Annotated in this window: 55 protein-coding genes, 1 tRNA gene and 2 pseudogenes (1 of these 58 cut by a window edge); 38 read left to right on the top strand and 20 right to left on the bottom strand. The window is 66.5% G+C overall.

The genetic code is table 11. The features are described 5' to 3' along the window. Together OP498_RS06425 and OP498_RS06420 are read right to left on the bottom strand one after the other, a co-directional pair. Window positions 1–1,025 carry the 5' portion of an EAL domain-containing response regulator gene (locus OP498_RS06425; RefSeq protein ID WP_280549301.1) on the bottom strand. It extends 208 nt beyond the left edge of the window, so only the first 1,025 of its 1,233 coding nucleotides appear in the window; it begins with the start codon at window positions 1,023–1,025; its stop codon lies beyond the left edge, outside the window. A 93-nt stretch (window positions 1,026–1,118) separates the two neighbouring features. After that, entirely contained in the window at window positions 1,119–1,736 is a 618-nt protein-coding gene (locus OP498_RS06420; RefSeq protein ID WP_280549303.1) for a LysE family translocator, read from the bottom strand. A gap of 202 nt (window positions 1,737–1,938) precedes the next feature. On the opposite strand from OP498_RS06420, the gene OP498_RS06415 reads away from it, so the two are divergent. The 6 genes from OP498_RS06415 to OP498_RS06390 all read left to right on the top strand — a co-directional run bounded on the left by OP498_RS06415 (window position 1,939) and on the right by OP498_RS06390 (window position 8,735). Next, window positions 1,939–2,094, top strand: a complete 156-nt coding sequence (locus tag OP498_RS06415) for a hypothetical protein (protein ID WP_280552978.1) — start codon at window positions 1,939–1,941, stop codon at window positions 2,092–2,094. After that, entirely contained in the window at window positions 2,084–2,689 is a 606-nt protein-coding gene (locus OP498_RS06410; RefSeq protein WP_280549307.1) for an exopolysaccharide biosynthesis protein, read from the top strand. Before OP498_RS06415 ends, OP498_RS06410 begins: the two co-directional genes overlap by 11 nt. Window positions 2,690–3,250: 561 nt before the next feature. Next, entirely contained in the window at window positions 3,251–5,686 is a 2,436-nt protein-coding gene (locus tag OP498_RS06405) for a class I SAM-dependent DNA methyltransferase (protein ID WP_280552977.1), read from the top strand. After that, on the top strand, window positions 5,679–6,980 hold the full coding sequence (locus OP498_RS06400; RefSeq protein WP_280549311.1) for a restriction endonuclease subunit S: 1,302 nt from the start codon (window positions 5,679–5,681) through the stop codon (window positions 6,978–6,980). Before OP498_RS06405 ends, OP498_RS06400 begins: the two co-directional genes overlap by 8 nt. Window positions 6,981–7,221: 241 nt before the next feature. Next, on the top strand, window positions 7,222–7,689 hold the full coding sequence (locus tag OP498_RS06395; protein WP_280549313.1) for a hypothetical protein: 468 nt from the start codon (window positions 7,222–7,224) through the stop codon (window positions 7,687–7,689). A 119-nt stretch (window positions 7,690–7,808) separates the two neighbouring features. Then, on the top strand, window positions 7,809–8,735 hold the full coding sequence (locus tag OP498_RS06390) for a hypothetical protein (RefSeq protein ID WP_280549315.1): 927 nt from the start codon (window positions 7,809–7,811) through the stop codon (window positions 8,733–8,735). 59 nt (window positions 8,736–8,794) lie between these two features. Here the strand turns inward: OP498_RS06390 and OP498_RS06385 are convergent, their stop codons facing one another. After that, window positions 8,795–10,111 (bottom strand): ATP-binding protein, encoded by a 1,317-nt coding sequence (locus tag OP498_RS06385; RefSeq protein WP_280549317.1) that lies wholly within the window; start codon window positions 10,109–10,111, stop codon window positions 8,795–8,797. A 219-nt stretch (window positions 10,112–10,330) separates the two neighbouring features. Between OP498_RS06385 and OP498_RS06380 the strand changes: the two genes are divergently transcribed. Both OP498_RS06380 and OP498_RS06375 read left to right on the top strand, forming a co-directional pair. Beyond that, entirely contained in the window at window positions 10,331–13,690 is a 3,360-nt protein-coding gene (locus tag OP498_RS06380) for a type I restriction endonuclease subunit R (protein ID WP_280549321.1), read from the top strand. A 16-nt stretch (window positions 13,691–13,706) separates the two neighbouring features. Further along, the gene (locus OP498_RS06375) at window positions 13,707–14,408 is read left to right on the top strand and encodes a SprT family zinc-dependent metalloprotease (protein ID WP_280552976.1); all 702 of its coding nucleotides are present in this window, start codon (window positions 13,707–13,709) and stop codon (window positions 14,406–14,408) included. 757 nt (window positions 14,409–15,165) lie between these two features. On the opposite strand, the gene OP498_RS06370 is transcribed toward OP498_RS06375, so the two are convergent. The 4 genes from OP498_RS06370 to OP498_RS06355 all read right to left on the bottom strand — a co-directional run bounded on the left by OP498_RS06370 (window position 15,166) and on the right by OP498_RS06355 (window position 16,345). Beyond that, window positions 15,166–15,450: a type II toxin-antitoxin system RelE/ParE family toxin gene (locus tag OP498_RS06370; RefSeq protein WP_280549326.1), complete on the bottom strand. Its 285-nt coding sequence runs from the start codon at window positions 15,448–15,450 to the stop codon at window positions 15,166–15,168. Further along, the gene (locus tag OP498_RS06365; RefSeq protein WP_280549328.1) at window positions 15,450–15,644 is read right to left on the bottom strand and encodes a stability determinant; all 195 of its coding nucleotides are present in this window, start codon (window positions 15,642–15,644) and stop codon (window positions 15,450–15,452) included. Before OP498_RS06365 ends, OP498_RS06370 begins: the two co-directional genes overlap by 1 nt. A gap of 82 nt (window positions 15,645–15,726) precedes the next feature. After that, complete coding sequence (locus OP498_RS06360) at window positions 15,727–16,032, bottom strand: addiction module antidote protein (RefSeq protein WP_280549330.1); 306 nt, start codon at window positions 16,030–16,032, stop codon at window positions 15,727–15,729. A gap of 226 nt (window positions 16,033–16,258) precedes the next feature. Further along, window positions 16,259–16,345, bottom strand: a tRNA-Leu gene (locus tag OP498_RS06355). 144 nt (window positions 16,346–16,489) lie between these two features. Here OP498_RS06355 and queA point away from each other — a divergent pair. The 5 genes from queA (at window position 16,490) to secF (ending at window position 22,089) form a co-directional block, all read left to right on the top strand. Next, the gene (gene queA, locus OP498_RS06350; protein WP_280552975.1) at window positions 16,490–17,557 is read left to right on the top strand and encodes a tRNA preQ1(34) S-adenosylmethionine ribosyltransferase-isomerase QueA; all 1,068 of its coding nucleotides are present in this window, start codon (window positions 16,490–16,492) and stop codon (window positions 17,555–17,557) included. A 76-nt stretch (window positions 17,558–17,633) separates the two neighbouring features. Continuing rightward, complete coding sequence (gene tgt, locus OP498_RS06345) at window positions 17,634–18,752, top strand: tRNA guanosine(34) transglycosylase Tgt (RefSeq protein WP_280553023.1); 1,119 nt, start codon at window positions 17,634–17,636, stop codon at window positions 18,750–18,752. A gap of 66 nt (window positions 18,753–18,818) precedes the next feature. Further along, window positions 18,819–19,154: a preprotein translocase subunit YajC gene (yajC, locus tag OP498_RS06340; RefSeq protein WP_280552974.1), complete on the top strand. Its 336-nt coding sequence runs from the start codon at window positions 18,819–18,821 to the stop codon at window positions 19,152–19,154. A gap of 151 nt (window positions 19,155–19,305) precedes the next feature. Then, complete coding sequence (secD, locus tag OP498_RS06335) at window positions 19,306–21,156, top strand: protein translocase subunit SecD (protein WP_280552973.1); 1,851 nt, start codon at window positions 19,306–19,308, stop codon at window positions 21,154–21,156. 9 nt (window positions 21,157–21,165) lie between these two features. Beyond that, on the top strand, window positions 21,166–22,089 hold the full coding sequence (gene secF, locus OP498_RS06330; protein ID WP_280550721.1) for a protein translocase subunit SecF: 924 nt from the start codon (window positions 21,166–21,168) through the stop codon (window positions 22,087–22,089). A 358-nt stretch (window positions 22,090–22,447) separates the two neighbouring features. Here secF and OP498_RS06325 read toward each other — a convergent pair whose 3' ends face one another. After that, entirely contained in the window at window positions 22,448–23,242 is a 795-nt protein-coding gene (locus tag OP498_RS06325; RefSeq protein ID WP_280552972.1) for an inositol monophosphatase family protein, read from the bottom strand. 145 nt (window positions 23,243–23,387) lie between these two features. On the opposite strand from OP498_RS06325, the gene OP498_RS06320 reads away from it, so the two are divergent. The 14 genes from OP498_RS06320 to der all read left to right on the top strand — a co-directional run bounded on the left by OP498_RS06320 (window position 23,388) and on the right by der (window position 36,792). Next, a complete protein-coding gene (locus OP498_RS06320; RefSeq protein ID WP_280552971.1) occupies window positions 23,388–24,134 on the top strand; it encodes an RNA methyltransferase in 747 nt (248 codons plus the stop codon). 83 nt (window positions 24,135–24,217) lie between these two features. Beyond that, window positions 24,218–25,090, top strand: a complete 873-nt coding sequence (cysE, locus tag OP498_RS06315) for a serine O-acetyltransferase (protein WP_280552970.1) — start codon at window positions 24,218–24,220, stop codon at window positions 25,088–25,090. A gap of 82 nt (window positions 25,091–25,172) precedes the next feature. Further along, window positions 25,173–25,640 carry a Fe-S cluster assembly transcriptional regulator IscR gene (gene iscR, locus OP498_RS06310; RefSeq protein WP_280550244.1) on the top strand — a complete coding sequence of 156 codons (468 nt, stop codon included), beginning with the start codon at window positions 25,173–25,175 and terminating at the stop codon, window positions 25,638–25,640. A gap of 72 nt (window positions 25,641–25,712) precedes the next feature. Next, window positions 25,713–26,870, top strand: coding sequence for an IscS subfamily cysteine desulfurase (locus OP498_RS06305; RefSeq protein ID WP_280550246.1), 1,158 nt, complete (start codon window positions 25,713–25,715; stop codon window positions 26,868–26,870). 25 nt (window positions 26,871–26,895) lie between these two features. After that, window positions 26,896–27,222: an iron-sulfur cluster assembly accessory protein gene (locus OP498_RS06300; protein WP_280550248.1), complete on the top strand. Its 327-nt coding sequence runs from the start codon at window positions 26,896–26,898 to the stop codon at window positions 27,220–27,222. Window positions 27,223–27,410: 188 nt separating this feature from the next. After that, window positions 27,411–27,836, top strand: coding sequence for a nucleoside-diphosphate kinase (gene ndk, locus OP498_RS06295; RefSeq protein ID WP_280552969.1), 426 nt, complete (start codon window positions 27,411–27,413; stop codon window positions 27,834–27,836). A 213-nt stretch (window positions 27,837–28,049) separates the two neighbouring features. Further along, window positions 28,050–29,177 carry a 23S rRNA (adenine(2503)-C(2))-methyltransferase RlmN gene (gene rlmN / locus OP498_RS06290; RefSeq protein ID WP_280550252.1) on the top strand — a complete coding sequence of 376 codons (1,128 nt, stop codon included), beginning with the start codon at window positions 28,050–28,052 and terminating at the stop codon, window positions 29,175–29,177. 123 nt (window positions 29,178–29,300) lie between these two features. Then, window positions 29,301–30,029: a type IV pilus biogenesis/stability protein PilW gene (gene pilW / locus OP498_RS06285; RefSeq protein ID WP_280552968.1), complete on the top strand. Its 729-nt coding sequence runs from the start codon at window positions 29,301–29,303 to the stop codon at window positions 30,027–30,029. 48 nt (window positions 30,030–30,077) lie between these two features. Beyond that, the gene (locus OP498_RS06280; RefSeq protein WP_280552967.1) at window positions 30,078–31,064 is read left to right on the top strand and encodes a RodZ domain-containing protein; all 987 of its coding nucleotides are present in this window, start codon (window positions 30,078–30,080) and stop codon (window positions 31,062–31,064) included. 10 nt (window positions 31,065–31,074) lie between these two features. After that, complete coding sequence (ispG, locus tag OP498_RS06275; protein WP_280550259.1) at window positions 31,075–32,190, top strand: flavodoxin-dependent (E)-4-hydroxy-3-methylbut-2-enyl-diphosphate synthase; 1,116 nt, start codon at window positions 31,075–31,077, stop codon at window positions 32,188–32,190. 40 nt (window positions 32,191–32,230) lie between these two features. Beyond that, window positions 32,231–33,559 carry a histidine--tRNA ligase gene (gene hisS / locus OP498_RS06270; protein ID WP_280550261.1) on the top strand — a complete coding sequence of 443 codons (1,329 nt, stop codon included), beginning with the start codon at window positions 32,231–32,233 and terminating at the stop codon, window positions 33,557–33,559. A 28-nt stretch (window positions 33,560–33,587) separates the two neighbouring features. Then, the gene (locus tag OP498_RS06265) at window positions 33,588–34,244 is read left to right on the top strand and encodes a tetratricopeptide repeat protein (protein WP_280550262.1); all 657 of its coding nucleotides are present in this window, start codon (window positions 33,588–33,590) and stop codon (window positions 34,242–34,244) included. Next, a complete protein-coding gene (gene bamB / locus OP498_RS06260) occupies window positions 34,241–35,389 on the top strand; it encodes an outer membrane protein assembly factor BamB (RefSeq protein ID WP_280550263.1) in 1,149 nt (382 codons plus the stop codon). The genes OP498_RS06265 and bamB overlap by 4 nt, the downstream gene beginning before the upstream one ends. Beyond that, window positions 35,386–36,792, top strand: a complete 1,407-nt coding sequence (gene der / locus OP498_RS06255) for a ribosome biogenesis GTPase Der (protein ID WP_280550265.1) — start codon at window positions 35,386–35,388, stop codon at window positions 36,790–36,792. The genes bamB and der overlap by 4 nt, the downstream gene beginning before the upstream one ends. A gap of 3 nt (window positions 36,793–36,795) precedes the next feature. On the opposite strand, the gene OP498_RS06250 is transcribed toward der, so the two are convergent. After that, window positions 36,796–37,662, bottom strand: a complete 867-nt coding sequence (locus tag OP498_RS06250; RefSeq protein ID WP_280550267.1) for an ATP-binding protein — start codon at window positions 37,660–37,662, stop codon at window positions 36,796–36,798. A 120-nt stretch (window positions 37,663–37,782) separates the two neighbouring features. Here OP498_RS06250 and OP498_RS06245 point away from each other — a divergent pair, with 120 nt between their 5' ends. Then, window positions 37,783–38,586 carry a M48 family metallopeptidase gene (locus OP498_RS06245; RefSeq protein WP_280550269.1) on the top strand — a complete coding sequence of 268 codons (804 nt, stop codon included), beginning with the start codon at window positions 37,783–37,785 and terminating at the stop codon, window positions 38,584–38,586. Window positions 38,587–38,603: 17 nt separating this feature from the next. Beyond that, complete coding sequence (locus OP498_RS06240) at window positions 38,604–38,864, top strand: hypothetical protein (RefSeq protein ID WP_280550271.1); 261 nt, start codon at window positions 38,604–38,606, stop codon at window positions 38,862–38,864. Between the two features lie 218 nt (window positions 38,865–39,082). Here OP498_RS06240 and aroE read toward each other — a convergent pair whose 3' ends face one another. The 5 genes from aroE to OP498_RS06215 form a co-directional block, all read right to left on the bottom strand. Next, the gene (aroE, locus tag OP498_RS06235) at window positions 39,083–39,895 is read right to left on the bottom strand and encodes a shikimate dehydrogenase (protein ID WP_280550277.1); all 813 of its coding nucleotides are present in this window, start codon (window positions 39,893–39,895) and stop codon (window positions 39,083–39,085) included. A 181-nt stretch (window positions 39,896–40,076) separates the two neighbouring features. After that, on the bottom strand, window positions 40,077–41,006 hold the full coding sequence (hemF, locus tag OP498_RS06230; protein ID WP_280550278.1) for an oxygen-dependent coproporphyrinogen oxidase: 930 nt from the start codon (window positions 41,004–41,006) through the stop codon (window positions 40,077–40,079). Window positions 41,007–41,037: 31 nt separating this feature from the next. Beyond that, the gene (locus OP498_RS06225; RefSeq protein WP_280550280.1) at window positions 41,038–41,595 is read right to left on the bottom strand and encodes a Sua5/YciO/YrdC/YwlC family protein; all 558 of its coding nucleotides are present in this window, start codon (window positions 41,593–41,595) and stop codon (window positions 41,038–41,040) included. Between the two features lie 57 nt (window positions 41,596–41,652). Next, window positions 41,653–42,753, bottom strand: coding sequence for a DNA-processing protein DprA (gene dprA / locus OP498_RS06220; RefSeq protein ID WP_280550285.1), 1,101 nt, complete (start codon window positions 42,751–42,753; stop codon window positions 41,653–41,655). A 14-nt stretch (window positions 42,754–42,767) separates the two neighbouring features. Continuing rightward, a complete protein-coding gene (locus OP498_RS06215; protein WP_280550287.1) occupies window positions 42,768–43,877 on the bottom strand; it encodes a LysM domain-containing protein in 1,110 nt (369 codons plus the stop codon). A gap of 170 nt (window positions 43,878–44,047) precedes the next feature. On the opposite strand from OP498_RS06215, the gene def reads away from it, so the two are divergent. The 7 genes from def to OP498_RS06180 all read left to right on the top strand — a co-directional run bounded on the left by def (window position 44,048) and on the right by OP498_RS06180 (window position 51,683). Then, window positions 44,048–44,560 (top strand): peptide deformylase, encoded by a 513-nt coding sequence (gene def, locus OP498_RS06210; protein WP_280550289.1) that lies wholly within the window; start codon window positions 44,048–44,050, stop codon window positions 44,558–44,560. Between the two features lie 108 nt (window positions 44,561–44,668). Further along, window positions 44,669–45,658 (top strand): methionyl-tRNA formyltransferase, encoded by a 990-nt coding sequence (fmt, locus tag OP498_RS06205; RefSeq protein ID WP_280550292.1) that lies wholly within the window; start codon window positions 44,669–44,671, stop codon window positions 45,656–45,658. Continuing rightward, a complete protein-coding gene (gene rsmB, locus OP498_RS06200) occupies window positions 45,655–47,007 on the top strand; it encodes a 16S rRNA (cytosine(967)-C(5))-methyltransferase RsmB (protein ID WP_280550297.1) in 1,353 nt (450 codons plus the stop codon). Before fmt ends, rsmB begins: the two co-directional genes overlap by 4 nt. Window positions 47,008–47,042: 35 nt before the next feature. Then, on the top strand, window positions 47,043–47,249 hold the full coding sequence (locus OP498_RS06195) for a dodecin (protein WP_280550299.1): 207 nt from the start codon (window positions 47,043–47,045) through the stop codon (window positions 47,247–47,249). Window positions 47,250–47,369: 120 nt separating this feature from the next. Next, window positions 47,370–48,743: a Trk system potassium transporter TrkA gene (gene trkA, locus OP498_RS06190; protein WP_280550306.1), complete on the top strand. Its 1,374-nt coding sequence runs from the start codon at window positions 47,370–47,372 to the stop codon at window positions 48,741–48,743. 156 nt (window positions 48,744–48,899) lie between these two features. After that, complete coding sequence (locus OP498_RS06185; RefSeq protein ID WP_280552966.1) at window positions 48,900–50,384, top strand: TrkH family potassium uptake protein; 1,485 nt, start codon at window positions 48,900–48,902, stop codon at window positions 50,382–50,384. Between the two features lie 57 nt (window positions 50,385–50,441). Next, complete coding sequence (locus OP498_RS06180) at window positions 50,442–51,683, top strand: TraB/GumN family protein (RefSeq protein WP_280550313.1); 1,242 nt, start codon at window positions 50,442–50,444, stop codon at window positions 51,681–51,683. A gap of 1 nt (window position 51,684) precedes the next feature. Here the strand turns inward: OP498_RS06180 and OP498_RS06175 are convergent, their stop codons facing one another. The 4 genes from OP498_RS06175 to OP498_RS06160 all read right to left on the bottom strand — a co-directional run bounded on the left by OP498_RS06175 (window position 51,685) and on the right by OP498_RS06160 (window position 54,423). Beyond that, window positions 51,685–52,473 (bottom strand): DTW domain-containing protein, encoded by a 789-nt coding sequence (locus OP498_RS06175; RefSeq protein ID WP_280552965.1) that lies wholly within the window; start codon window positions 52,471–52,473, stop codon window positions 51,685–51,687. A 72-nt stretch (window positions 52,474–52,545) separates the two neighbouring features. Then, window positions 52,546–53,280, bottom strand: coding sequence for an NAD-dependent deacylase (locus OP498_RS06170; RefSeq protein ID WP_280552964.1), 735 nt, complete (start codon window positions 53,278–53,280; stop codon window positions 52,546–52,548). Window positions 53,281–53,831: 551 nt separating this feature from the next. Beyond that, window positions 53,832–54,119: a helix-turn-helix domain-containing protein gene (locus tag OP498_RS06165; RefSeq protein WP_280552963.1), complete on the bottom strand. Its 288-nt coding sequence runs from the start codon at window positions 54,117–54,119 to the stop codon at window positions 53,832–53,834. After that, window positions 54,112–54,423, bottom strand: coding sequence for a type II toxin-antitoxin system RelE/ParE family toxin (locus tag OP498_RS06160; RefSeq protein WP_280550343.1), 312 nt, complete (start codon window positions 54,421–54,423; stop codon window positions 54,112–54,114). The genes OP498_RS06165 and OP498_RS06160 overlap by 8 nt, the downstream gene beginning before the upstream one ends. A gap of 182 nt (window positions 54,424–54,605) precedes the next feature. Here OP498_RS06160 and OP498_RS06155 point away from each other — a divergent pair, with 182 nt between their 5' ends. Both OP498_RS06155 and OP498_RS06150 read left to right on the top strand, forming a co-directional pair. Next, window positions 54,606–54,857 carry a type II toxin-antitoxin system prevent-host-death family antitoxin gene (locus OP498_RS06155; protein ID WP_012137510.1) on the top strand — a complete coding sequence of 84 codons (252 nt, stop codon included), beginning with the start codon at window positions 54,606–54,608 and terminating at the stop codon, window positions 54,855–54,857. Further along, window positions 54,854–55,108: a Txe/YoeB family addiction module toxin gene (locus OP498_RS06150; protein WP_008938367.1), complete on the top strand. Its 255-nt coding sequence runs from the start codon at window positions 54,854–54,856 to the stop codon at window positions 55,106–55,108. The genes OP498_RS06155 and OP498_RS06150 overlap by 4 nt, the downstream gene beginning before the upstream one ends. An 86-nt stretch (window positions 55,109–55,194) precedes the next feature. On the opposite strand, the pseudogene OP498_RS06145 reads toward OP498_RS06150, so the two are convergent. Beyond that, window positions 55,195–55,427 (bottom strand): annotated as a pseudogene (locus OP498_RS06145) (transposase); the annotation flags it as partial. Window positions 55,428–55,557: 130 nt separating this feature from the next. Then, window positions 55,558–55,768 (bottom strand): annotated as a pseudogene (locus OP498_RS06140) (hypothetical protein); the annotation flags it as partial.

Here is a 55,768-nt window from a genome sequence, read left to right as displayed (position 1 = left end):
CCCAACAGGGCCACCGCCTCGACGATGGCGGCATCCTGGGCATCCTCGAGCAGGCGGCTGACGAAGCTGCGATCGACCTTGAGCTCGCTGATCGGCAGCAGCTGCAGCCGGGCCAGCGACGAGAAACCCACCCCGAAGTCATCCACCGAGACCTCCAGGCCACCGAGATGCAGCCGAGCCGCGACCTCGCTGCCGAGGAGCTCGTCCTCCATGGCGGCGGTCTCGGTGATCTCCAGCACCACGGGGGCATCGCCCGCCGAACACCGAGCCTCGTTGGCCAGGGAGAGCAGCTCTGGGCACATCAGGTCATCGGCGGTGACGTTGACCGACAGCGACAGCGAGAGGCCGGCATCGCGCCAGCGGGCAGCATCTCCCAGCGCCAGCTGCAGCACGCGGCGCGTCAGGTGACGATTCTGGTCGGGCGTCAGCAGTGGCAGGAAGCGACCGGGCACCAGCAAGCCCGCTTCGGGGTGGGCCCAGCGGACCAGCGCCTCGACACCGCTGAGGCGGCCGCTGGCGAGCTCGAACTGGGGCTGATAGTGAAGGGTGATCTCCTGACGAGCGAAGGCCCGATCCAGCTCCTCGATGCGACAGGGGGGCGTGACGGGATGCGCGGCATCCGGCGGATGGCCAGTGGCCAGGGCCTCGAGACATTCGCGCAACTCGATGAGCCGCATCGGCTTGTCCAGCGAGGCCAGCATCTGAAGCCCCAGCGCCTGGCCGAGCCGTTCGGCGATGCGCACGATCTTGCGCTCGACCCCGCTGAGCAGCAGCACCCGGCCGCGATAGCCGCACTCGGCGAGCCGGCGCAGCATGGAGATGCCATCCTGCTGGCCGAACTCCAGGGCCATGATCACCAACTGGGGGCGCCGCGCCATGACCTCGCCGATCAGGTGCTGACCGTGCCGGCAGTAGCGGGTCTCCATGCCCAGGGTGCGCAGCTGCAGCGACAGGGTGGCGGCGGCATCGGGATCCTCCTCGAGCACCACCGCCAACCGCTGGGCCTGCATCGTCAGATCATTCATCTAGGGGGTTCCCACCAGGGCACTAAGCTTCAGCGTATCAGCAAAGCGCCTGGGTCACCGGGACAGGAGCATGACGCACATCAACGCTATCGCTCAGGCGATGGGCCCGGCCACCACCCGCAGCGCCAGGGCGAGCAGTAACACGCCGGTGATGCGATTGAGCCAGTGGGCCCGGGCCTGCAACCAGGGCAGCACCCGCGAGTGGGACAGGCCCACTGCCACCAGCACGTACCAGCCACCGTCGATGACCATCGCCGTGAGCACCACCAGCGCCTTGGCCGCGAGGCTCATCTCGGGGGTCACGAATTGGCTGAGCAGGGCGATGAAGAAGAGGATCAGTTTGGGGTTGCCCAGCGCCACCAGCACGCCCTCACGCGCCGCCTGGCGACGGCTGGTGGCCATGGCCGCGGCATCCAGGGCGCCAGCCCGCCCGGCGCGCAGGGCCTTGATCCCCAGCCACGCCAGGTAGGCCGCCCCGCCCCAGGTGATCACCTGGAACAGCAGCGGGAAGCGCACGATCAGCGCCCCCAGGCCCCACACCGTGAGCAGCGCATAGAAGCCCACGCCCAGGGCATGGGCGAGGGCCGCCGCGATGCCCGGCAGGCGGCCGCCGCCCAGGGTATGACGCAGCACCAGGGCCAGGCTGGGACCCGGCGACATGGCCCCCATGGCACAGACCGCGGCCAGTGAGAGCCAGAGCGAGAGGGGCATGCAGGGACCTCCTGGGCACCGTCAACGCTGATTGCACGCTTTCCGGGGTAGCCAACGAAAACAGTCCGCCACCCGAGAACAGGCGAAGGACTGTGTTGCCACTACCTTACGCCATCCCTGGGCAAGGCGACAGTCCCGCGGGGCTGCAGAGCCCTCGGCCGCGACGCTACACTGTCGGCACACCTCGACAGAGACGCTGCCCATGACGGTCCGGACCCTCGCCATCGCCCTGCTGATCCTCGGCGCCCTGCTACCCATCCTCGGCTGGTGGGCCTCGAGCCCGGTAGGCTTCGTGGGGCCGGCATTGCTGCTGCTCGGCACCCTGCTCCTCTGGACCCGGAGGCGACATGGCCGGTGAGGCCAGCGACACCCCGGAGCAGGCGCCCTTGTCCAGCCTGCTGGACAAGATTCAGCAGGCCGGACAACACAGGGAGAGTGTCAGCCTCGGTGCCATTCTCGACAGTCTGGGGCGCCGCTCCTTCGCTCCCTTCCTGCTGATCGCCGGACTGGTCACCCTGGCGCCGCTGATTGGCGACATTCCCGGCGTGCCGACGCTGATGGCCCTCCTGGTGGTGCTCTCCTGCGTCCAACTGCTGGCTGGCCGGAACTACATCTGGCTGCCGGCCTGGCTGCTGGAGCGCCGGGTCTCGCGGGAACGTTTCACAAAAGCCACACGCTGGATGGAGCGTCCTGCCTGCTGGGTCGACCGCCTGCTCAAGAGGCGCCTCGTTCAGCTCACACGGCCACCGGCCCATCTCCCCGTCGCCCTGACCTGCCTGCTGATCGCTCTGGCCATGCCGCCCATGGAGGTGGTGCCCTTCACCGCCAACGGAGCGGGCCTGGCCCTGACGCTCTTCGGCCTGGCGCTGCTGGCCAACGACGGCCTGATGGCCCTGCTGGGCTACGCGCTGACCGGCGGCACCCTGGCGCTGGTAATCGTCGGTCTGGCCTGAACGGCGACAGGTCTCCCTACCCCAGGAACCGCCATGCCAGGCCCTGAGAGATGCCTCAAACACGGCCTCGCCCTGTCGGCGCGCGCCAGCTATGTCGCCAAGGGCATCGCGGAATAAGGAATAAGGTGGCCAGGGGGGACTGCCGATGAGGCATGCTGGAGGGGCAGAAACGCAAACAGCCGCCCGGAGGCAGCTGTTTCAGATCTGGATTCAGCCTAGTACCGGCGGTCGGACTCGAACCGACAAGGGCTTGCACCCGGCGAATTTTGAATCTGCTGCCCTCCTGGATCGCCCAAGAACCGCGCACAAGCGACGCGGATCTTCGCAGGACAGTTCCGAGAGCTCGGGAATGATCGCCTGTCAGGCAGCCACAGCGCCAGTCATTGGGCGTCTCCCGCTCCACTTTGTCCACTCAGCAGTTGCCAGAGCGCTGCCAAGTCCGTCGCCAGCAAAAGGACTGATCTTCTTCATGGCCTTACCGCCCCAAGTTTGGTGAGATAGGCGCCAGTCACCACGGCCGCACGAGGCGGCCGGCTCAGCGAACACAGGGAACCGCGGTACATGATCCTCACCCTCAACCAGCTGGAACGGCACCTCTTCAAGGCCGCCGACATCCTGCGTGGGCGCATGGACGCCTCGGAGTTCAAGGAGTACATCTTCGGCATGCTCTTCCTGAAGCGCTGCTCGGACGTCTTCGAGCAGCGCCAGGAGGAGGTCCGCGAGCAGCTGAGGCAGGCGGGCAAGGGCGAGATCGACATCGCCCAGGTGATCGAGATGCCGAGCTGGTACAAGGCCACCTTCTACGTGCCTGAGCAGGCGCGTTGGCCCTGGCTGCTCAAGGAGGCCCACCAGGGCGTCGGCAACGCCCTGAACAAGGCACTGGCCGGCCTGGAGGAGCACAACCCCAGCCTCGCCGGGGTGCTGGAGCACATCGACTTCACCCGCAAGGTGGGCTCCACCACCCTGCCGGACAAGAAGCTGCGCGACCTGATCATCCACTTCAGCGAGTACCGCCTGCGCAACGAGGACTTCGAGTTCCCCGACCTGCTCGGCGCCGCCTACGAGTACCTGATCCGCGACTTCGCCGACTCCGCCGGCAAGAAGGGCGGCGAGTTCTACACCCCGCGCCCGGTGGTCCGCATGATGGTGCGGCTGATGGACCCCCAGGAGGGCCACAGCGTCTACGATCCCTGCATGGGCTCCGGCGGTATGCTGATCCACGCCAAGGAGTACCTGGAGGAGCAGGGCGGCGACCCGCGCCGGCTCAACCTCTTCGGCCAGGAGGCCTCCGGCTCGGTGTGGGCCATCGCCAAGATGAACATGCTGCTGCACAGCATTGGCTCCGCCGACCTGCGCAACGACGACACCCTCACCGACCCGCAGCACGTCGAGGGCGGCGAGCTTACGCGCTTCGACCGCATCCTCACCAACCCGCCGTTCTCCATCGGCTACACCCCCAGCCAGAACTTCCCCGAGCGCTTCCACTACGGCAGCGTGCCGGAGGGCGCCAAGAAGGCCGACCTGATGTTCCTGCAGCACATGGTCGCCTGTCTCAAGTCCGACGGCCGCCTGGCCACCGTCATGCCCCATGGCGTGCTGTTCCGCGGCGGCGACGAGAAGCGCATCCGCGCCGGCCTGCTCGAGGACGACCTGGTGGAGGCGGTGATCGGCCTGGCCCCCAACCTCTTCTACGGCACCGGCATCCCGGCGAGCATCCTGGTGCTGCGCGCCAAGGGGGCCAAGCCCGAGGAGCGCCAGGGCCGTGTGCTGTTCATCAACGCCGATCGCGAATACTACGAGGGCCGTGCCCAGAACCACCTGCTGCCGGAGCACATCGAGAAGATCGCCAGCACCTATGAGGTCTTCGAGGACGTGCCCGGCTTCGCCCGGGTGGTGCCGCTCGCGGAGCTGCGCGACAACGACTACAACCTCAACATCCGCCGCTACGCCGACAACACCCCGCCGCCGGAGCCCCAGGACGTGCGCGCCCACCTCAAGGGCGGCGTGCCGGTGGCCGAGATCGACGCCAGGCGCCCGCTCTTCGACGCCCAGGGCCTCGACCCCATGGGGCTCTTCACGCCCCGCGGCTCTTCTGAAAAGCCCGACCCCGACTACGTGGCCTTCGCCGAACCCCTGAATGAGAAGCGCGACCTCAAGCCCGCCATCGAGGCCGACGCCGGCCTGCAGCAGAAGGAGGCCAGCGTGATGGCCGCCTTCGAGGCCTGGTGGGCCGAACATGGCGCCAGCATCACCACTCTCTCCGGCAACGGCGGTCGCCTCACCCGGCTGCGCGACGAGCTGCTGGGCAGCTTCACCGCGGCGCTGGAGCCCACCGCCATGCTCGACCGCTTCGCGGTGCGCGGCATCATCGCGGGCTTCTGGTTCGACAACAAAAATGAATTTCGCACCCTGCAGGCCCGCGGCTGCCTGGGCGTGGTGGACGCCTGGCGCACCAGCATCGTGAGCCTCTTGGAAGACGAGCAGAGCAAGGCCAACCCCCTCGACCACCGCCTGGTCCACTTCCTGCTCGAGGAGTACGTCGCCGAGCTGGAGGAACTCGCCGCCCGCAAGGCCGAGCTGGACGCCCGCATCAAGGCCGCCGAGGCCAAGCCCGAGGGCAACGACGGCGACGAAACGGAATCCAGCGACGGCGAGGATGACGACGCCCCGACGCCGGAGCAGATCAAGGCCTGGAAGAGCGAGCGCACGCAGGTGCGAAAAGCCCACAAGGCCAAGGTGGCCAGCTTCGAGACCCACCTCAACGCCGCCGTGGATGCCCTCGACGAACCCGCCGCCGCCGACCTGGTGGGCACCATCCTGCACAACGACCTGAAGGACATCCTCGAGCGCTATATCCGCCAGCAGCGCCAGCAGGTGATCGCCGCCTTCGAGACCTGGTGGGACAAGTACCGGGTAACGCTGGCCGACATCGAGGCCGAGCGCGACGCCGCAGCCAAGGAACTGCAGCAGTATCTGGAGGGGCTGGGGTATGTTTGAACCTATAGCCGAATTGGCTGAAATCAATCCACCTCTCAGAGCGCCAACTCCAGATCGCCCTGAGGCACCCATCTCGTTCATCCCGATGGGGGATGTGAGTGAAAGTGGTCAGTGGTTGGCTCGCCAGACAAGACCATTACGAGAGGTAAAGTCTGGCTTCACCCCTTTCCAGGAAGGTGATGTTCTTTTCGCGAAGATCACCCCCTGCATGGAGAATGGAAAGGGCGCCCATGCCGTTGGTCTTGAAAACGGGGTCGGGTACGGAAGCACGGAGTTTCATGTTCTGCGGGCCAAAGCTGATAACTCCCCTCGCTATATCTTTCATCTTTCCCAAAGCCCGAACCTTAGGCTGAAAGCGGAAGCCTCAATGATCGGGTCAGCCGGTCAGAAGCGAGTGCCCACGGACTTTTTTCGGAAGCATCGAGTCTTTGCTCCCGACAGAGCTGAGCAGCAGCTTGTCGCCCACATCCTCGACACTCTCGACACCCAGATCCAGAAGACCGATGCTCTGATCGCCAAACTGGAGAAGGTCAAGGAGGGCCTGCTCCACGACCTGCTGACCCGCGGCATCGATGAGAGCGGCCGGCTGCGCCCCAGCCCCGAGCAAGCGCCAGAGCTCTATAAGGAGTCGCCGCTGGGGTTGATTCCGAGGGAGTGGAGTGTCGGCTCTCTAGGTAATCTTTCGGAAATTGTTAGCGGGGTTACTCTCGGAGGCAAGTCAGGAAGTAGTGATTGGCCACTGGTGCCTTACCTGCGGGTGGCAAATGTTCAGGATGGCTACCTCGACCTCACAGACATAAAGCGAATTAAAGTGGGCCCTGCCGATATTGACAAGTATCGGCTACTTCCCGGCGATGTGCTCATGAATGAAGGAGGAGACTTCGACAAGTTAGGCCGAGGGGCTTTGTGGCAAGGTCAAATAGAGCTTTGCCTTCACCAGAACCATGTGTTCCGTGTTCGCACAAACCCGGGCATGCTGAGCCCACACTTTCTCACCGCTTTCTCATCATCAGTTGCTGGCAAGCACTACTTCATCCGGTCATCGAAGCAAAGTACCAACTTGGCTTCAATAAACTCAACTCAATTGAAAGCTTTTCAGGTTCCACTCCCCTCAAGTGCCGAGCAAATGCTCATAGTCAAAGAGCTACAAGCAATGGCCTCAAAAATTGAGTCTGAGAAGGACTTCCTGGATAAGATGCTCATCCAAAAATCGGGCCTGATGGACGACCTCCTGACCGGCCGCGTCCGCGTTACGCCGCTTCTCGACCAGGCCCAGGCCACCACCCCGGCATAGACCGGGGCTCTTACAACAACATCACAACAACAGGACCACACATCGCACAGGGAACCGCCATGATCACCTTCGACAGCTCTCTTGCAACGTTCTGGCGCTCGCTGCCCCCTCTTTACGGAAGGTCGGACTCAAGGACATCACCGCCAACAAGATCCCGGTGCTCAGGTGGCGCATGGCGGGCTGTCGACCGGGCAACTAAGCTAAGAGTGATACGTCAAATGAGTGAACGCAGGGAAGCCCCATGATCAACGTGTCGATTCCTGACTGGACAGCAGAAGGTGTATTGCCGCCGGTGGATGCCAACAACCCGACATCGCCGGCTCGCTCTCCCTACGAGGTGTCGCTGGTCGATCTCGTCCAGCGCTTCGGCACTTCACAGGAGCGTATCGGAATACTCGATGGGTTTCTGCGCTACCGCCAGGGCCTGCATGCTGTAGGGTTGACCGAAGGGTTTCAGTGGCTGGATGGAAGCTATATGGAGTACGTTGAAGCGCTTGAAAATCGGGCCCCGAATGACATCGACGTTGTCAGCTTTATTGCTTTTCCTGGCGAAATAGACCAACAGGAAGTACTGGGCAATTTCAATGAGGCTATCGGGATCCTTCCCGATGCACACTTGACGATAAAGAAACACTACCATGTTGATGCTTATTTTGTGGCCATGAACGTCATATCTCCTGAAAGATTGGTCGAGCGCTCATCCTATTAGTACAGCATGTGGTCACATCGCCGAGACGACGCATGGAAAGGTTTTCTTCAGGTTTCATTATTGCCAGATCAAGCCGCCAGAGAGCACCTTGAAAGGCTTAAAGACCAGGAGGGCTCTCAATGAACCAGAAAGAGATGCTGGCCCTCAAGGCTGAGGTCAGCAGCCTCCAAAAAATGTTGGATAAAATTCCACCCGAAGATGTCCTGGATCGGGCCAGCGTAGAAACTCGCTTGAATGTTGTGAAAGAAAAACTTGAAGAGGTAGTTCCTCAACAGCGAGAACTTGCTCGTGCAGTGCTGACTTTCAGCGGGCGTCCGGTAGCAGGATCGGAAGGCGTTATTGCCGATTTTGCTACCAAGGCGCTCTCCGCTTTTTCCGACGCGATCACTGCAGTCGGCGCCTCCCTACATGCCACTTTGGCACCCACAGGACCAGTTCCAAATCGTCAGCAGTACCAGATGATGATCACCGGCACGGCACGAGGCTCCTTTGGTTTCCAGCTTCAGGAATCTTCGTCGCAGCTAGAGATAGATGAGGACAGTACGGTTTCCCGGGCCCTGGAAGCGACCCGAAACCTACTGGACGGCAGTATCGGCATCGACGATGAGCAGCTGGCAGAAGCCGCCGCCGATATGGATCAGCGGGCCTTGAACAAAATCCGTGATTTCGTGGTCGTCCTCAATGAAAATGAAGCGTTCTGCACCTTAAAACATGCCGATAAGTCATTTCATTTTAAGGATGCTGGCCAGGTAAAACGCAGCCTCGAAAGGCTTAGCACGGAGTATCTATCCGAGAGTGAACAGGTGCTCTCGGTGGTATTTGGTGGCGCTCTTCCGCACAGGGGAAGCTGTGAATTTCAGATTGAACAAAGCAAGGAGTGGCTGACGGCCAAGATAGGGCCAGGCGTTGAGGCTCCCGACTCAATCAATGACCATCGTGGACAGGTGGTCCAGGCGAAGATTCTGGTAACCCAGGCTGGTCGTGGCAGGCCCCGCTACAAGCTACTTGCGCTACCTACATGGCCAGCCAGTCAGCCGTCGGAGTGAGCTATGAGCCCCCACTCGGCCATGCTGCCCTCCGTACATATCGCCGAAAGGTAAGCGCATCAGTAACCCATATCCAGGTCCTGGGCCTGGTCGGCCAAGGCTTGCAATGCTTCCTCGCTGGAGATTGCCTTCCCGGGCTCCTCGCCCCACAGCATGCCGATGGGAACGGCGAAGCAGCCCGGCACCTGCAGCTTGAGGCAGTGGCGGCCGGTGTAGAGCAGCATGCCCCCGCGAAACCCCTTGCCGGCCTGGTCGGCAAGCCGGGCCAACCCGGCGGCGTCTTTGGCCTGGACGCTGGCGGCGCGCTTTACCTCAACCCCCCAGAGCTCCCGACCCCGCTCGATGACGAGGTCGACCTCCACCTGGTCCTTGTCCCGGTAGTGGGAAAAGCGTAACTCCGGTTCTATCCAGGAGGCCTGAGCGATCAACTGCTCGACCACATGGCTTTCCAACAGGGAACCGAAGCGTTCTGCCTCGGTGAGCCACTGCTCCGGCCCCAGGCGCCCCAGTGCCGCGGCAAGGCCGGTATCGACAATATGCAGCTTGGGGCTCTTGATCAGCCGTTTGGCGTGATTGCGATGCCAGGCAGGGAGCTGCTGAATCAGGAAGAGGCGCTCCAGGATGCCGAGGTACTTGGCGATGGTGGCGCGCTCCATCCCCAGTTCCTTGCTCAGATTGCTGACGTTGAGCAGGCTGGCCGTGCGGTAGGCCAACAACTCCATCAGCCGCAGCATCCCGTCTTCGTCCTGAATGGCGGCGATATCCCGCACGTCGCGCTGCACGATGGCTTGGAGATACTGGCGATACCACTGGCGTGCCCGATGGGGCGCACGGCGGTTGGGTTCGGGGTAGCCGCCTTGGCAGAGCACTTCTGCCGTGGGGGCGAGGGGCGTGGTGTCCGCCACCATCCTGGGCGTTAGCCGCCCCTCCAGCAGCGTACTGAGCAGGGTCGTAGCACTCACGCGCTTCTCCTGTTCGGTCAGCGGATGCAGGTAGATGACTTCCATGCGGCCAGCCAGAGAATCCTGTGCCTTGGGGAGCAACAGCAGGTTGGCAGAGCCTGTCAGCAGGAATCGGCCTGGCTGGCGATCCCGATCCACCACCGACTTGATCGCCAGCAACAGCGCCGGCGCACGCTGCACCTCGTCCAGAGTGACACGTTCAGGCAATCCCTCGACGAAGCCGAGCGGATCCTGCCGAGCCGCTTCCAGCAGCGTCGCATCATCCAGGTTCAGGTAGGCACGCTCGGGGTCGATGCGTTGGGCGAGAGTCGTCTTGCCCACCTGCCGTGGCCCCAGAAGGCAGACCACCGGCGTATCGGCAAGTGACTCAAGCACTCGATCGCGAATCAGCCGTGGAAGATAGGGGAATGTCATGTCGCGCCTCTGGTAGCGTCCAGTTGTTGGCTAGGTTAGCGTCCAATTGATGGATGATCTATCGTCCAATTGCTGCATTTTCTATCGGCCAGTTGGTGTCAGGCTACTCGTCCAGTTGCGACACCTGTCCGAGAAAGCGCCGGTCAGGCCCGGCAAATTTCCCGCCTGACGCTGGTTTCGCTACCATCGAAGGCACTCAACGCACTTTGGAGCCACGGCATGGCAAGTCCTGAGTACACGGACGTCGAGAAGCCCTTCATCGACCAGCTGGTGGGTCAGGGCTGGGAGTACCTGGCCGGCTCGCTGGACAACCCCGCCGTGACCCACCGCGAGAGCTTCGCCCAGGTGGTGATGGAGCCGTTGTTGCGCGAGCGTCTCCATGCCATCAATCGCCGCGACGACACGCCGTGGCTGGATGACCGCCGCCTCGATCAGGCGGTGTCGGCCATCACTCGACTCCCGGCCAGCAAGGTGCTGGAGGCCAACAAGCTGGCCACGGAGCTGCTGCTGGGTGGCCTGGCCGTGGAGGGCCTGGAGGGCTGGGACGGCGGCCGCGGCCAGATACTGCGCTATATCGATTGGGAAACGCCGGCCAACAACGTCTTCACCGTGGTCAACCAGTTCAAGGTGAAATGCCCGCCCGGCCACGACACCAGCAAGGGCCACGTGATCCCCGACCTGGTGCTCTTCGTCAACGGCATCCCGCTGGTGGTGGTGGAGTGCAAGAGCCGCACCGTGCCGGAGGGCCTCACCCAGGCGGTGGACCAGCTGCGTCGCTACCACGACCAGCGCCATCTGGACTTCGAGGTGGCGGAACACGAAGGGGTGCCGGCACTGTTCGCCACCAGCCAGTTCCTGGTGGCCAGCAACTTCGATGAGGCGCGCGTCGGCACCATCGGTGCCGGCTTCGCCCACTACCTGAGCTGGAAGACGGTGGCGCCGCTGCGCGAGGCGGAGGTGGCCATCGACCTGGACGTGGCGGATCTCTCGGCCCAGCAGCGCCTGGTGGCCGGCATGCTCACCCGGGGCAACCTGCTCGACATCGTGCGCCACTACACCCTGTTCATGAACCTGGGCGGCCAGGAGATCAAGCTGGTGTGCCGCTATCCGCAGTTCCGCGGCGTGACCCGGGCCATCGAACGGCTCAAGAGCGGCAAGACCCGCCGCGAGGATGGCGAGGCCGACCGCCGCGGCGGCATCATCTGGCACACCCAGGGCAGCGGCAAGAGCCTCTCCATGGTGTTCCTGGTCCGCAAGTTGCGCAGCGACCCGAGCCTGCGGCGCTTCAAGGTGGTGGTGATCACCGACCGCAAGGACCTGCAGACCCAGCTCTCCGCCACGGCCGAGCTGACCGGCGAGAGCGTCGAGAAGGCGGCCAACACCGCCGCCCTCAAGAAGCTGCTGGCACGCGACGGCCCCGGGCTGGTATTCGGCACGGTGCAGAAATACCGCGACCCGGATGCAGAGGGTGACCAAGACGAGGGTGACCAAGACGAGGCAGGCGAAGAAACCCCCAGCGGCGGGCTGGACACCGGCCGCCGGGATGCGGCCGAACCGGGCCGCACCGGAACCGCGCCCCGCAAGCCCACCCTGAGCGCGCCTTTCGAGGTGCTCAACACCAGCGAGGACATCCTGATCCTGGTGGACGAGGCCCACCGCACCCAGGCCGGTGACCTGCACGCCAACATGATGCGTGCCCTGCCCAATGCCGCGCGCATCGGCTTCACCGGCACGCCGATCATCATGGGCGACAAGAAGCGCACCCACGACATCTTCGGCGAGTACATCGACCGCTATACCATCAAGGAGGCGGAACAGGACGGCGCCACGGTGCCGATCCTCTACGAGGGCCGCACGGCCAAGGGGGCGATCAAGGAAGGCGCCAGCCTGGACGGCCTGTTCGAAGACCTGTTCCGCGAGCACACCAAGGAGGAGCTGGAGGCGATCAAGAAGAAGTACGCCACCAAGGGGCAGATCTTCGAGGCGCCACGGCTGATCCAGGAGAAGGCCCAGGACATCCTGCGTCACTACGTGACCCACATCCTGCCCAACGGCTATAAGGCCCAGCTGGTGGCCTACAGTCGCCGAGCGGCCATGCGCTACCTCGAGGCCCTGCAGGAGGCCAAGACCGCCTTGCTGGAAGAGGCCATAGGACTCGGCCCCGAGGACAAGGCGCTGGACGATACGCAGCTGTTGACCCGCCCGCCGCGGATCAAGGCCGCGATCCAGGCCTGGCGCTACCGTGAGATCCTGCGCCAGCTGGAATTCGCCGTGGTATTCAGCAGCGGTAACAACGACGACGCGGCCTGGGCCAAGTGGAGCGAGCGCGCCGCGGTGGAAAACCATATCAAGCGCTTCAAGAAGCCGCTGTTGCACGATGACCCCGCAAAGACCGACTCGCTGGCCTTCCTGATCGTCAAGTCGATGCTGCTCACCGGCTTCGATGCGCCCATCGAGGGGGTGATGTATCTGGATCGCTCGATCCGCGAGGCGGAGCTGCTGCAGGCCATCGCCCGGGTGAACCGCACCGGGCACGGCAAGACCCACGGCATCGTGGTGGACTACTTCGGCGTGGCCAACCACCTCAAGGAGGCCCTGGCCGCCTACAGCGAGGAGGACATCGACGGTGCCCTGCAGAGCCTCAAGGATGAGATCCCGCTGTTGCGTGACCGCCACCTGCGGGTGATCGACGTGCTGCGGAGCCAGGGGGTGGACAGCCTGGCCGACACCGAGGAGGCGGTGCAGGCCCTGGGGGACGAACGGGTGCGCGCCGAGTTCGTGGTCAAGCTCAAGGAGTTCAACCGCACCCTGGATGACGTTCTGCCACGACCCGAAGGGCTGGAATTCGTCAACGACGCCAAGCGGCTCGCCTATCTCCACGCCCTGGCCCGCAACCGCTACAAGGACACCCCGGAGCTGGGCAAGGACATCGGCAACAAGGTCCGCAAGCTGATCGATGACTACGTGATCTCGTTAGGGATAGATCCACGCATCCCGCCGGTGCAGCTCACCGACGCCGAGTTCGACGCGCATATCGGCCGCCAGGTCGGTGATCGCGCCAAGGCCTCCGAGATGGAACACGCCATCCGCTCCCACGTGCGCAAGCACCTGGATGAGGACCCGGTGAAGTACGGCCGGCTGAGCGAGCGACTCGCCGACCTGCTGCAGCAGCTGGATGGTCAGTGGGACGAGCAGGTGGAGGCCCTGCGCGGGCTGACCCAGCAGCTGCGTGACGGCGCAACTGGTCCGGGTGAGGGCATTCCCCAGATGCCCGCCCACGCCGAGCCCTTCTGGCGTGAGCTGTCGGCCAGCACCAGCCTGGAGCCAGAAGCCATCGACTCGGCCACCGCCCAGACGTTGCTCGACGCCACCGAGGAGCTGGTGGCCACGATCCAGCAGGAGATCGCCATCCCCGACTTCTGGAAGCCCTCGCATATCCCGGACCAGGAGCGCCTCAAGCAGCACCTGTTCAGCCAGCTGATGATGGGTGGCCTGGTGCCCATGGATCAGGCCGAGGCCACCGCCGAGCGGCTCTTCGACCTGGCCCGCAGTAACCACGCCAAACTGGTAAGCGCATGAATGAGCAGGTGACCACATGACCCAGCTTGTCGTGGACGACCTCAGCTTCGAGGTGCGGGAGAGTCGCCGGCGCAAGACGCTGGAGATCACCGTGGACCGCGAGGGCGAGCTGGTCATCGCCATGCCCGCCGGCACCGAGGAGCAGGTGTTGCGCGACTTCGTGACCGAGAAGCGTTACTGGATCTACCAGAAGCTGACGCAGAAGGCCGAAAGTCGCCGCCGGCTTCCACAGAAGGAGTACGTCAATGGCGAAGGATTCCTCTACCTGGGGCGCAGCTACCGGCTCAAGCGGGTGGCCAACGACGCCCAGGACGCCCCACTCAAGCTCGTCGCCGGGCGCTTCCAGCTGCGCGAGGATGCGCTCCCCGATGCCCGCGAGCACTTCGTCGGCTGGTACAGCGCCCGCGCCAGCGACTGGCTCACCACCAAGGTGGGCGAGCACGCCCGGCGTATGGACGTTGAACCCGCCGGGATGACGGTGCAGGACCTCGGCTACCGCTGGGGCTCCTGCGGCAAGGGCAACCGTGTGTATTTTCACTGGAAAACCATCCTGCTGCCGCGCCATATCGCCGAGTACGTGGTCGTCCACGAGCTGGTGCACCTGCATGAGCCCCACCACACATCGGCGTTCTGGCGCCGCCTGGAGCGTGCCATGCCGGACTACGAGCAGCGCAAGAGCTGGCTCGCCCGGCACGGGATCGAGGTGGAGGGGGTATAGCAGCCAGCCGAAACCACGGTTCTCGCGCACCTCGTGGCGCTCTATGGTTCAGGGATCGATCCGGGCCAGGAAAGGCTTTGTCCTCTCCCACCCCTTGGTAACTTAGTAAGGTGTCCATTATCTGGAGCCGGGAAGCCTCCGAAATCCGCCCGACTGCTCCATTTTCTGGCTCGATGAACTCCAGTTTCTGGACACGGTAAAGATCGAAATCATGACGTCCACCTTCTCGACGCCATGTTCGTGTCGGCCACGTCCAGCTTGCCTTCACAGGGATCTATCGGTTGCCAGGTGATCGCGAACAAGGCGCAGCGCTGACCCTCACGGCCTTAACAACATCCCTGGTCCTCACTGTAGCGCGTCAATCTGTATGAGAAGCCAGCGACAATCTGGATAGCCGCCTAAGCCATGGCCCCGGCGCACCTTATACGGCTTGCCGCTTAGGCTCTGTCTGAAAAATCGGCGAAAAGACGGAGTTTACGGAATGTAAATGAGTACCTTGATCGGACTCGCGCACGAGCCGATTTTTAACGCCGTATGGACGAGCGCAGCCAGTTTTCGGACGAAGCCTAGTTGCGGGCAGATTTTTCGGACAAAACCTAGGAAAGCCCCAATTCCTGTCCCAATACTAGAAATGCGCTTGGGCGATACGGGATGTCACACGCTGCCAGGCTTACCGACCACCTCACGAAGCATGATGCGTCAGATCGTGGAAGTGAATGCCGGTCGCTTTTATCACGACGCCCTGGCGGCAGCGTCTTCAGGGAATCGGCGGGTATTGCTGGCGGGTATGGACTACGGCCACCACTTCAACTCGTACCTCGGTCACACGGTACACGATCAAGTAGTTAGGATGGGCCACCAGATCCCGAGTGCCTGACACGCGGCCAGACGGGTACAGATACGGGTGTTCAGACAGGGGAAGGGGGGCAGACTCAAGGCGTGCTTTCAAACGGCGGGCAGCGGCAGGACTCTCCTCGGCAATGAAGCTCACAATGTCAGCCAGATCGGCGATCGCGTCATCCAACCATACGACAGGCAGCATCAGGCACGCTCGCGGTGTCGGCGCTCGGCGTCCTCAATGATCGCGTCCATCCGGGCCATCACTTCGTCATGCGGCACACCAGGGCCAGGATTGGCCAGGCTGGCAGCGACCTTCTCACGCAGCCACACATCATAGGCGACAGCTTGTTCCTCAGTCTCGAACTCAGAAACAATCGGGGAAAGCGGCTTGGTCATGGTGGCTCTCCTCATGCCAGTGGGTTTATTGCAGTGTAGCGTGGTGCTCCAGGTGAACGCCACGCGGCTGACGTTTTCTGTATCAGGAAGCCTGGTGCGTCAGGTCGTGGAAGTGGATGCCGGTTGCTTTGATCACGAGGGTCATGGTGCGAAGGGTGGGATTGCCCTTGGGTGACAGCGCCCGGTAGAGGCTCTCGCGTGACACCTTGGCACACTCGGCCACAGCCGCCATGCCGCCCTGGGCCTCCACCACATGGCGCAGGGCCATCAGGAATGCGGACTCTCCACCCTCCTCGTCCAACTCATCGAAGGCAGCACGCAGGTAGTCGAGCGCCATGTCGCGGTCATCGCGCAGCATCTCGACCACGGCGGCGTCGTGGCGTTTCATTTCCGTGCCTTCCTTCTGTGGTCAGCCAGAAATGTCTTGGCCTTGATAGTATCAAGCCATGTCTGAAAGGGGTCATGGCCGTCAGCGGTCAGGTAGTGCACAAGCCCATCATGAGCACACTGTAGCCTGCAAGCTACAGGCGTTGGATGAAACGCACCGCACTGGCCAGTGGAGAGGAAACGCGAACAGCCGCCCGAAGGCGGCTGTTTCAGATCTGGCGTCAGGCTGGTACCGGCGGTCGGACTCGAACCGACAAGGGCTTGCACCCGGCGGATTTTGAATCCGCTGCGTCTACCAATTCCGCCACACCGGCAGCGCAAAGCATTATACGTGGCCGGGGCGGCAGGTCAATCGCGCGCCTGACGCGCCGGGCATGATCGGGTATCCTATGCGGCTTGCCGGACGACACCGGCATCATGCCAGACGATCTTCCCCAGCTGTGGATACGCTTCCCTTCATGCAGCGCGCCGACTTCCACTACGAGCTCCCCGAGGAGCTGATTGCCCGCTACCCCTCCGAGCAGCGCAGCGACTGCCGCCTGCTGTGCGTCGATGGCACTACCGGTGCGCTCGCCCACCGCCGCTTCCCCGACCTGGTCGAGCTGCTCGCCCCCGGGGACCTGCTGGTGTTCAACGACACACGGGTGATTCCCGCCCGCCTGCACGGCCACAAGGCCAGTGGCGGCAAGGTGGAGATGCTGCTGGAGCGCCCCCTGGACGCCCATCGCGGCCTCGCCCACCTGCGCTCGAGCAAGTCGCCGAAGCCCGGCACCGAGCTGGTCTTCGAGGGGGGCATCCGCGCCGTGGTGGAGGGGCGCCGCGAGGCGCTGTTCGAGCTGCGCTTCCTGGGTGAGACGCCACTGATCACGCTGCTGGAACAGCACGGGCACATGCCGCTACCGCCTTACATCACCCGCGAGGATGAGCTGGCCGACCGCGAGCGCTACCAGACCGTCTATGCGCGGCGCGACGGGGCCGTGGCCGCCCCCACCGCAGGGCTGCACTTCGACGAGCCGCTGCTGGCGGCCCTGGCCGAGAAGGGCGTGGAGAGCGCCTACGTCACCCTGCACGTGGGCGCCGGCACCTTCCAGCCGGTGCGCGCCGACGACATCCGCGAGCACCACATGCACAGCGAGTGGATCGAGGTGGACGAGACCGCCTGCGAGCAGGTGCGTGCCGCCAAGGCCCGAGGCAACCGCGTCATCGCCGTGGGCACCACCAGCGTGCGCTGCCTGGAAAGTGCGGCCAGAGAGAGCGCCTGCCTGAAGAGTGCCGGTGACCGCAAACAGGGGGACGAGATCGTCCCCTACCGCGGCGAGACCGACATCTTCATCTACCCCGGCTACGAATGGCGGGTGGTCGATGCGCTGGTGACCAACTTCCACCTGCCGGAGTCGACCCTGCTGATGCTGGTGGCCTCCTTCGCCGGCTTTGACATCACCCTGGCGGCCTACCGGGCGGCAGTGGCCGAGCACTACGCCTTCTTCAGCTATGGCGATGCCATGTTCCTGACGCGCAAGCCCTGACACCCGAGTCCTGACACGCCGACGCCCGGCTCAGCCCCGATGCGCCACGAGAGTCCCCATGCGTAAAGACAGCTTCATGACATTCGAGCGCCTGGCCAGCGATGGCCGGGCGCGCCGCGGTCGACTGACCTTTCCCCGCGGCACCGTGGAGACCCCCGCCTTCATGCCGGTGGGCACCTACGGCACCGTCAAGGGCATGACCCCGGTGTCCGTGGAGGAGATCGGCGCCGAGATCATCCTCGGCAACACTTTCCACCTCTGGCTGCGCCCCGGCACCGAGGTCATCAAGGCCCACGGCGACCTGCACGACTTCGCCCAGTGGGACAGGCCGATCCTCACCGACTCCGGCGGCTTCCAGGTCTTCTCGCTGGGCGCCACGCGCAAGATCACCGAGCAGGGCGTGCACTTCCGCTCGCCGGTGGATGGCGCCAAGGTGTTCATGGGCCCCGAGGAGTCCATGGCGGTACAGCGCGCGCTGGGCTCCGACGTGGTGATGATCTTCGACGAGTGCACCCCCTACCCGGCCACCGAGGCGGAGGCCGAGCTCTCCATGCAGCGCTCGCTGCGCTGGGCGCAGCGCTCCCGGGAGGCCCACGGCGACTCCCCCTCGGCGCTGTTCGGCATCATCCAGGGCGGCATGTATCCCGAGCTGCGCGAGCGCTCGCTCGAGGGCCTGCTCGAGATCGGCTTCGACGGCCTGGCCATCGGCGGCCTCTCGGTGGGCGAGCCCAAGGAGGAGATGATCCGGGTGCTCGACACCCTGCCGGCCTGGATGCCCGACGACACCCCGCGCTACCTGATGGGCGTGGGCAAGCCCGAGGACCTGGTGGAGGGGGTGCGCCGCGGGGTCGACATGTTCGACTGCGTGATGCCCACCCGCAACGGCCGCAACGGCCACCTCTTCACCGCCGAGGGTACGGTCAAGATCCGCAATGCCAAGCACCGCTTCGACACCCGGCCGCTCGAGGCGGGCTGCGACTGCTACACCTGCCGGCACTTCTCCCGCGCCTACCTGCACCACCTCGATCGCTGCGGAGAGATGCTCGGCTCGATGCTCAATACCATCCATAACTTGCGCCACTACCAACGTCTGATGGCCGGTTTGCGCGGTGCCATCGAAGCGGGTACATTGGCGAACTTCGTGGAAGGCTTCTATGCGCAGCGCGGCCTGCCGGTTCCTCCCGCACCGAATTGACCCACGGCCGGCCCACAAGGCCGGCCGTAGAACATCCCGCTTTCATTACTCAGGAGATCGTCATACATGCTGGACTTCTTCATTTCCCCGGCCATGGCCCAGGATGCCGGTGTCGCCGGTGGCGGCATCGCCCAGATCGTCATGCTGGTCGGCTTCGTGGCCATCTTTTACTTCCTGCTGTGGCGCCCCCAGGCCAAGCGCGCCAAGCAGCACAAGCAGCTGATCGGCAACCTCTCCAAGGGTGACGAGATCGTCATCGGCGGCGGCATGCTGGGCCGCATCACCAAGGTGAGCGACGACAGCGAGTTCCTGAGCATGGAGATCACCGAAGGCACCGAGGTCAACGTGCAGAAGAGCGCCGTGGCCGCCGTACTGCCCAAGGGCACGCTCAAGTCCATCTGACTCGGGCGTAATAACGCCTCCGCCGTGGCGCCTTCCGGGCCGGGGCGGAGGCCGCCCTGCGGCCGGTGCGGCAGGAGCCGCGCGACCGGCTCCCGCTCGCACCGGTCGCTTCGTCAGCCTCCAACGTCCGCAACCTGAGGGCAGGGCCCCCATGCTCAACCGTTACCCCCTGTGGAAGTATCTGCTGATACTCGTCGTTCTCCTCGCCGGCCTGGTCTACTCCCTCCCCAACCTCTTCCCCGAGGACCCGGCGATCCAGATCAGCAGCGAGCGGGGCGACAGCACCATCGACGCGCGCCAGCTGGAGCGCCTCCGCGCCTCCCTCAGCGAGGCCAGCATCGACATCCAGGCCGTGGAGGCGGAGACCAGCAGCGTGCTGATCCGCCTTGCCGATGCCGACGACCAGATGAAGGCCCGCGATCGCATCAGCGACATGCTGGGTGATGAGTACGTGGTGGCGCTGAACCTGGCCGAATCCACGCCGGCCTGGCTGCAGTCGCTCTCCGCCTCGCCCATGACCCTGGGCCTCGACCTGCGCGGCGGCGTGCACTTCCTGCTGGAAGTCGATATGGACGCCGCCCTGCAGCAGCGCCTCGAGGTCAACGCCAGCGCCATGCGCGAACTGCTGCGCGGCGAACGGATCCGCTACCGCGATACCCAGATCGAGGAACGCACCATCTCCATGGCCTTCGCCAACGCCGAGGACCGCGACGAGGCGCGGGGCCTGATCGCCCGCGAGTTCCCCGACTTCGACTACCGCAGCGAAGGCGATGACCGTGGTGCCCGCCTGGCCATGACCATGACCGACCAGGCGGTCAACGAGCTCCAGGACTACGCCATCAACCAGAACCTCACGACCCTGCGCAACCGGGTCAACGAGCTGGGCGTGGCCGAGCCGCTGGTGCAGCGCCAGGGGCCGGATCGCATCGTGGTCGAGCTACCCGGCGTCCAGGATACGGCCGAAGCCAAGCGCATCGTGGGCGCCACCGCTAACCTCGAGTTCCGCCTCGAGGCGCGCCCCGACACGCCGGACAACGAGACCGAGTCCTTCCCGTTCCGCAACAATCAGTCGCGCCGCGCCGACCTGATGCGCGACGTGATCATCACCGGTGACAGCGTCTCGAATGCCAACCACAGCTTCGATGAGAACGGCCGCCCCCAGGTCAACATCGACCTGGACGGCACCGGCGGCACCCTGATGAACCGGGCCACCCGCACCAACATCGGCCGCAACATGGCGGTGCTGTTCATCGAGCACAAGACTCGCGAGACCACCGTCACGGTGGACGGCGAGAAGGTCGTGGAACGCGAGCCCTATACCGAGCGCGGCATCATCAGCCTGGCCACCATCCAGAGCGCCTTGGGCAACAGCTTCCGCATCACCGGGCTCGACTCGCCCACCGAGGCGGCGGAGCTCGCCCTGCTGCTGCGCTCCGGCTCGCTGGCCGCGCCCATCTACTTCGTGCAGGAGCGCACCATCGGGCCGAGCCTGGGCGCCGAGAACATCGAGCGCGGCATCATGTCGGTGCAGGTCGGCCTACTGCTGGTGGTGCTGTTCATGCTGGTGCGCTACAAGATATTCGGCGTCTTCGCCAACATCGCCCTGGCCCTCAACCTGACCCTGCTGGTGGCGGCCATGTCGCTGCTCGGCGCCACCCTGACCCTGCCCGGCATCGCCGGCATCGTGCTGACGCTGGGCATGGCGGTGGACGCCAACGTGCTGATCTTCGAGCGCATACGCGAGGAGCTGCGCACGGGGCTGTCGGTGCAGCAGGCCATCACGGCCGGCTACGAGCGTGCCTTCACCTCGATCATCGATGCCAACATCACCACCCTGCTGGTGGCGGTGATCCTGTTCTCCATCGGCACCGGGCCGGTCAAGGGCTTCGCCGTGACCCTCTCGCTGGGGATCATCACCTCGCTGTTCACCGCCCTGATGGTGACGCGGGCGATGGTCAACCTGACCTACGGCGGCAAGCCGGTCAAGAAGCTCTGGATATAAGAGGTGGCAATGAAATCCCTGGTCAATCGACAACTCGACTTCATGGGCAGGCGCCGGATCGCCTTCGCGATCTCGGGCCTGATGCTGCTGGTGTCGCTCGCCTCGCTGCTGTTCCAGCAGCTCAGCCTGGGGCTGGACTTCACCGGCGGCACCCTGGTCGAGGTCCGCTACGCGGTGGCGCCCTCCCTGGACGTCGTTCGCCAGATCCTGGAGGACACCGGGTTCCGTGACGTCTCAGTGCAGACCTTCGGCGCCTCCACCGAGGTGCTGATCCGCCTGCAGCAGGCCTTCGATCCCGATGTCGGCGAGCAGGTGGTCAACCTGCTGCGCGACGCCGGCGGTCAGGTGGAGCTGGTGCGTGCCGAATTCGTCGGCGCCCAGGTAGGCGACCAGCTGCGCGACCAGAGCGGCATGGGCCTGCTGGTGGCGCTGGGCATCGTGATGCTCTACGTGGCGGCCCGCTTCCAGTACAAGTTCGCCATCGGCGCCCTGCTGGCGCTGCTGCACGACGTGATCATCGTCGTCGGCATCTTTTCGCTGTTCCAGTTCGAGTTCGACCTCACCGTGCTTGCCGCCCTGCTGGCGGTGATCGGCTACTCGCTCAACGACACCATCGTGGTCTACGACCGCATCCGCGAGAACATCCGCAAGTCACGCATCGATGACATGCCGACGATCTTCAACGAGGCGATCAACATGACCCTGTCGCGCACCCTGGCGACCTCCGGCACCACTCTGCTGGTGCTGTTGGCGCTGCTGTTGCTGGGCGGCGACATGATCCACTACTTCGCCATCGCCCTGATCGCCGGCGTGGTGGTCGGCACCTTCTCCTCCATCTACGTGGCGGCGGCCCTGCTGCTGGCGGTGAAGCTGGATCGCGAGGACCTCATCCCGGCGAAGAAGGAAGACCCCGAGGCCGAGGAACTGCCCTGACAGCTGGAAGCTGGAAGCTGGAAGCTGAAAGCTGAAAGCTGAAAGCTGAAAGCTGAAAGCTGAAAGCTGAAAGCTGGGAGGCAGCCTGATGCTTCTCCCCGCTCCAGAAACAAAAGGTTCGTCGCAGACTGGCGTGATCGTTGACCGCACGATACCGGCTGGCCATCAGACCCCGTAGGCTCGGTAAGCGCCAGCGCACCGGGCATGGCGAGGGCACCATCGTCACGCCGGATGCGCCTCCGGCTTATCTGGCCTACGCGACTGGAAGTACAGAGCCTGAACCGAATCCGCCCCCACAGTCAGACTGCGGGGGCGGATTGGTTTCTTCCAGCTTCCAGCTCAAAGCTTCTGGCTTGAGTTAGAAGTGTGGCTTGAGCTGCTGCACCAGGGCCTTGTAGAGGCGCGGTCCGGCGGCCATCAGGCGCCCCTCGATCTCGACACTGGGCTGGCCGTCGGGCGTGCCCATCAGGGCGCCGCTCTCCTTGAGCAGCAGCGAGCCGACGTGCAGGTCCTGCTCCTCGAGGCCCAGCACGAAGGCGGCGTCAGCGCGCCCCGCCGCCAGCTCGGCGATGTCGAGCAGGCCGCTGCCCGAGGCACGCTGCAGCTCGATCTGCGGGCCGAGTTGCTGCACCAGGGTCAGGTAGGCGGGCAGGAAGCGCGAGCGCAGCCAGGTCTCGGGCAGGCTCATGGCAATGCGGGTGCCGGCCACGGCGGTGTTCTTCGACACACGCAAGCGCTTGCCGTTGAGCTGGGCACCGCGCCCGCGACTGACCAGGTATTCGTCATCGCTGAAGGGACAGATCACCACCGCATGCTCCGGGCGGCCCTTGACGAGACACACCACCGACAGCGCGAAGCCGGGGGAGGCGACGCTGAGGTTGGAGTAGCCGTGAAAGGGTTCGATCTTCCACAGGGTGTCAGCACCCTCGCCCTCACCGGCGCGATGAGGCGTGAAGCGCCCTTCGACGCCGTGCTGGGGGTAGCCGCGGGAGAGCTGACGGACGATCAGCGTCTCGGCGTTGCGGGCGGCATCCTCGAGCAGGCGGTCGAGATTGTGCTCCTGGTGGGAGTTCTCGATTCGCTCGCGGATGCGCAGGAACTGTTCGCCGGCGCTGCGTACCGCACGCAGCGCGAATTGGACCATTGGATGCATGATCGGGCCTTGGGGAGTCGGTGGTGTTAAAGAACGGGTCGGCGCGCATCCTAGCAGAAGCGCGCGGGGCGCGCCATTCGACGCACCGGGCCGGCGTGATAGAATCGCTCGCCTCCGCCTCCACCCAGGATCTACAGGCCCCAACATGCTCGAGCGCATCCGCATCGTCCTGATCGGCACCAGCCACCCCGGCAACATCGGCGGCACCGCCCGCGCCATGCACAACATGGGGCTGTCCGACCTGGCCCTGGTGGCGCCGCGCTGCGAACCGCTCACCGCCGACACCGTCTCGCGCGCCTCGGGGGCCGACCATATCGTCCATGGCGCTCACACGGTGGAGTCCCTGGAACAGGCGGTGGGCGACGCCACCCTGGTCGTCGGGGCCAGCGCCCGCTCGCGCACCCTGCCCTGGCCGATGATCACCCCCCGCGCACTGAGCGACCGGCTCCCGGCGGAGCTGGCCAGCCGCGAGGCGCGCGTCGCGCTGGTCTTCGGCCGCGAGGACAGTGGCCTTTCCAACGCGGAGCTGCAGCGCTGCCATGCCCATGTGCATATCCCCACCAACCCCGACTTCAGCTCCCTGAACCTGGCCGCCGCGGTGCAGGTGCTGGCCTACGAGTGCCGACAGGCCTGGCTGGGACAGCAGGCAACGAGTGGCCCGGCCGAGGCGCCGCCGTCCCAGCCGCTGGCCAGCCACCAGGAGCTCGAGCGCTACTTTGCGCATCTGGAGCGCACCCTGGTCGCCATCGGCTTCCACGACCCGGCCACCCCACGGCAGTTGATGGCCCGGCTGCGCCGCTTCACCCTGCGGGCCCGCCCCGAGCGCCTGGAGCTCAACATCCTGCGCGGCATCCTCACCGCCACCGAGCAGCAGGCCGAGCACCGCGAGTAGATGGCGGACGCGGCTTGAAGCCGGCTCGCCGCGCCCCCAATATGAAGGCTATTCCCATCGCCCTGCCACCCAAGGACCGCTGCATGCTTGAACGTCTGCGCGAGGACATCAACAGCGTATTCGCCCGCGACCCGGCGGCACGCAACTTCCTGGAAGTGCTGACCAACTACCCGGGCCTGCATGCCCTGCTCGTCCACCGCTGCAGCCACTGGCTGTGGCGCAAGAACCTCAAGTGGCTGGCGCGCAGCCTCTCCACCTTCTCGCGCTGGCTCACCGGCATCGAGATCCATCCGGGGGCGACTGTCGGCCGGCGCTTCTTCATCGACCACGGCATGGGCGTGGTGATCGGCGAGACCGCCGAGGTGGGCGACGACGTCACCCTCTATCAGGGCGTGACCCTGGGCGGGACCAGCTGGAACAAGGGCAAGCGCCATCCGACCCTGGAGGACGGCGTGATCGTCGGCGCCGGCGCCAAGATCCTGGGGCCCTTCACGGTGGGCACCGGGGCCAAGATCGGCTCCAACGCGGTGGTCACCAAGGAAGTGCCCGCCGGCGCCACCGTGGTCGGCATCCCCGGCAAGGTCGTGCAGCGCGTCGACCCGGACCAGGCCGAGGAACTGGACGTGGATCCCGCGCGTCGCGAGGCGATGCGCCGCAAGTTCGGCTTCGACGCCTACGGCGTCAGCCAGGACATGCCCGATCCGGTGGCCCGCTCCATCCAGGCGATGCTCGACCACATGCACGCCGTGGACGAGCGCATCGAGCGCATGTGCACGACCCTGCGCAAGGTCGACGCCAGCTACCGCGACGGCCGCCTGCCGGCGCTGCGCGACGAGGACTTCGCCGACATCCTCGCCGACGTCGACAGCTGCTGCCCGCCTCGGGAAACGCCGGACGAGGAGGAACCGCCACAGGGCGAGCGGGAGGCCGCCGCCCCGCGACGGTACAATGGTTGACCGCGATACTCGGTCTTTACCATAATGGCGGATCACGTTCATTGACTGCCGACCCGCGTGTCGGTGCCGAGGTGAGTTCCTCATGCGCCTGACCACCAAGGGACGCTACGCCGTCACCGCCATGCTCGACCTGGCCATGAATGCCGACACCGGCCCCATCTGCCTCGCCGACATCTCGAAGCGCCAGGAGATCTCGCTCTCCTACCTGGAGCAGCTGTTCGCGCGGCTGCGGCGCGCCCGGCTGGTGGACAGCGTGCGTGGCCCGGGCGGCGGCTACCTGCTGGCCCAGCCAGCGGAGGGCATCACCGTGGCCCAGGTCATCGAGGCGGTGAACGAGTCCATGGACACCACCCGCTGCGGCGGCCTCTCGGATTGCCAGCAGGGCGACACCTGCCTGACCCACCACCTGTGGTGCGAGCTCTCCGAGCACATCCACAACTTCCTCCAGGGGATCAGCCTGGCCCAGCTGGCCGGGCGCGGGGAGATCCAGGCCATCGCCAGCCGCCAGCGCGGCCGCTGGGACGACGGCATCCTAGCCTCCACCACCTGAGTTGCCGTCCCTGACCACCACTCCCTCGGCCCGAATCCCTCAGCCCCGATTCCATAGCAGAACAGCGAGCCCATGAGCGCACCCGTCTACCTCGATTATGCCGCCACCACCCCGGTCGACCCGCGGGTCGCGGAGGTCATGAGCCAGTACCTGACGATGGACGGCATCTTCGCCAATCCCGCCTCGCGCAGCCACATGCTCGGCTGGCAGGCGGAACAGGCGGTGGAGAGTGCCCGTCGCCAGGTCGCCGACCTGATCGCCGCCGACCCCCGCGAGATCGTCTGGACCAGCGGCGCCACCGAGGCCGACAACCTGGCGCTGACCGGCTTCATGCGCGCCAACCGCGCCCGTGGACGCCATCTGGTGACCTCGACCATCGAGCACAAGGCAGTGGTCGACACCGCCGCGGCGCTGGAGGACGAGGGCTTCGAGGTGACCTGGCTGACGCCGGCGTGCGACGGGCGGATCAGCCCGGCGCAGCTGCGCGAGGCCATGCGGGACGACACCGTGCTGGTCTCGCTGATGGCGGTGAACAACGAGCTGGGCGTCATCCACGACCTGGCGGCGCTGGCCGAGGTGGCCCATGCCGGCGGCGCGACGTTCCATGTGGATGCCGCCCAGGCGGTGGGCCGCCTCCCGCTGGACGTCGGCCGGCTCGGCATCGACCTGATGTCACTCTCCAGCCACAAGGCCTACGGCCCCAAGGGCATCGGCGCCCTCTACGTGCGCCGCGACCCGGACCTGCGCATCGAGGCGCTGATCCACGGCGGCGGCCACGAGCGCGGCATGCGCTCGGGCACCCTGGCCACCCACCAGATCGCCGGCATGGGCCAGGCCTTCGCCATCGCCGCCGCCGAGGGCGAGGCCGACCAGGCGCGGATCACGGCGCTGCGCGACCGCCTGCTCGAGGGCCTCGGCGATCTCACCGGTATCCACCACAACACCGCGGTCGAGGTGGCGGTCCCCAACATCCTCAACCTGGCCTTCGCGGGGGTGGAGGGCGAGTCGCTGCTGATGGCCCTGCGCGACATCGCGCTGTCCACCGGCTCGGCCTGCAACTCGGCGAGCGTCGAGCCCTCCTATGTCCTGAAGGGCATCGGCGTGCCGCGCCCTCTGGCGCTGGCTTCGCTGCGCTTCAGCTTCGGCCGCTTCACCACCGAGGCCGACATCGATCGCACACTGGATGCCCTGCGACACGCCCTGCACGGGCTGCGTCGCCGGGCGGTCTGACCCTACCACGTTCAGGAGAGAGACCATGGCGCACCTTTCGATCACCACTGCCGCCGCCGAGCAGATCCACCGGGTGCTCGAGGAACGAGGCCACGGCCTTGGCCTGCGGGTCTCGGTCAAGCCCAGCGGCTGCTCCGGCTACAGCTACGTGCTCAACTTCGCCGACGAGGCGGCCAACGACGACGTGACCTTCGAGGAGCACGGCGTGACGGTCTTCGTCGCCCCCGAGGCCCTGGAGATGCTCGATGGCAGCGAGGTCGACTATGTCTCGGAGGGGCTCAACCGCTTCTTCCGTTTCAACAACCCCAACGTCAAGGATGAGTGCGGCTGCGGCGAGAGCTTCAGCGTCTGAACGATTGTTCAACGCCGTCACGGAGCGTTATACTCCGCGCCCAGTCGGCGCACGCCGCCGGACCGATTCATCCGATTCATCCGATTCACCGCGCCGCCCTCTCCCTCGCGGAGCCAGGGGCGGCGCGGCGCTATCCCTCTCAACTTCATCCATCGCCACATCATCCAGCCAACCGGAGACCTGCCCCCATGGCCAACCAGCGCACCCTGTCCATCATCAAGCCCGATGCCGTCGCCCAGAACGTGATCGGCGAGATCGAGAGCCGCTTCGAGAAGGCCGGCTTGAAGATCGTGGCCGCCAAGATGCTCCAGCTCTCCGAGGAGAAGGCCGGTGGCTTCTATGCCGAACACAAGGAGCGCCCCTTCTTCAAGGACCTGGTCGGCTTCATGACCTCCGGGCCGGTGGTCGTGCAGGTCCTCGAAGGCGAGGATGCCGTCGCCACGAACCGTGACCTGATGGGCGCCACCAACCCCAAGGAAGCCGCGCCGGGCACCATCCGTGCCGACTTCGCCGAGACCATCGACGCCAACGCCGTGCATGGCTCTGATTCCCCGGAATCCGCCGAGCGCGAGATTGCGTATTTCTTCGAAGCGAACGAGATCTTCCCGCGCTGAGGAAACACTGATTTATTGCTGCGCTCGATATCTTGGTCGCCGGCGGTGCTCGAAATCCTCACCTAGTACCGCATAGGCTGCGGTTTCTGCGCTCCGGCGGCGACCAACCTCTCTTCGCTCGCGACATAAATCAGAAGTTTCCTTCGGCAGCTCGATCTGCCGAGTGGGGCCCAGCCCCAACATCTCCACTGCCCCACCGACTCGCTGACCGCCATGACCGCTACCACTGCTCCCCGTCTCACCAACCTGCTCGGCATGACCCGCGAGGAGCTGGAAGCCTTCTTCCTCTCCATCGGCGAGAAGAAGTTCCGTGCCGCCCAGGTGTTGAAGTGGATCCACATCGAGGGCTGCGATGACTTCGCGGCCATGACCAACCTCTCCAAGGCGCTTCGCTCACGCCTGGCCGAAGTCGCCGAGATTCGCGGCCCGGGCGTGGTCTACGAGGGCAGCTCCAGCGACGGCACTCGCAAGTGGGTGCTCGAGGTGGAGGACGGCAGCTATGTGGAAACGGTGCTGATTCCCGCCGACAACGGCAAGCGCCGCACCCTGTGCGTCTCCTCCCAGGTCGGCTGCTCGCTGGACTGCAGCTTCTGCTCCACCGGCAAGCAGGGCTTCCAGCGCAACCTCACCGCCGCCGAGATCATCGGCCAGGTGTGGGTGGCGCAGCGCAGCGTGGGCCCGCGCCACGACACCGCCAACCGTCCCGTCACCAACGTGGTGATGATGGGCATGGGCGAGCCGCTGATGAACTATGACAACGTCGTGCCGGCGATGAAGCTGATGCTCGACGACGACGGCTACGGCCTCTCCAAGCGCCGCGTCACGCTCTCCACCTCCGGCGTGGTGCCGATGATCGACAAGCTCGGTGACGAGCTCGACGTGAGCCTGGCCATCTCGTTGCATGCCGCCAACGACGAGCTGCGCAACGAGCTGGTACCGCTCAACCGCAAGTACAACATCCGTACCCTGCTCGACGCCTGCCACCGCTACCTGGCCAAGTGCCACGACACGCGGATGGTGACCATCGAGTACACGGTGATCAAGGACGTCAACGACCAGCAGGAGCACGCCGAGCAGCTCGCCGCCCTGCTCGAGGAGCTGCCGTGCAAGATCAACCTGATCCCGTTCAACCCCTTCCCGCACTCGGGCTACGAGAAGCCGTCGCGCAACCAGGTGGTGCGCTTCCAGCAGTGGCTCTATGAACTGGGCTACACGGCACTGATCCGCACCACCCGCGGCGACGATATCGATGCCGCCTGCGGCCAGCTGGTGGGCCGCGTCAAGGATCGCACCAAGCGCCACGAACGCTATATCCAGTCTATCCAGATCGACGCCGACTGACCGGGGGGCGCCTTGACTTCAACCGGGCTCGGCGCTTTGATGGACGGGCTTTTTTTCACCACCGACCCGCGTGTCGCCAGCCACCCGTGGCCATCGGTTCCGTGCCCACCTGGAGAGGATGCCATGACTCGTCGCCCGCGCATGACCGGGCTGAGGCAGATACCCGCCGCCACCATGCTGCTGGGGTCGCTGTGGCTGGCCGGTTGCGCCACCCAAACCAATCTGCCCGGGGGCGACGGCGACGGGGCCGCCGAGGCCTATACCCGCCTGGGCGTCGCCTACCTCGAGCGCGACAACTTGCCGCGCGCCATGAATGCCCTGGACCGGGCCCTGGAGATCGACCCCGGTGATGCCGAGGCCCTGCAGGCCATGGCCATGGTCCACCAGCGCCAGGGTGAGGCCGAGCTCGCCGACGAGACCTTCCGGCGCGCCGTCGAGGCCGACCCCGCGTTCACCCGGGCACGCAACAACTACGCTGCGTTCCTGTATGATCGTGGCCGCCTCGGTGAGGCCTGCGCGCAGCTCGAGCAGGCCTCCCGCGATACCCAGTACGACAACCGGGCGCAGCTTTTTGCCAACCTGGGGCAGTGCCGGCTCGAGATGGGCGACGTCACCGCCGCCCGCGAAAGCCTGACCCGCGCCCAGGCCATCGCCCCGCGCCGCTCGCGCAGCTACCTGCTGCTGGCCGAACTCGAGTACGCCCAGGGCAACCTCGAGCGCGCCGAACAACAGCTCGAGACCTACATGCGCCTGGCAGGCCCGCGAGCCGAGGCCCTGCGCCTGGCCCGCGACATCGCCCGAGATCGCGGCGACCCGGCCACCGCCAGCTTCTATGCCGACCAGCTGGAGTGACCCCGTGTCGGGCCCTGACCACCGTTTACTGACGAAGGATGCTCAGCCATGAGCGACATTCACACCGATGATGCCGCCGAGACCGTGCCACGCCAGGCCTCTCCGGGGGAGATGCTGCGTCGCGAGCGCGAGGCCCAGGGCCTCGATCGCGAGGAGGTCGCCGCCGCCCTGAACCTGCGCCCGGCGGTGATCCAGGGACTGGAGGGCGACAGCTACGAGGAAGTGCCGGTGGCCGCCTATCGCCGCGGCTACCTGCGCAGCTATGCCCACCTGCTCGGCATCGACGACCGCCCCGTGCTCGAGGCCTACAAGGCACGCTTCGCCAGCCAGGAGACCGAACACCGCATCACCCCGGTCCAGGTCACCCGGCCGCCCTCGCGCCTCGCCGCCTGGCTATTCCGCCTGGTCACCCTGCTGGTCATCGCCGGCCTGATCGGCCTGACGCTGATGTGGTGGCAGAGCCGCGGCGGCAGCCAGCCGCCCGCCCCCGGCGACAGCGGGCCGGTGTCGGTGGACAGCCTGGATGGCAGTACCACCATCACCGAGGACGGCGGCAGCGGCGACGCCTCCCTGCCGCCGCTGCCTGAGGAGGAGAGCGACCTTGGCCTGGTCGAGGACGCGCCGGACGCGGCCGAGCCACAGGCGCCGGCCGAGCCGGCGCCTGTCACGGACGAGACCACAACCGACGGCACGTCCGCCAGCGACGGTGAGACGGCCGCGGTGGCCGAGCCCGACGCGGTGGCCGAGGCCGCTCCCGAGGCCGAGAGCCCCGCCGAGGCCGCGGCCGGCGATACGCGGGTGCTAGAGCTGACCTTCAACGAGCAGTCCTGGACCGAGATCTTCGACGCCAGCAACCAGCGGGTCTTCGTCGGCCTCCAGGAACCCGGCACCACGGCACGCGTCGAAGGCGAACCGCCGTTCCGCCTGACCGTGGGCAACGCCACCGGCGTCGAGCTGGTGTGGGGCGGCAAGCCGGTGGACCTGCGAGCCCGCGCCGGGGCCAACAACGTCGCCCGCTTCACCCTGGGAGAATGAGTCCGTCGCCATGCACGCACAATCCCCCATCATTCGTCGCACGTCACGCCAGATCCATGTCGGCAAGGTACCGGTCGGGGGCGATGCCCCCATCTCCGTGCAGAGCATGACCAACACCGACACCCTGGACGTGGCCGCCACCGTGGCGCAGATCCGTCAGCTCGAGGCCGCCGGCGCCGACATCGTGCGCGTCTCTGTGCCCGACATGGACGCCGCCGAGGCGTTCGGGCGCATCAAGCGCGAGGTCGAGGTGCCGCTGGTCGCCGATATCCACTTCGACTACAAGATCGCCCTGCGCGTCGCCGAGCTCGGCGTCGACTGCCTGCGTATCAACCCCGGCAATATCGGCAAGGAGGAGCGCGTGCGCGCCGTGGTCAGCGCCGCGCGTGACAATGGCATCCCGATCCGCATCGGCGTCAACGCCGGCTCGCTGGAGAAGGACCTGCAGAAGAAGTACGGCGAGCCCACCCCCGCCGCCCTGGTCGAGTCGGCGATGCGCCATATCGACCACCTGGATCGCCTCGACTTCCCCGACTTCAAGGTCAGCGTCAAGGCCTCCGACGTCTTCATGGCCGTGGCCGCCTACCGCGACCTGGCCACGCGCATCGAGCAGCCGCTGCATCTGGGCATCACCGAGGCCGGCGGGTTGCGCTCGGGGACCGTCAAGTCCTCCATTGGCCTGGGCATGCTGCTGATGGACGGCATCGGCGACACCATCCGCGTGTCGCTGGCCGCCGACCCGGTCGAGGAGATCAAGGTCGGGTTCGACATGCTCAAGAGCCTGCGCCTGCGCAGCAAGGGCATCAACTTCATCGCCTGCCCCAGCTGCTCGCGCCAGAACTTCGACGTCATCGGCACCATGAACGCCCTGGAAGAGCGCCTCGAGGACGTCATGACCCCGCTGGACGTCTCGGTCATCGGCTGCGTGGTCAACGGCCCCGGCGAGGCCAAGGAAGTCGATATCGGCCTGACTGGCGGCAGCCCCGCCAACCTCGTCTACCTCGACGGCAAGCCGGCCAGCAAGCTGCGCAACGACCACCTGGTGGATGACCTGGAGCGGCTGATCCGCGACAAGGTGCGTGAGAAGCAGCAGGCCGAACAGGATGTCATCGCCCGGGACGCCTGACCCCCTGGGTGGCGTCCGGCGAGCAGACAAGGAGCAAGCATTGAGCACGTCCCAAGCGAGTCACAAAGAGCCAAGCAAGAAGAAGATCCAGGCCATCCGTGGCATGAACGACCTGCTGCCGGAACAGTCGGCGCTGTGGCAGTACGTCGAGGGCCAGGTCCAGGCGCTGATGCGGCGCTATGGCTACGCCGAGATCCGCACGCCCATCGTCGAGCAGACTGCGCTCTTCAAGCGCTCCATCGGCGAGGTCACCGACATCGTCGAGAAGGAGATGTACACCTTCGACGACCGCAACGGCGACAGCCTGACCCTGCGCCCCGAAGGCACGGCGAGCTGCGTGCGCGCCGCCATGGAGCACGGCCTGCTGCACAATCAGACCCAGCGCCTCTGGTACCAGGGCCCCATGTTCCGCCATGAGCGTCCCCAGAAGGGCCGCTACCGCCAGTTCCACCAGGTCGGCGTGGAGGCCTTCGGCCTGGAGGGGCCGGACATCGATGCCGAGACGATCTTGCTCTCGGCCCGCCTGTGGAAGGCGCTGGGGCTGTACCAGCACGTCACCCTGGAGCTCAACTCGCTGGGCTCCGCCGAGGCCCGTGCCGCCTACCGCGACACCCTGGTGGCCTACTTCGAGCAGCATCACGCCCTGCTCGACGAGGACTCCCGCCGGCGCCTGACCAGCAACCCGATGCGCATCCTCGACTCCAAGAATCCGGCGATGGCCGAGATGCTCGAGGGCGCGCCCAAGCTGATGGACCACCTGGACGACGCCTCCCGCGCGCACTTCGAGCGGCTCTGCGCGCTGCTCGACGCCGCCGGCATCGGCTACGTGATCAACCCGCGGCTGGTGCGCGGCCTGGACTACTACGGCCGCACCGTCTTCGAGTGGACCACCACGGCGCTGGGCAGCCAAGGCACGGTGTGCGCCGGCGGCCGCTACGACGGCCTGGTCGAGCAGCTCGGCGGCAAGCCGACCCCGGCGGTGGGCTTCGCCATGGGCATCGAGCGGCTGGTGCTGCTGCTCGACACCCTGGCGCTGGTGCCCGACACCGCCCGCGACGAGCTGGACGTCTACCTGCTGCCCATGGACGAGGCGGCCACCGCCGCCACCCTGCTGCTCGGCGAGCGCCTGCGCGAGGCGCTGCCCGAGCTGCGCCTGCAGCTGCACTGCGGCGGTGGCAGCTTCAAGAGTCGCATCAAGAAGGCCGACCGCAGCGGCGCCCGCCTGGCCCTGCTGCTCGGCGAGGACGAGCTGGCCGAGGGCAGCGTGACCCTGAAGTTCCTGCGCGAGGCGCGCGAGCAGCAGCGCCTCCCCCAGGCAGCGCTCGCCGAGACCCTGACATCCCTGCTGGAAGGCGAATCCTTCGCCTGACGGACACCTGCATCAGAGGAGACCGCCCGTGGCGGAGCTGAGAACCGAGGAAGAACAGCTTGAGGCCATCAAGCGCTGGTGGAAGGAGAACGGCACCTCGCTGATCGCCGGCGTGGTCATCGCCGCGGCCGGCGTGTTCGGCTGGAACGCCTGGCAGGACTATCAGGCGGGCAAGGCCGAGGCCGCCTCCCTGCGCTACCAGCAGCTGCTTGACCTCAGCGGCCAGGACGACCTGGACGACGATGCACGACAGCGTGCCGCCGAGCTGGTCGGCGAGATCACCGACGAGCACGGCAAGACCCTCTACGCCGATCTGGCGCGGCTGCTCGACGCCCGCCTGGCCATCGATGCGGGTGACCGGGAACGGGCCCGGGCCGCCCTCGAGACGGTGGTCGAGGGCAGCGAACGCGACTACCTCGAAGGGTTGGCGCGCCTGCGCCTGGCCCGCCTGCAACTCGCCGAGGGCAGTGCCGAGACGGCCTTGACCACCCTGGAGGGCGTGCCCGAGACCCTAGCGGCCCAGCGCGCCGAGATACGCGGCGATGCCCAGCATGCCCTGGGGCGCGCCGACCGGGCCCGTGAGGCCTGGCGCGAGGCCCTGACGCTCGCCGAGCAACGTGACCAGCCGCTGTACGGCGTCCAGCTCAAGCTGGACGATCTCGGCGCCGAGGAGGCCACCCTATGAGACCGACCCTGCTGATTGCCGCCACCGCGGCCCTGGCCCTGCTGGCCGGCTGTGCCGGCAAGACCGAGCCCGAGTACGCCCCGCGGGAGCTCACCTCTCTGAATGCCACCACCGAGCTGGAGACCCTGTGGCGCGAGCGCGTCGGCAAGGGGCTGGGCGACGCCGGCTACCCGGTGGCGCCGGCCCAGGACGGTGACACCCTGTTCGCCGCCGACGGCCGTGGCCTGGTGGCGGCCCTGGATGCCGACACCGGCAAGACCCGCTGGGAGGTCGAGCTCGACACACCGGTCTCCAGCGGCCTGACCGCGATGACCGGCAGTCTCTTCCTGGCCACCCGCAACGGCGAGGTGCTGTCCCTGGACCAGGCCGACGGCGAGATCCAGTGGCGCGCGCGGGTCACCAGCGAAGTGCTGGCCGCGCCCCAGGCCAACCAGCAGCTGCTGGTGGTCCAGGCCGTCGATGGCCGCGTCACTGCCCTGGACCGCCAGAGCGGCGACGAACGCTGGGTCTACAGCGGCCCGCGCCCCTCGCTGACCCTGCGCGGCACCGGCACCCCCACGGTGATCGACCCGGTCACCTTTGCCGGCTTCGCCAATGGCCGCCTGGTGACGCTGGACAATCGCAGCGGCCTGCCGCTCTGGGAGCGTCGCATCGCCATTCCCCAGGGGCGCAGCGAGATCGACCGCCTGGTCGACCTGGCCGGCCAGCCGGTCCTCACCCAGGACGGCCGGCTGTTCGTGACCAGCTACAACGGCCGCCTGGCCGCCCTCGACGCCCCCTCCGGCGAGGTGCAGTGGTCACGGGAGCTCTCCAGCTACCACACCCCGATCCTGGTGGGGGACTTCCTGTTCGTGGTCGACGAGGCCAGCCACGTGATCGCCGTGGATGCCGGGTCCGGCAACGAGATCTGGCGCAACGAGGCGCTCGAGGGACGCTCGCTCACCGCGCCGGCCTACGCCACTGACCACCTGGTGGTGGGCGACGCCGAGGGCTATCTGCACCTGATCGATGCTCGCGAGGGCAAGATCGTCGGCCGCGCCCACGTCGACGGCTCCGGTATCAGCGTGCGCCCGCTCACCGACCGCCGGCGCATCTATGCGCTGGCCAACGACGGCACCCTGGACGCCATGGAGCTTCGTCCATGACGCCGGTGATCGCCCTGGTCGGCCGCCCCAACGTCGGCAAGTCGACGCTGTTCAACCGCCTGACTCGCTCGCGGGACGCCCTGGTGGCGGATTTCCCGGGGCTGACCCGCGACCGCAAGTACGGCAACGGCATGCTCGGCGACAAGGCCTACACCGTGATCGATACCGGCGGCATCAGCGGTGACGAGGAGGGCATCAATGCGGCCATGGCCGAACAGTCGCTGGTGGCCATCGACGAGGCCGACATCGTGCTGTTCCTGGTCGACGCCCGCGCCGGCCTCAACGTCGCCGACGAGGCCATCGCCAACCACCTGCGGGTCAACCAGAAGAAGACCTGGTTGGTGGTCAACAAGGTCGACGGCCTGGAAGAGCACAGCGCCATGGCCGACTTCTGGCAACTGGGGCTAGGCGACCCGCACCCCATCGCCGCGGCCCACGGCCGCAACGTCACCAGCCTCATCGAGGTGGTGCTCGAACCCTTCCCCGCGCGCGACGAGAGCATCCCCGCCGACACCGGCACCAAGGGTATCCGGATCGGCGTCATCGGGCGCCCCAATGTCGGCAAGTCGACCCTGGTCAACCGCCTGCTCGGCGAGGAGCGGGTGGTGGTCTTCGATGAGGCCGGCACGACCCGCGACGCCATCGAGATCCCCTTCGAGCGCCGCGGCAAGCCCTATGTCCTGGTGGATACCGCGGGAGTGCGCCGCCGCAAGAACGTCAGCGAGATCGCCGAGAAGTTCTCGATCATCAAGACCCTCGAGGCCATCAAGGAGTGCCACGTCGCCGTGGTGGTGCTCGATGCCCGCACCGGACTGGTGGAACAGGACCTGCACCTGCTCGACTATGTGCTGACCAGCGGGCGCGCCCTGGTGCTGGCGGTGAACAAGTGGGATGGCCTGGAGCACGAGGCCAAGGAGACGATGCGCAGCGAGATCAAGCGCCGCCTGGGCTTTGCCGACTACGCCGAGATGCACTTCATCTCGGCACTGCACGGCACCGGCGTCGGTGACCTCTACCCATCCATCGAACGAGCCTTCGCCTCGGCCAACAGCCACTGGTCGACCAACCGCCTGACCTCCATCCTCCAGGACGCCGTTACCCAGCACCAGCCGCCCCTGGTCCAGGGGCGGCGCATCAAGCTGCGCATGGCCCACCAGGGCGGCAGCAATCCGCCGATCATCGTGGTCCACGGCAACCAGACCGGCTCGCTGCCAGAGGCCTACAAGCGCTACCTGACCAACACCTTCCGCAAGGTGCTCAAGGTGCGCGGCACCCCCATGCGCTTCGAGTTCCGCTCGGGCAAGAACCCCTTCGACAACATGGCCGATGCCAGCGACCGGGAAAAGGCCAAGAAGCGTGAACTGGGACGCACCAAGGAGGCACGCAACAGCCGCCGCCGCTGACAGCTACTTCCCGTGCAGGCGCCGGCGGCCCACCCACTGGGTGGCAAACTGCCAGGCACCTCGACCGCTTCGCCCGCCGCGCAGGGTGGCGAAGCGGATCGCCTCGGCCCGCGCGTCGGCGTTCCAGTCCTCGCGACGGCCCAGCTGAGTGACCCAGTGACAGCAGGCCTCCAGGTAGACATCCTGGCTGAAGGGGTGGAAGCCCAGCCACAGGCCGAAGCGGTCGGAAAGCGAGATCTTCTCCTCCACGGCATCGCCATGGTGGAGCTCGTCGCCCACCAGCCGCGAGCCCTCGTTGTCGCTCATCGACTCGGGCAGCAGGTGGCGGCGGTTGGAGGTGGCGTAGAGCAGCACATTGGGCGGCGGTCCGGTCAGGGCCCCGTCCAGCACGCTCTTCAGCGCCTTGTAGGCATCGTCGTGCCCCTCGAAGGAGAGATCATCGCAGTAGACGACGAAGCGCTGGCGCTGGTGGCGCAGCTGCTCCACCAGCATCGGCAGCGCCGAGAGGTCATGGCGGTCCACCTGCACCAGACGCAACCCCTCGCCGGACAGGCTATTGAGCAGGGCGCGGATCAGCGACGACTTGCCGCTGCCGCGCGAGCCCCACAGCAGGGCGTGGTTGGCCGGATGGCCCTGCAGGAAGGCGCGGGTGTTGTCGACCAGCGCCAGCTTCTGGCGTTCGATGCCCAGCAGGTCGTCGAGCGCCAGGGCGTCCCGGGGCGGGACCGGCAGCAACCGGCCTCCCAGGGCATGGCGCTGCCAGAGGGCGGCGACGTCCCGCGCCCAGTCCACCTCCACCGGGGGTGGCGGCAGCCAGTGTTCGACGTGATCCAGCAGCTTGAGCAAACGACGCGATAACTCGGCGTCCATGGCGGCTTCCTCCCGGTGTGCATATTTCGCGGTTGACCTGACCGGCGTTCGGGGTATCTTGTGGCGAACCTCGACGCCCCGTCCAGAGTCTCACTGATCTGGCATCGACAGGAGCTCTCCATGCGTTGGACCCATTTGCTTGCCGTTGGCGCCCTGAGCGTCAGCCTCGCCGCCTGCACCACCTCGCCCACCGGGCGCTCGCAGCTCACCCTGATGTCCGACGAGCAGCTCGACCAGATGGGGGCCCAGGCCTTCGCCCAGTACCAGCAGGAGCTGCCGACGGTCGGCGGCGCGCCGCTGCGCTACGTGCAGTGCGTGACCGAGGCCGTGGTCCGCGCCCTGCCCCAGCAGGAACGCAACCAGAGCTGGCAGGTCAAGGTCTTCGAGTCCGAGCAGGCCAACGCCTTCGCCCTCCCCGGCGGCTACGTGGGCATCAACACCGGCCTGCTCCAGGTCGCCCGCAACCAGGACCAGCTCGCCGCGGTGATCGGCCACGAGATCGCCCACGTGCTGGCCCGCCATGCCAACGAGCGCGCCTCTACCCAGACAGCCACCCAGCTCGGCCTGTCGGTGATCTCCTCCGCTTCCGGCATGCAGGGCGCCGGCGGCGAGACCATGATGGCGGCGCTGGGCATGGGCGCCCAGTACGGCATCCTGCTGCCCTTCTCGCGGCGCCACGAGAGCGAGGCCGACACCCTGGGCCTGACCCTGATGGCCGACGCCGGCTTCGACCCGCGGGAAAGCGTTTCCCTGTGGGACAACATGGGGGCCGCCGGAGGCGGCGCCCGGCCACCGGCCTGGATGTCCACCCACCCCAGCCACGGCCAGCGCATCGGCGGCCTGGAAGCGGCCATGGGCGACGCCATGGCCCGCTACCAACAAGCCCGCAACGCCGGCCGCACGCCCCACTGCCCGCGCCCCTGAAGAAAGGTTTGTCGTGCATGCTGAAGATCGGATTGCTGCTGCTGGTACTACCCATCCTGATGCTGATGGGCGCCTACTTCATCGAACTGAGTGAGGTGCGCGACTGCCTGCTCGTTCAGGAGGGGCACTGGGATTATCGCGCGGGCGTCTGCCGCGACACCGCCCAGCCCTTCGTGCCCTGGATCGACCGCCACCCCTGGCTGGTCAACGGCGGCATGCTGACCTCGGTGGCCGGTGTGGCGCTGTGCATGGTGGGGCTTTACGTCAAGAGACGCTGACGGCGCCCTGGCAGTCGATCGCTCTTTATTAAGGTTCCTCGCAGATTAGCGTGACGATGCTTACGGCAAGATATCGGCTTGCCGCCCCAACCCCGTAGGGCCGGTAAGCGCCAGCGCACCGGGCGGATCCACGAGGCGGTGCTAGCCTCTTCGCCCGATGCGCCTCCGGCTTATCGGGCCTACATGAGAACCGAGTGTTTTCATGCGATGAACCTTTATTAAAGCGCCCGCCTGAGCCTCTCCAGCACCGGGCCGGTATCGGGGCGACTGCCACGCCACTGGAAGAAGGACTCCGCCGCTTGTTCCAGCAGCATGCCCAGGCCATCCACGGTCTTGGCGCCGCGCTCGGCGGCCCAGCGCAGGAAGACCGTGGGCGCGGCGCCGTACATCATGTCGTGGGCGGTGGCGCCCGGCGCGAAGAGCGCGTCGGGCAGCGGCGGCAGGTCACCGGCGAGGCTCGCGCTGGTGCCGTTGATCACCAGGTCGAAGGGGCCCGCCACGGCGTCGAAGCCGCCGCCGGCGATCTCGCCCAGGTCGCGGAAGTCGGCGGCCAGCGCCTCGGCCTTGGCCGCCGTGCGGTTGGCCACCAGCAGGCTCGCCGGCCCCTCCGCCAGCAGCGGCTCCAGCACACCGCGCACCGCGCCCCCGGCACCCAGCACCAGGATCCGTGCCCCAGCCAGTTCCACGCCATGGCGCTTGAGATCGCGCACCAGGCCGACCCCGTCAGTGGTATCGCCGTATGTCAGACCGTTGCCCCCCAGGATCAGGGTGTTGACCGCCCCGGCCCGACGGGCGCGCTCGCTGAGCGTGTCGCAGAGGCGGAAGGCCGCCTCCTTGAAGGGCACGGTGACGTTGGCCCCACGGCCGCCCTCGGCCACGAAGCGCCGCCAGGCGCCGGCGAAGTCGTCCAGCGGCGCCTCGATGGCGGTGTACTCGATATCGTCCCCGGTCTGCGCGGCGAAGGCGGCGTGGATGACCGGCGACTTCGAATGGCCGACCGGGTGGCCGAAGACGCAGTAGCGATCGGTCATGGTATTTTTTCTCCTTCAGAGCCATCGCGGATAGCTGTATTTTGCGGGGCTGATCCGGTGACAGGTCGTAGAGGAGGTCCTACGCCAGGGATGGCGTCGGTAGCGTACAAGGATGTATTCACAGCGCCCCCTCGGTGGTCCGACACTTCGGGACCTGTCACCGGCGCCCCTTTTCTGTCCCTCAACGATGGCCCCCATCGGTTTCTCCCAGCCAGTCGCGGGGACGCAGATAGTCGTGGTAGAGGGCCTCCTCGGGGCTGCCCGGCTCGGGGTGCCAGTCGTATTCCCAGCGCGCCAGGGGCGGCATCGACATCAGGATCGATTCGCTGCGCCCGCCGCTCTGCAGCCCGAACAGGGTGCCGCGGTCCCACACCAGATTGAACTCCACGTAGCGCCCGCGACGATAGAGTTGGAAGTCGCGCTCGCGCTCTCCGTAGGGCGTGTCGCGACGGCGCCGCACGATGGGCAGGTAGGCATCGAGGAAGGCGTCGCCCACGGCGCGCTGGAAGGCAAAGCACTGTGCGAAACCGCCTTCGTTGAGGTCGTCGAAGAAGAGTCCGCCGACGCCGCGGGTCTCGTCGCGATGCTTCAGATAGAAGTAGTCGTCGCACCACGCCTTGTAGCGCGGATAGACCTCGTCGCCGAAGGGGGCGCAGGCGTCGCGCGCCACCCGGTGCCAGTGCACCACGTCCTCATGCACCGGGTAATAGGGCGTCAGGTCGAAGCCGCCGCCAAACCACCAGACGGGGGCTTCGCCCGCCTTCTCGGCGATGAGGAAGCGCACGTTGCCGTGGCTGGTGGGCACATGGGGGTTCGCCGGGTGCAGCACCCAGGAGACCCCCAGCGCATGGAAGCTGCGCCCGACGAGCTCCGGGCGCGCCGCGGTGGCCGAGGGCGGCAGGCGTTCGCCGAACACATGGGAGAAGTTCACGCCGCCCTTCTCGAAGAGCTGGCCCCGCTCGATTACACGGGAGCGGCCGCCGCCGCCCTCATCACGCTGCCAGCTATCCTCGCGGAAGCTACCGCCATCCTCGGCGGCCAGGGCCGTGCAGAGGCGCTCCTGGAGGTCGAGCAGGTAGGTCTTGACGTCATCGAGATGGGCGTGGGCCAACGGTGCCTCCAGGGGCAAAATCGGGGAGGGTTCAGGAACGCAGTAACCGGCCGGTGACCAGGTCGCGGATGGTACTGGGACGTTCGAGGCCGCCCAACGGGGCGTCCAGGACGGCATCGAGCTCAGCGCCGAAGGCCGCCCGGACCTGCTCGGCACGCATCGCCGGCGGTTCGCCGGCCCGGTTGGCCGAGGTCGAGACCAGCGGGCCGCCGAAGGCCTCGCACAGCGCCACGACCAGCGGATGGGCGCTGACGCGCAGTGCCACCCGGTCATGGTCGCCGCGCACCAGGGCGCGGGAGCGGCCGTTGTCGGGCACCAGCCAGGTCATAGGTCCCGGCCAGCTCGCCACCAGCGGCGCATGCAGCTCGATGGGCAGCCCCTCGAGCCAGGGCGCGAACTGGCCGATGCTCGCCGCCACCAGGATCACGCCCTTGGCCGGGTCGCGCGCCTTGAGGCGCAGCAGGCGGGCCAGGGCCTGCTCGTCGTCGGGGTCGCACCCCAGCCCCCAGACGGCCTCGGTGGGGTAGGCGATCACGCCTCCCGCACGCAGGGCCACGACAGCCTCCTCAAGAGCGCTGGCCTCGATCATGGGTCTCCTCGCCTTGCCTCGACATGCCGGATGACCGGCGTCAGGGGGCATATCCTATCACGCTCCCGGCCGGGTCGGCAGGCGCACCCAGCCACCGGCGGCCTGGGTCGCGGCACCCTCCAGCTCTAGTTCGAACAGGCCGCGCTGGCAGTCGGCGACGCCGCGGCCGGTCAGGGCCACCAGGGCGTCCACCGGCGTGGGCGTGTCGCTCAGCCAGCGCAGCAGCGAATTCTCCGGCGCCTCGGCCGGCTCGGGCGCTGAAGAAACCGGAGCGGGGGCGCTAGCCACCGCCCACTGGCTGAGCTCGGCGAGGATGTCGTCCAGGTCGCGGACCAGCACGGCACCATCGCGGATGAGCTGCAGGCAGCCGCGCGCTGTCGGGTTATGGATCGAGCCGGGCAGGGCGAAGACCTCGCGGTTCTGCTCGAGGGCCAGCCGGGCACTGACCAGCGAGCCGCTGCGCTCGGCGGCCTCCACCACCAGCACGCCCAGCGAGAGGCCGGTGACGATGCGGTTGCGGCGCGGGAAGAAGCTGGCCCGTGCCCGGGTGCCCGGGGGATGCTCGGAGAGCAGCAGTCCGCCCGTCTCTTGCAGGCGCCGGTAGAGGCGATGGTGGCGCGGCGGATAGATGACGTCCACCCCGCAGCCGAGTACCGCCACGCTCGCCCCGCCGGCGTCGAGTGCCGCCTGCTGGGCGGCGGCATCGATACCCAGTGCCATGCCGCTGACCACGCACCAGCCCCGCCCGGCCAGCTCCCGGGCGAAGCCTGCGGCATTGGTGAGCCCCTCGCGGGTCGGCCGCCGCGAGCCGACCATGGCCAGCCGCGGCGGGCCAAGGGCCCCGAGGTCGCCCAGCGCCCAGAGCACCGGCGGGGGATCGGCGATCTGCACGAGTAGCCTCGGCCAGGACGGATGATCGGGGTGGAGGAGGTGCCGGCCGGGCTCGGCCGCGAGCCAGGCCTCGTCGGCCGCCAGGTCGGCGGAGAGGGGGCTGCGGGCGGGATGATCGAGCCATAGCCGCAGGGCCATGCCCGCCTCGCGCGGCAGCACGGCCAGCCAGCCGTCCGGCCAGTCAGGACGTGCCGCCACCCGTTCGGCCAGGCGCGCGGCGCCCATGCCGGGCAACCGGGCGAGAACCAGCCATTCCCGCGCCTGCACCGTCGGGCCTCGCCCTAGCGCAGCGCCGTATCCAGCAGGCGCTGCGGGCTGTGGATGCGGTCGCCCACGGAGAGGGTGCGGTTGGCCTGCATCACCAAGCCGTAGCTCATCTTCTCGTAGGGACGGAAGACCATCACCAGGCCGGCATCCTCGCCGGGCAGGCGCAGCGCCTCGCCGGTGCGCGGGTCGCTGACCAGCTCGCCGCGCTGCTCTACCCTCAGCACGTGGCCCGCCTCCAGGCCGTCGCGCCGGCCGCGGTCGAGCGCCACCACCTGCAGGCGGCCGATGAAGCGCACGCCGCCGGGCACCGCCAGGATGCGCCCCTCGATCTCCTGGTCGGGGGCCCGGGGCAGGAACTCGGTGACCAGCCGGCGATCCTCGAGCGGCAGCACGATGTCGTCGTTGCGCACCTCCTGACTGGAGGAGGTCACCTCCAGCACCGCGATATCGTCCTCCTGACGCAGGCGGCGCGCCTGGCCGACGCTCTCCAACTCGAGGCCGAGCGGCTCGCCGCTGGCGCTGTCGACATAGCGCTCGCCCACCCGGTAGAGGCCAAAGCGGCCGTCGCCCTCGACCCGGCCGCGGGCATAGAGGCGGTCACCGCCGCCGCTGACCAGGCGACCATCATCCCCGGCGACCACATAGGCCAGCTCGTCCAGCGCCTCGGGGTCGTCGATGACACGGTGCTCGCGCAGGAAGTGGCGCACGGCATCCAGGGGTATCGGCTCGATGGCCTCGCGGTGCGGGGTGGTACGGACCTCCGGCGACAGTCGGACCATGCCCTGGCCCCGCTCGAGGCCGAGACAGGGGCGCCCGTTGCAGTCATAGAGGTAGACGACGTCGCCGGGATAGATCAGGTGCGGGTTCTTGATCTGCGGGTTGACCTGCCACACCTCGGGCCACTGCCAGGGATGCCGCAGGAAACGACCGGAGATGTCCCAGAGGGTGTCACCCCTGACCACCGTATAGCGATCCGGGGCATCGCCTTTCAGGCCCTCCTCCCAGGAGAGCCCCTGGGCCTGGGCAAGCGTGGTGGCAAGGCTCAGGGCCCCACCCACCAGCAGGGTACCGAGCCCCCCCTTCAGCCGCTGGCGCCACCCCACTGCGCATCCTGTCTGTCTCATCCCTGCTCTCCCCCGCGTTGCTGGCCTCACGCCTGACGCCATGGAACGACGGCGACGTGGTATAGTCAGATGCTATTGATATGATGCACGTTCGACGCTATCGCCACCGAGCGCGTACTCCTAGAATAGTGTCATCTTGTAAATGACAGCATAACGGTGATTCCAACGCCATGGCCAAATTACCCATCCTCGAATTTCCCGACGAGCGGCTGCGCACCATCGCCACGCCGGTCGAGACGGTAGACGACGAGGTACGCCGCCTGGTCGACGACATGCTCGAGACCATGTACGACGCAAGCGGCATCGGACTGGCCGCTACCCAGGTAGACGTGCACCGCCGGGTCATCGTCATTGACGTCAGCGACGGCCAGTCGCGCCCGCTGGTGCTGATCAACCCGCAGTTCACGCCCCTCGGCGAGGAGCGTGAGCCGATGCAGGAGGGCTGCCTGTCGATCCCGGAGTACTACGCCGAGGTTCCCCGCGCCCTGAGGGTTCACCTCGAGGCCCTGGATCGTGACGGCCAGCCCTACGAGATGGAGGCCGAGGGCCTGCTCGCCCACTGCATACAGCACGAATACGATCACCTGGAAGGGGTGCTGTTCGTCGACTACCTCTCCGCGCTCAAGCGTGACCGGGTGATGAAGAAGATGCACAAGCGTCACCGGCAGATGCAACCCGCCTGACGCCTTGCCGAACCTCCCGGAGAAGGCCGACGCCGATGCGTCGGCCTTCGTCGTTTCCGGCCACCTCCGTTATCATGGAGGGCATCGCCCACTGGCAAGGTCCTGAACATGTCCCGACCCCTGCGCGTCATCTTCGCCGGCACTCCCGACTTTGCCGCCGAGAGCCTGGCGGCGCTGCTGGCGAGCCGCCACGACGTCGTCGCCGTCTATACCCAGCCCGACCGCCCGGCCGGCCGCGGCCGCAAGCTGACCCCGAGCCCCGTGAAGGCCCTCGCGCTGGAGCACGACCTGCCGGTCCATCAGCCGGCGACCCTGAAGGCGCCCGAGGGTCGGGCCGAGCTGGCGGGGCTTGAGGCCGACATCATGGTGGTGGTGGCCTACGGGCTGATCCTGCCCGGTGCCGTGCTCGAGATCCCTCCGCTGGGCTGTCTCAACGTGCATGCCTCGCTGCTGCCGCGCTGGCGCGGGGCGGCCCCCATCCAGCGGGCCATCGAGGCCGGCGACGCGGAGAGCGGCGTGACCATCATGCAGATGGACGCGGGCCTCGACACCGGCGACATGCTGCTGGTCAGGCGCACCCCGATCGCCGCCAACACCACCGGCGGCGAGCTCCACGACCGCCTGGCGCGCCTCGGCGGCCAGGCGATCGTCGAGGCCCTGGATGCGCTGGCCGGCGATGGCCTGCCCACCACGCCCCAGCCCGAGGCGGGGATCAACTATGCCGCCAAGCTCTCCAAGGCCGAGGCGGAACTCGACTTCCGCCGCCCGGCCGCCGAGCTCGCGGCGCGGATCCGCGCCTTCAACCCCTGGCCGGTGGCCTGGTGTGCCCTGGGGGACGACCGCCTGCGCCTGCTGATGGCGCGGGCCGCCTCCCCCGCCCCGGGCGAGGCCCCGATGCCGCCCGGCACCCTGCTGGCCCACGGCCCCGATGCCCTGCGCATCGCCTGCGGCGCGGCCGGCGACCAAGTGCTCGAGGTGACCCGCGCCCAGCTGCCCGGCGGCAAGCCCCTGGCGGTGAGCGAACTGCTCAAGGCCCGCGCCGAGCGCCTCGCGCCCGGCACCCGACTGGGACACACCGATGAGGAGGCCACCGCATGAGCCAGGCAACCCCCGCGCCCCGCTCCCGGGAAGGCAGTCGCGACAACGGCCTGGCGGTGCGTGCCGCCGCCGCCCGTGCCCTGGCCCCGGTGATCACCGGCAAGGGCTCGCTCACCGGCCTCGACGACCATCAGGTGGTGGCCCGTGACCGGGCCCTGTTCAAGGCGCTCTGCTACGGCACCTGCCGGACCCTGCCCCGCCTCGAGGCGCTGGCCGGCACGCTGCTGGCCAAGCCGTTCAAGGCCCGCGACGCCGACGTCCAGGCGCTGCTGCTGCTCGGTATCCACCAGCTGCTCTACCTACGCATTCCGGCCCACGCCGCGGTGGGTGAGACCGCCGGCGCCGCTCGCCTACTGGGCAAGGAGTGGGCCACCCGGGTGCTCAACGGCTGCCTGCGGCGCCTGCAGCGCGAGAGCGCCGAGCTCCAGGCCGAGGTCGACCACGACCCGGCCGTGGCGCTGCTGCATCCCCGCTGGTGGCTCAAGGCCCTGCGCCAGGCCTGGCCCGACGACTGGCGAGCCATCTGCGAAGCCAATAATATACCGGGGCCCATGACCCTGCGCATCAACCGCCGCCATGGCGACCGCGAAATGTACCTGGAACGCCTCGCCGCGGCGGGCATCGAGGCGCGTCTCTGCGCGCATGCGCCGGATGGCCTGACCCTCGAGGCGCCACGTGATGTCGAGGTGCTTCCCGGCTTCGCCGAGGGCCATGTCAGCGTCCAGGATGAGTCGGCCCAGCTTACCGCCGTGCTGCTCGGCCCGTCGCTTGCGCCGCGGCCGGGCGCTCGGGTGCTGGATGCCTGTTGCGCCCCGGGCGGAAAGACCGCACACCTGCTGGAACTGTTCGATATCGACCTGCAGGCCGTCGACAGCGATGCCGCACGCCTGGCCCGTGTCGAGGACACCCTGACACGGCTGGGGCTCGCCGCGACCCTGGCCGAGGGCGACGCCACCACCCGCGATTGGTGGGACGGCACGTTCTTCGACGCCATCCTGCTCGATGCCCCCTGCTCCGGCAGCGGCGTGATCCGCCGCCACCCCGACATCAAGCGGTTACGCCGCCCCTCGGACATCCCCAGGCTGGCCGAGCTCCAGGCCCGGCTGCTCGACAACCTGTGGCCGCTGCTGCGCCCCGGCGGCACCCTGCTCTACGCCACCTGCTCGGTGCTGCCCGAGGAGAACGCCGAGCAGATCGAGCGCTTCCTCGCCCGCACCCCGGAAGCAGTGGTGACCACCCCGGCCGACATGGCCTGGGGCCGCGCCGCGGGCACCGGGCGGCAATTGCTGCCGCAGCCCGACAGCCACGATGGCTTCTTCTATGCCAGACTGGAGAAGCATCCCGCCTGAGGGCGGGCTGTCCGTTCCACGACACTGGAGGTCCCATGAGCCACCACACCTACAAGCACATCGAGCTGACGGGCTCCTCGGAGAAAAACATCGAGGACGCCATCCAGAGCGCCCTGACCAAGGCCGCCGAGAGCCTGCATGGCATGCGCTGGTTCGAGGTCATGGACACCCGCGGCCATATCGAGGACGGGCGGGTCGCCCACTGGCAGGTCACCATCAGGGTCGGGTTCACCCTGGACTGAACCACGCCGCGACCTGTTCTTCTCACGGCAGCTGGTTTAGGCTTGCCTCGCCATGTTGCGGCGCACCAGGTGCGCCGCCCTCGATCCCCCGCGGTCTGACCGGAGCGGACAACAACGACCATGAAGATCATCATCCTTGGCGCCGGCCAGGTCGGCGGCACCCTTGCCGAGCACTTGGCCCGGGAGGAGAACGACATCACGGTGGTGGACACCGACAACGAGCGCCTGCGCGAGCTGCATACCCGCCTGGACATCCGCACGGTGTCGGGGGCCGGCTCCTACCCCATGGTGCTGCGCCAGGCCGGCTGCGAGGACGCCGACATGCTGATCGCGGTGACCAACTCCGACGAAGTCAACATGATCGCCTGCCAGGTGGCGCACACCCTGTTCCGCACGCCGACCAAGATCGCCCGGGTGCGAGCCACCGCCTACCTGACCCGCAAGGGGCTGTTCGCCCACGAGGCGGTGCCCATTGACGTGCTGATCAGCCCCGAGCAGGTGGTCACCGACCATATCCGCCGGCTGATCGAACACCCCGGCGCCCTGCAGGTGCTGGAGTTCGCCGGTGGCCTGGTGCAACTGGTGGCGGTGAGGGCCTTCTACGGTGGCCCGCTGGTCGGCCAGGAGCTGGGCTTCCTGCGCCGCCACATGCCCAGCGTGGACACCCGGGTGGCGGCCATCTATCGGAAGGACCGGCCGATCATCCCGCGCGGCGACACCGTGATCGAGGCCGACGACGAGGTGTTCTTCATCGCCGCCCGCCGCGATATCCGCGCGGTAATGAGCGAGCTGCGCCGCCTCGACCGCGACTTCCGCCGGGTGATGATCGCCGGCGGCGGCAACATCGGCGAGCGCCTGGCCGAGCACCTGGAGCACAGCCACCAGGTCAAGATCATCGAGCACAACCTCGAGCGCTGCACCCAGCTCTCCGAACGCCTCGACCGCACCGTGGTGCTGCACGGCAGCGCCACCGCCAAGCGGCTGCTGGAAGAGGAGAACATCGAGGATTGCGACATCTTCTGCGCGCTGACCAACGACGACGAGGTCAACATCATGTCGTCGATGCTGGCCAAGCGCATGGGGGCCAAGAAGGTGCTGACGCTGATCAACAACGCCGCCTACGTCGACCTGGTGCAGGGGGGCGAGATCGATATCGCCATCTCACCGCAGCAGGCGACCATCGGCAGCCTGCTGACCCACGTGCGACGCGGCGACATCGTCAATGTCCACTCGCTGCGCCGCGGCGCGGCCGAGGCCATCGAGGCCATCGCCCACGGCGACACCCAGTCGTCAAAGGTGGTGGGACGCGCCATCGGCGAAATCGATCTGCCCCAGGGCACCACCATCGGCGCCGTGGTGCGCGGCAAGGAGGTGCTGATCGCCCATGACAACGTGGTAGTAAGGTCGGGCGACCATGTCATCCTGTTCGTGATCGACAAGCGCCGCCTCCGTGATGTGGAGCGGCTGTTCCAGGTGGGTTTGACCTTTTTCTAACCGTCGCAGCCCCAGCGTCTCCGTCAGGAAGGCGGCCATCGCCGCGCCACCCGCGAGACGCTGCTGGGGCAAGGGACTCACAGTGAACCTAGCAGGGACCGTCATGCGCTTATCGATGACACGACGTCTAGCCAATGGTCAGCAAGGGCGGCAACCATGACCGGCGTGGTCAACAGGGCAATCCGTGCGCGCTTGCGACATTGGGCGCCTATCTTCAAGGTATTGTCGCTACTCTGGCTGGTGCTGGCCGTTTTCATGGCCGTTCCCTGGCTCATCCTGCTCATCGAGCAAGACCCCGATGCCAAGGCCTTTGGCCTCTCGATCCTCATCGTACTGGGCGCGGTAGCCTTCACCTGGCTGACCACCCAGCAGGTGGAGATCGCCCTGAAACCCTGGCAGATGTTCGTCATCACCACCCTGAGCTGGGTCACCATCTGTGGCTTCGCCAGCCTTCCCCTGGCCCTGGGCGCGCCTCAACTGTCGGTGACCAATGCCGTCTTCGAGTCGGTCTCCGCCATCACCACCACCGGCTCGACCATCCTCAGCGGCATCGAGAACCTCTCCGATGGCTTGAAGCTATGGCGGGGGATCATGCAGTGGCTGGGCGGCATCGGCATCATCGTCATGGGTATCGCCATCCTGCCGTTTCTCAAGGTGGGGGGGATGCGTCTGTTCCATACCGAGTCGTCGGACTGGTCCGACAAGGTGATGCCACGCACCGGGGGCATCGCCAAGGCGACCCTGACCATCTACTGCAGCTTCACCCTGATCGCCATGGTCAGCTACTGGCTGGGCGGCATGGCGCCCCTGGATGCCGTCGTGCATGCCATGACCTCGCTTGCCACTGGCGGGTTCGCCAACACCGATGCGTCCTTCGGCGCCTATGCCGACACGCTCCATCTGCTGTGGTTCGCCTCCCTGTTCATGCTCATGGGCGCCCTGCCGTTCGTGCTCTATATCCGTGTCTTGCGGGGCGTTCACGGGGCCCTCTGGCGTGACCAGCAAGTCCAGGGGTTGCTGCTGATGTTGCTGATCGTGATTCTCGGGCTCACTTTATGGCGGATCTGGCAGGGCACGGCAGCCCTCGAGGCCCTGACCCACGTGACCTTCAACGTCATTTCCGTGGTCACCACCACCGGCTACGCCTCGGACGACTACACCACCTGGGGCAACATGGCGATCGTGGCGTTTTTCTACTTGACCTTCGTCGGGGGTTGCTCGGGCTCGACCAGCGGAGGCATGAAGATCTTCCGCTTCCAGGTCGCGGCCATCATGCTGCGCAACCAGTTGCGCTTCCTGGTGCATGCCAATGGGGTCTTTGCCTCCCGCTACAACGGTCAACCGCTGACCGATGACGTCACGCGCGGTGTGGTGGCCTTTTCCTTCTTCTTCTTCCTGACCATCGCGGGTGTCGCGCTGGGCCTCTCGCTGATGGGCCTGGACATTGTCACGGCGCTCTCCGGTGCCGCCACCTCGGTCGCCAATGTCGGCCCCGGACTGGGTGACACCATCGGCCCCGCCGGCAATTTCTCCAGCCTGCCGGACGCTGCCAAGTGGCTGTTGAGCCTTGCCATGCTGATGGGGCGCCTGGAAATCCTCACGGTGCTGGTGCTATTCACGCCGATGTTCTGGCGCAAATGACGGCGGTGGCACACCGCACCGATGAATGACACTCCTTTTCCTTCGATCCGAGCCGACATGACCGATACCCAGGCCCCCGAAACCTCATCCCCCCCGAACAGCGACATGCCTAGCGGCCCGCGACGGGTGCTGCAGGTGGGTGAGACCCGCTATACGCTGCTGGGCACGGCCCATGTCTCCGCCGAGAGCGCCGCGGACGTGCGCGCGCTGATCCGTTCCGGCGAGTTCGATGCCGTGGCGATCGAGCTATGCGATTCGCGCCACCACAGCCTCACCAATCCCGATGCCCTGGGTGAACAGGACCTGTTCCAGATCTTCCGTCAGGGCAAGGCCGGCATGGTGGCCGCCAGCCTGGCGCTGGGGGCCTTCCAGCAGCGCGTCGCCGAGCAGTCGGGCATCGAGCCCGGTGCCGAGATGCGCGCCGCCCTGGAGGAGAGCCGTGACGCCAGCCTGCCGCTGCTGTTGATCGACCGCGACGTGGGCATCACCCTCAAGCGCATCTATCACAACGTGCCCTGGTGGCAACGCTTCTCGCTGTTCTCGGGGCTGCTCGGCAGCGTGCTGTCGCGCCAGCAGGTCTCCGCCGAGGAGATCGAGCGGCTCAAGGAGGGTGACGTCCTGGAGTCCACCTTCAGCGAGTTCGCCGCCGAGTCGGCATCTCTCTACACGCCGCTGATCAGCGAACGGGACCGCTACATGGTGCTGCGCCTGGCCCAGGACGCCGCCCCCGGACGCTATCGCCACGTGCTGGTGGTGATCGGCGCCGGCCACATGAAGGGCATGGCCGAACAGCTGGAGCAGCCGCTGCCTGACGACCCCGCCCCGGAGCGCGAGCGTCTCGAGGTCACTCCGCCGCCGTCGCGGCTGTGGCGGGCACTGCCCTGGCTGGTCACGCTGCTGGTGCTGACCGGCTTCGCCATCGGCTTCTCGCGCAATACCGAGCTGGGCTGGCAGCTGGTGGGGGAGTGGTTCCTGATCAACGGCGTGCTCTCCGGGGCGGCCACCCTGGCGGCCCTCGCCCACCCGGTCACGGTGGCGGCCACCTTCGTCGCCGCCCCGCTCACCTCGCTCAACCCCACCATCGGTGCCGGCTTCGTTGCCGCCGGGGTGGAACTGTGGATGCGCAAGCCCAAGGTGCGGGACTTCTCGACCCTGCGCCACGACGTCACCGAGCTCAAGGGCTGGTGGCGCAACCGGGTCTCGCGCACCCTGCTGGTCTTCCTGACCGCCACCCTCGGCTCCGCCGCCGGGACCTGGATCGCCGGCTTCCGCATCGCCGGGGCGCTGTTCGGCGGCTGATTCAGACTTCTCTGCCAGGCTCACGTCGCATCAGCAATCGCCACATCGCCGCCGTCGGTGCCTCGAGCTTCTCGTGGCCCCGGCTGGCGGCGTAGCTGTCGTTGAAGGCATCGAAATAGTCGTCGAGCACCTCGGCCGCCGACGTGTCTCCGGCCTGGCGCAGGAGTTCGATGGCCACCTCGGCGGTACAGAGGTGGGTGGCCGACGCCGGCTTGCGCAGCCGATAGCGGGTCAGCCGCTCGGTGGCCAGGGGCAGCACCGGCAGCCGGTCGAGGTAGGGGCTCTTGCGGAAGATCCGCCGGGCCTGGCGCCAAGTGCCGTCGAGGATGATGAAGACCGGTATCCGCCCCCCTTGCTGACGCTCGGTCACGCTCTCCATGCCCACCACCCGATCGGCATAGTCCGGCTGGTCGTCGGGAAAGATCACGAAGGGCGCATAGCGACTGTCGGCGAGCAGGGCCAGCAGCCGCTCGTCCGGTACCGTGCGATACCAGGTGAAGACCTCGGTGTCGGGCAAGACGTCACCGATCAGCCGTCCGGTATTGGTAGGCTTAAAGTGTTCCAGGGGGTGGGTGAGCAGCCACACCCTGGCCTCGCTCGTGGCGGTGACCCGGTAGGGGCAGAGGCAGTTGAGCTGCGGCAGGTGGCAGCCCCCGCAGCGGGTGACGAAACTGCCCCGCGCCTTGAACTCGCGGCGCGGCGGCCGCGGATGACCGGTGGCGGGGTCACTGGAGAGACCTGTGGCGGGGTCGCGCTCGATGAGGGCGTCGTGGAAGGTGTCGTCCTGCATGGTGGCGTGGTCCCGGAGCCGGAAGGGGCGGCATTCTAGCATGGGCCTCGCGCGCCTTGCTGCCGACCCCCTCTACTCGAGTACCGTCTCCGGCAGCCAGAGCCGGCCCTCGCGCAGCCAGTGCCGAGTCAGCGCCGGCACGCCCTTGCCGGCCGGCTGGCCGAGGCGGGTGACGCCCGGCGGGGCCAGGGCATCGGCCTCGGGGTCGACCAGCACGCAGGGCGCGTCCAGCGGGGTATGGTCGAGCAAGGAGGCGGCCGGCATCACGGCAAGCGACGTACCGACCACCAGCAGCAGGTCCGCCTCGGCGGCGATCTCGCAGGCATCCGCAAAATGTGGCACGGCCTCGCCGAACCACACCACGTCGGGGCGCAGCTGACTGCCCTTGTCGCAGAGGTCCCCCAGGCGGATGCCCCCGCGGGGCAGCGGGTAGTGCATGCGCGGGTCGACCGAGGAGCGCGCCTTGAGGATCTCGCCATGCAGGTGCAACACCTGGCGTGACCCGGCGCGCTCGTGCAGGTCATCGATGTTCTGGGTGATGATGCTGACCCGAAAGCCCTGCTTCTCCAGCGCCGCCAGGGCCTTGTGGGCGGCGTTGGGGCGGGCCCGGCGCACCTGGTCGCGGCGCTGGTCGTAGAAGCGCAGCACCCGCGCAGGGTCCTGCCGCCAGGCGCCGGGCGTGGCGACATCCTCGATGGCATGATCGGCCCACAGACCATCGCTGGCGCGGAAGGTCTGGATGCCGCTCTCGGCACTGATCCCCGCCCCGGTGAATACCACCAGATGCGGCGCGCGCTGCTTCACCATTCATCACCTCTCGCCAGCCGGGCGCCAGCGACTCACTTTTCAGAACTTGCCACTGCCTGAAATTACCACTCCGGGCCCCGGGGCGACCAGGAAGAGCACCGCCCTGCCGTTTTGCCATTCGAGCGACCTGCGCCTGAAATCCCGCCTTCACCCTTCGCCGTTACCGATCCTATCGTCAGCGAGTTTGACACTCAGGAACAGGCGGATAGCTACGATCGCTGGTTCCGCGAGCAGATCCGTGAACCCCCCGAGGCCCTCGATCCCTCACGACGACGTGATGGCCGAGATGCGTGAGCTGATCGCTGCCAAGCGCCGGCATGTTGCCGGTTGAGTGGCGCCCCAAGGCTCGCCAGTCACTGTGGGCCATCCTCGATTACCTCGGCGAACGCAACCCCTACGCTGCTGAGACTCTTATAAGTGCCTATGCACTTATCGGCCAGAAGCGGACGATCAGGCGAGCCTGACGCCGCAAATCACCGGGGGCAAAAAGCAAAGCGACGATGGAGCGGCGCTTTTTGACGTCCGAGTGCATGCGATTGTTACACACGTGGCTAATGAAGTTCACTGAAAATATCAGGATGCTGCTCAGCTATTCTCAGCAACGCTAGAGCGGGGCCTTGAGGGTCCCGCCGTCCTTGCTCCCAGTCTTGCAGTGTACGGACACTCACGCCCATCAGCCCCGCAAACGCAGACTGAGACAGCTTCAATTTCAGCCGAATTTCCTGGGGAGGTGAAGGCGGCGTCAGCTCAGTAGAGCGTAGCTTCAATTTGCCTTTGTTGTGTTGCTGGATGTCCCGGATACCTTCCAGGATTTCACTACCAATATTTCGCTTACTCATTTTTCAATGCCTCTGCTATCTGTTTGAGCATGTGGCCTGGTATAGAGTCCTGTTCAGACTTTTGATAGAGCGTAAGAAACCATATTTGGTGGTGAGATTTCTTCCAGAAGTAAATGATTCGTACGCCACCACTCTTCCCAGAGCCGGATATTGCCCATCGAACCTTTCTCACGCCACCGGAGTCACGAATCAGGTCTCCAGCGTCAGGGGATTTGAGCAAATACGCCTGCAACCCCCGGTATTCCTCGTCCGTGAGGTATTTTGGCAACAGCTTCGCGAAAAGGCTCGCTTCTATAAAGACCATTGATGAATTATACGGCAATGCCGTACCCCTGTCAAGGAGCGTACAATAGGGTGTAACGCCCGGCTCACGCGCCGGTTTGGAGCCGCAGAGCGGCGAAAAATCGGTCGCTTTGCAGCCGATTGTTAAATCCTTTCGCGTACGGTATCCTGAGCATGGTCAACATCCTGTACAGGAGCAACCTCGTGGATGCCATTAGCTACACAGCCGCTAGAACCAATCTAGCAAAAACCATGGAGCAGGTCTGTGAAGACCATTCTCCCGTGATCATCACCCGGAGCAAATCACAGTCCGTGGTCATGATTTCTCTTGAGGACTACGAGGCGTTGCAAGAGACCGCCTACCTCCTGCGCGCACCAAAGAACGCCCGTCGTTTGCTGGAATCCGTTGCCGAGCTAGAGCAAGGCGGCGGTCAAGAAAAGGAACTTCTTGAATGAAACTCATCTTTTCCGAGAACGCCTGGGAAGACTATCTGTACTGGCAGAAAACTGACAAAAAGATTCTTAACCGAATCAACAAGCTGATAAAAGAGACCAAGCGAGAACCGTTCGAAGGTGTTGGCAAACCAGAGCCCCTCAAACATAGTCTCGCCGGGTACTGGTCTCGCCGGATCAATGAAGAACACCGAATAGTTTACAAGGTCACGGATGACGCTTTGCTTATCGCCCAGCTTCGGTATCACTACTGAGTAAGTATCCCCCGGCAAAGCCGGGGGCTTTATATTGTTAGCCCCTCAAAGGGGCAAGAACCTGAGCCGCCTGAAGGCGGCTATCTTTACATGCCGAACTTGAGCTGATCATAATGCTCATCAGACTTTTCTTGGTTACGGATGTAGGCACGGACCATGTCTTCATCAAGCCCGACTGTCGAAACAAAATACCCTCTTGCCCAGAAGCTCTCGCCTGTGAAATTTTTCGCTCTACCCATAAAGTTCCTGGCTATCGAAATTGCACTTTTCCCCTTGATGTAACCGAGTGTGACACAGAATGCATTGGTGGGATGCTGATACGCTCTCTCATTGGTAAATTCCTATCACTTGGCCGAGATTGGAGGTTCCCAGTGACTGTAGCGCGTCAATCTGTATGAGAAGCCAGCGACAATCTGGATGAGAAATCGGTGTCGCGGCCCTGCTCCTTTTTATGCTCCCTCCCCTGGTAGGCAAGCGGTGTCATCCGTGTCCGTGTCGCTGGGCGACACGGAGTGACTCGTCTTGAATGTCGCGCGCGTTGCCGGCCGCCCTTGCGAGCGCTTGTTCTCCATCGCGGTGCGGCGACGGTAGCTGTCGACGTTGAGCTCGAAGAGGGTGGCGTGGTGGACCAGGCGATCGACGGCGGCCAACGTCATGGCG

This window comes from Halomonas sp. 25-S5 (assembly GCF_029889845.1).
Lineage (GTDB): Bacteria > Pseudomonadota > Gammaproteobacteria > Pseudomonadales > Halomonadaceae > Halomonas.
Note: the sequence above shows the minus strand (reverse complement) of the source record. Positions and strands in the feature narration are given on the sequence as shown.

Bases quoted from the DNA above. Each gene is read 5' to 3' on its own strand.
- OP498_RS06420 (WP_280549303.1), bottom strand. From the start codon at position 1,736: ATGCCCCTCTCGCTCTGGCTCTCACTGGCCGCGGTCTGTGCCATGGGG.
- OP498_RS06415 (WP_280552978.1), top strand. From the start codon at position 1,939: ATGACGGTCCGGACCCTCGCCATCGCCCTGCTGATCCTCGGCGCCCTG.
- OP498_RS06410 (WP_280549307.1), top strand. From the start codon at position 2,084: ATGGCCGGTGAGGCCAGCGACACCCCGGAGCAGGCGCCCTTGTCCAGC.
- OP498_RS06405 (WP_280552977.1), top strand. From the start codon at position 3,251: ATGATCCTCACCCTCAACCAGCTGGAACGGCACCTCTTCAAGGCCGCC.
- OP498_RS06400 (WP_280549311.1), top strand. From the start codon at position 5,679: ATGTTTGAACCTATAGCCGAATTGGCTGAAATCAATCCACCTCTCAGA.
- OP498_RS06395 (WP_280549313.1), top strand. From the start codon at position 7,222: ATGATCAACGTGTCGATTCCTGACTGGACAGCAGAAGGTGTATTGCCG.
- OP498_RS06390 (WP_280549315.1), top strand. From the start codon at position 7,809: ATGAACCAGAAAGAGATGCTGGCCCTCAAGGCTGAGGTCAGCAGCCTC.
- OP498_RS06385 (WP_280549317.1), bottom strand. From the start codon at position 10,111: ATGACATTCCCCTATCTTCCACGGCTGATTCGCGATCGAGTGCTTGAG.
- OP498_RS06380 (WP_280549321.1), top strand. From the start codon at position 10,331: ATGGCAAGTCCTGAGTACACGGACGTCGAGAAGCCCTTCATCGACCAG.
- OP498_RS06375 (WP_280552976.1), top strand. From the start codon at position 13,707: ATGACCCAGCTTGTCGTGGACGACCTCAGCTTCGAGGTGCGGGAGAGT.
- OP498_RS06370 (WP_280549326.1), bottom strand. From the start codon at position 15,450: ATGCTGCCTGTCGTATGGTTGGATGACGCGATCGCCGATCTGGCTGAC.
- OP498_RS06365 (WP_280549328.1), bottom strand. From the start codon at position 15,644: ATGACCAAGCCGCTTTCCCCGATTGTTTCTGAGTTCGAGACTGAGGAA.
- OP498_RS06360 (WP_280549330.1), bottom strand. From the start codon at position 16,032: ATGAAACGCCACGACGCCGCCGTGGTCGAGATGCTGCGCGATGACCGC.
- queA (WP_280552975.1), top strand. From the start codon at position 16,490: ATGCAGCGCGCCGACTTCCACTACGAGCTCCCCGAGGAGCTGATTGCC.
- tgt (WP_280553023.1), top strand. From the start codon at position 17,634: ATGACATTCGAGCGCCTGGCCAGCGATGGCCGGGCGCGCCGCGGTCGA.
- yajC (WP_280552974.1), top strand. From the start codon at position 18,819: ATGCTGGACTTCTTCATTTCCCCGGCCATGGCCCAGGATGCCGGTGTC.
- secD (WP_280552973.1), top strand. From the start codon at position 19,306: ATGCTCAACCGTTACCCCCTGTGGAAGTATCTGCTGATACTCGTCGTT.
- secF (WP_280550721.1), top strand. From the start codon at position 21,166: ATGAAATCCCTGGTCAATCGACAACTCGACTTCATGGGCAGGCGCCGG.
- OP498_RS06325 (WP_280552972.1), bottom strand. From the start codon at position 23,242: ATGCATCCAATGGTCCAATTCGCGCTGCGTGCGGTACGCAGCGCCGGC.
- OP498_RS06320 (WP_280552971.1), top strand. From the start codon at position 23,388: ATGCTCGAGCGCATCCGCATCGTCCTGATCGGCACCAGCCACCCCGGC.
- cysE (WP_280552970.1), top strand. From the start codon at position 24,218: ATGCTTGAACGTCTGCGCGAGGACATCAACAGCGTATTCGCCCGCGAC.
- iscR (WP_280550244.1), top strand. From the start codon at position 25,173: ATGCGCCTGACCACCAAGGGACGCTACGCCGTCACCGCCATGCTCGAC.
- OP498_RS06305 (WP_280550246.1), top strand. From the start codon at position 25,713: ATGAGCGCACCCGTCTACCTCGATTATGCCGCCACCACCCCGGTCGAC.
- OP498_RS06300 (WP_280550248.1), top strand. From the start codon at position 26,896: ATGGCGCACCTTTCGATCACCACTGCCGCCGCCGAGCAGATCCACCGG.
- ndk (WP_280552969.1), top strand. From the start codon at position 27,411: ATGGCCAACCAGCGCACCCTGTCCATCATCAAGCCCGATGCCGTCGCC.
- rlmN (WP_280550252.1), top strand. From the start codon at position 28,050: ATGACCGCTACCACTGCTCCCCGTCTCACCAACCTGCTCGGCATGACC.
- pilW (WP_280552968.1), top strand. From the start codon at position 29,301: ATGACTCGTCGCCCGCGCATGACCGGGCTGAGGCAGATACCCGCCGCC.
- OP498_RS06280 (WP_280552967.1), top strand. From the start codon at position 30,078: ATGAGCGACATTCACACCGATGATGCCGCCGAGACCGTGCCACGCCAG.
- ispG (WP_280550259.1), top strand. From the start codon at position 31,075: ATGCACGCACAATCCCCCATCATTCGTCGCACGTCACGCCAGATCCAT.
- bamB (WP_280550263.1), top strand. From the start codon at position 34,241: ATGAGACCGACCCTGCTGATTGCCGCCACCGCGGCCCTGGCCCTGCTG.
- der (WP_280550265.1), top strand. From the start codon at position 35,386: ATGACGCCGGTGATCGCCCTGGTCGGCCGCCCCAACGTCGGCAAGTCG.
- OP498_RS06250 (WP_280550267.1), bottom strand. From the start codon at position 37,662: ATGGACGCCGAGTTATCGCGTCGTTTGCTCAAGCTGCTGGATCACGTC.
- OP498_RS06245 (WP_280550269.1), top strand. From the start codon at position 37,783: ATGCGTTGGACCCATTTGCTTGCCGTTGGCGCCCTGAGCGTCAGCCTC.
- OP498_RS06240 (WP_280550271.1), top strand. From the start codon at position 38,604: ATGCTGAAGATCGGATTGCTGCTGCTGGTACTACCCATCCTGATGCTG.
- aroE (WP_280550277.1), bottom strand. From the start codon at position 39,895: ATGACCGATCGCTACTGCGTCTTCGGCCACCCGGTCGGCCATTCGAAG.
- OP498_RS06225 (WP_280550280.1), bottom strand. From the start codon at position 41,595: ATGATCGAGGCCAGCGCTCTTGAGGAGGCTGTCGTGGCCCTGCGTGCG.
- OP498_RS06215 (WP_280550287.1), bottom strand. From the start codon at position 43,877: ATGAGACAGACAGGATGCGCAGTGGGGTGGCGCCAGCGGCTGAAGGGG.
- def (WP_280550289.1), top strand. From the start codon at position 44,048: ATGGCCAAATTACCCATCCTCGAATTTCCCGACGAGCGGCTGCGCACC.
- fmt (WP_280550292.1), top strand. From the start codon at position 44,669: ATGTCCCGACCCCTGCGCGTCATCTTCGCCGGCACTCCCGACTTTGCC.
- rsmB (WP_280550297.1), top strand. From the start codon at position 45,655: ATGAGCCAGGCAACCCCCGCGCCCCGCTCCCGGGAAGGCAGTCGCGAC.
- OP498_RS06195 (WP_280550299.1), top strand. From the start codon at position 47,043: ATGAGCCACCACACCTACAAGCACATCGAGCTGACGGGCTCCTCGGAG.
- trkA (WP_280550306.1), top strand. From the start codon at position 47,370: ATGAAGATCATCATCCTTGGCGCCGGCCAGGTCGGCGGCACCCTTGCC.
- OP498_RS06185 (WP_280552966.1), top strand. From the start codon at position 48,900: ATGACCGGCGTGGTCAACAGGGCAATCCGTGCGCGCTTGCGACATTGG.
- OP498_RS06180 (WP_280550313.1), top strand. From the start codon at position 50,442: ATGACCGATACCCAGGCCCCCGAAACCTCATCCCCCCCGAACAGCGAC.
- OP498_RS06175 (WP_280552965.1), bottom strand. From the start codon at position 52,473: ATGCAGGACGACACCTTCCACGACGCCCTCATCGAGCGCGACCCCGCC.
- OP498_RS06170 (WP_280552964.1), bottom strand. From the start codon at position 53,280: ATGGTGAAGCAGCGCGCGCCGCATCTGGTGGTATTCACCGGGGCGGGG.
- OP498_RS06165 (WP_280552963.1), bottom strand. From the start codon at position 54,119: ATGAGTAAGCGAAATATTGGTAGTGAAATCCTGGAAGGTATCCGGGAC.
- OP498_RS06160 (WP_280550343.1), bottom strand. From the start codon at position 54,423: ATGGTCTTTATAGAAGCGAGCCTTTTCGCGAAGCTGTTGCCAAAATAC.
- OP498_RS06150 (WP_008938367.1), top strand. From the start codon at position 54,854: ATGAAACTCATCTTTTCCGAGAACGCCTGGGAAGACTATCTGTACTGG.